Here is a 53,934-nt window from a genome sequence, read left to right as displayed (position 1 = left end):
AGTTCTATTAATATATCTTTAGAACCATCAGAGCTTGGCGTAACTGATAACTTGCGAGTACGCGCTGAATCACCATCAATAATATTGAAAGTAGCCCAAGAACCAGCAGGCGTAGCAACAGTGTTGCCATAGGTTGTTTCAGTGCCAGTAAAAAATGGAGTAGATCCACCAGATTTATGAGCATGAATAATCGGATAAGCGGCATCAGCTGCAACAGCACGAACAACAAAACCATTAGACGCTGAAACTGACTCACCTAGCTGGCGTAAACAATCTGCTTTTGTACCTGCACTTGGATGGTATGGCTTACCTAAAGTTGCTTTCCAGTTATCTTGATTCACTGGTAAAACTTTAAAAGGCGCGCCTTTTGGTGATACAACAACAGCACCAAAAGCATTAGTAGCACCTAAACTTGTGGCAGATAATGTTGCATCAGAATTAATTGCTGAAATAACAGTTTGCGCTACGAGAGACAATGAAGAATTAATTTTCATTATTTAACGTCCTTATTTTTTTGAGTGTTTTTTTTAGCCGCTGATTTAGATGCTTTTTCAGCTTCTTCTTTAGCTAGACGCTCTTTTTCAGCTTCTTCTTTAGCTAGACGCTCTTTTTCAGCTTCTTCTTTAGCTAGACGCTCTTTTTCAGCTTCTTCTTTAGCTAGACGCTCTTTTTCAGCTTCTTCTTTAGCTAGACGCTCTTTTTCAGCTTCTTCTTTAGCTAAACGCTCGGCTTCTTCTTTAGCTAGACGCTCGGCTTCTTTTTCGGCTTCAGCTTCAAGATCAACTAAATTAAAAACAGTGTTTATTTGTGCAGCGTCAAAATGCGCTTTTATAAAGTCAGCTTTCTTTTGAGTTGCATTAAGTGGCTGACCTTCTTTTGGCTGTTCGCCAAACTTTAACAGTTGAAAATCACCAACTTTCATTGCTGAACCTGAGCGATTCACAACAAGAAAGTTAAGCTTTTCACTTTGTTTATTTTCTTCTTTCATCAAATTCTCCAATAAAAGCCTTTTTCAAGGCTTTTAGATTAGGTTTATCGTGTAACTAGATTTAAATGCCAATGGTTAAACTGGCGCTGTATCTACGATTGTTGATTTGATGAAGTAAGCTTCACCATTATCAGGATGAAGCTCACCATATTCTGAACCCCAAAGCGTATTACGCTTAATAAGGTCTGTTTGTGTTTCATGGTTATGCATGATCACAGGGATAGCAGTACCAGCAATATAACCAGCATCGCCATGATTTTGACCTTTACCACACCAAAGAATTTGATCTGTAGTTAAATCAGGCAGTGCAAACGGCACTTCATAAATGCGAATGCCACCACGTAACGTACCTAAGAAATTAAGTTGCGGAGATTGCACGTAGCTTGGATTTGGAGTGAATAAGTTACTAGGTAGTGCTTGAATGAAAGTTGAAGCGTTCGATCCAGCGTAACCAACTTTAATACCAGACTTTTTATTAGCAGCAAGCATTGCTTTTGAAACGCCTGAAACATATTCACCGAATTGTTCATACACTTCTTTAAAGTAAGCGTTAGGTGCTGTGTATTTATTAAATGCTTCATTTGCTGCGCTTGCGTAGAATGTCATATCTAACAATCTGCGCGTATCAGTTTCATACGATACTAAGTTAGTCATAGTGCTAACTAACATTGCTAAAGAGTCAACACCATGTTCACGTTGCATTTTATGCATTGCTTGAATACTTAACTCTGATCCCATAGCAACTTCAAACGGGCGAACTTCAACAGATGACATTTTATGTTGAATTTTAGGAATTAATTCAGCTGCGTTTTCAATGTCAATTTCAAAAATAACATGTAATTTAACACCATCAGCAAGCGTTTCTGCACCTGTATTAACAGTGAATACACCTGTATCGTGATCAACCGAACACGTAAATGTAACATTCGTTCCACCAACATCTGCTATACCAATAAATTGTCCACCAATTTCTTTTGCTACAGGCTTTCTGTTTACAAGAATTTTAGATGTATCAAGTTTTATTTTATGCGCTTTTTTAGATGGTAAATCTGTTACAGAAGTAAAGGTAAAGTCTTTTTTCGTGCCATCTGGTTGTTGTGCTGCAACAAACTCATAACGCTGACGCTGTTGTGAGAATTGCTTTACTGTGCCTTCCGCAATAACTTCACCTTTAGTTAGCTCACCTGAAGTTGTACCAGCAATGGTATGGACACGAAAGATTTCAGCTACATCTTTACCCGCAGGGATAAGTGTTACGGCATCATTTGTTGCACAACGTAAAAATACAGGCAATACCATAGCGATAACACGCGCGCGTTCTAATATACCATCTGTTTTAGATGTACTAACCGCAGATGCTAACATCATGCCTGCTTGAGTTGCAGTTGGAGCAGATGTATCAGCCTTTAAAATGTTTTCTACTACTTGATGAGCAGAGGCGAACATTTCTTCACTTGGAGACTGACCAAATACGGCTTCATAATCTTGAACTGATTGCGCCCAAATAGGTGCGATTAATACAGCTTCTTCAGGTGTAATGTGATTACTTGCTGAAACACCTGAACTCGCCAGCATTAATGCACCGCCAGTTAATGCCGCAGCAACACCCTTTACACGTTGAGCTGGATCTTGAATGAATTGAGAATCTTTATCGAATTGCGGAGTAACAACCGCTTTAGCCATCGCGCCAGCGCGAACGGCTATATCTACCACTCGCTTTTGAAATTTTTCAGGGTTTTTAGTCATTTTATACCATTCCGTTAATTTGTTAGTAGTAATCGAAAGGCAATAAAAAGCCTCTTCTCAGTTAGTTTAATCTTGAGAGTAATTTAACCAAAATAAAAAACGCATATAAAACAGGTGTTTATATAATACAATTATAATTAAAAAGCACTTTAAACCCATACCAATCAAGCCTTGTAGCTTATTTTTGTTTTTATTTTCTTATTTTTGTTAGTATTTGTATTTACTGGTAGAATCAAAGCAATATGATACAAACCATTGTTTAATACATAACAAAACGAGCATTTATAAATGGAAAAGAAATATATAGGCACAGGTGAATTTAAACGATTAGTTGCAACGGGTGGTATAGATGAAGTTGTGGCAAGAAAAATAGATAACAAACATTTTGTTTTGTTTGGTGTAAGCCAAAATAAAGATCATGTTTTTATGATCAGAAAAGCAAGAACTGGTGAACCTAAAACATGGGTAAGACTAGATTACTTAGAAAATTTTGTTGTGAAAACAAAAGCAAAATCATTTAACGTAATTGGACTTAACTAAAAGTACGTGTAACGAATGTTACACGTATTATTTGCAAGTTTATTATTTAGCAAAACTAGGCGTTAACGCTCTTTCACAGAACCACCAGCTTGCGGCTGTAGTCGTAGTGAAAAACACTGAGATAACCATATAACGTATTAACTCTTTTAACTCACTATTCGTAAATACAGTCGATAGCGCATTACCCTCTGTTAAACCGCTCATAATAGATGAAAACATATAAGCAGATAAAAAGATTAATAAGGTTGTTAGGAATGGCCTATAAATCACCTTGATGCTATTAGCCCAAGGCGAGGCATTTTTAGATAGATTGGCATCTTCTTTTAAAGAGTTAAATAATGACAAGGCTTTTTCTTTTTGTGAATCAGCCTCTATGTTGATCATCAACAACTCTTTTTCATTAGCCCATCGCTTAACTTCAAACTCTTGGCGTTGTTTCTCTTGATAATACTTAGTAACCACACCAACAGCGCCACCAATTGCACCAGTAACAACACCGCCAATACCAGTAGCACCAAGACCAACATCAAATAAACTTGTTAACCATTCCATTAATCACCTTTGCTAAATTGTCATTATATCAACTTGGTTTTGGTAAGAGCTGAACTCTGCTAATAGCTGTTCAGCTTTATCACTCTCACCATTATCTAATGCAGCTTGCCACTGCTGACGCTTTTCTTCTGCTTTACGCTGATAAAACGCCAGCGTTTCTGATTCTAAACTCACTATTAAGCAGCCTCTTTGTTGTAAATTAATCTATTAGCATTATTGATATATTCTTCAGGCTCACCCGCGCCAGCTTCAGAATTATGATGATCTTTCCAATACTGTGCGCGTCCTTCTAAAGTTTTTGGAATAGACGCAGTAATTTTTAAATACTTTAAACGCCAAAAAATAGCAGATGTTAACGGATTAAAATCTAAGTCTCTTAACTTTACTTTTTTAATATCAATGCGGTATTTGTTTAAAACTTTTAAATAGTCTTTTTCTCGCACTCTTGCGACTACATCATCAAAGCCAATTTCATCAAACTGGAATAATCCAGCACCTTGACCGTAAACACTGCTATCTGGATAAGTGCCTAACAAAGTTTCTTGTGCAACAACCTCTTTACCAGCAATCGAGGCATTGTTATTGCCGCCATTGCCAAGTGTGTTACATACATCATCAAGGATCATATCCAAGTGCGCTTCACTGACTAGGCCGTAGCCTAAGCTTTCATCTGTATTCATCTTTACCTCTATAATAGATAAACGGTTTATTTGTTAGTATTAAACTATGCGAAAAGAACCACCAGCCACGCCATTTACGGCAACTTTAGCACCGTTAGTTATCGCATCTGCAAGCGCTGTAGATAAAGCATCTATAACCTTGCTGCTTTGGCAATATTCATTGCCTAATTTAAATCCTTCTGCAATATACACTGACTCTATACCTGATTTAATATCACCAGCTGTCACATATAAAATAGGAAAAGTACCGCTACTGTCAGTAGGCACGTTCACCTTTGCTTTGCTGGTAACAACATCTGCAACGGCTTTTGCAACGGCTTTAGGTTGTGTTCCTGCTTTAGAATGCGCGCCTGTGAATGTAAAACTAGACATGTAGCCCTTGATTTTACTCTCTATAGAAGATTGTGTAACGCCTGTTACACCATAAGAGCCACCAGCATGAGAGTTAACAATTACTAAACCATCACTTTGCAAAACCTCAACAGCGCCCTTTGCTGCTGCTTCTATAAATTCTTTTGATTTATTGTGTGGATTATTAAAATCAAACCCACTAATATTTGACATTGCTTGTGCCGCTACTGCACTTGATGATAAAGCCATTACATACCAGCCGTAACAGTGCTTGAACAATGAGAGTGAGGCGCGCCAGTATAAGCGCAAGTAGAATCCTTAGTCACAACACCTGAACCACCATTCAATTCTATTTTTTCAGCTGTAATAGAAGCATTACCCGTGACATTTATATTAACTTTGCCGCTTACGTTTAATGACCAATCTTTATCAGCATTAATCGTTTTATGTTTTCTGTATACTTCAGTTGATAGGTCTTTTAACTCTTTATTATGCACACCTGTTATCGTTGTATTTGAAGTACCGCCAACTTCTATTAATTGATTACCTAAAAACTTTTCGTTTACATTGCCAGTGCCACTTTTAAAAGTATTCCCTTCAGTGTGGTGTACTGCATCACCATCAGCTGTAAATTCAAAGTTAGTGCCTGATTCTTTATGTGTTAGTCGATAACTACCATCTTCAGAAATTTCGATTAATACACCAAAGCGACTATACACAACGGTTTTATGATACTGCGCTGGTGGCACTTGTGGCTCATCATCAAGCCTTATGTGTTCATGCTTGCTTTCACCTTCAAAAGCTTCATGTGGCATGTTAGGAATGTTATCAGGCGCATAATGGCATGAACCCGTAATTCGAGGGCAACGACTATCACCACCAATAAAATCAACCCATACCAGATCTTCTACTGAACAAGGTTCAAATCCACCTTGATTGATACTTGCACCAATTGGTAATTTATATTCAGCCCAAGGCAGGTCGCTATCTGATAAAGCATCCCAAAAATTAAGTAATCTTATTTGAACACGCATTAACTGATCAGGATCATCAACTGAGACAACAACAGCGCGATATTCACCGAGCAACAAACCTTTTGGCTGTACTACATCATTAATATTGTTCATAAAGTGACACCTCCACTTCACACAAATAATTTAAACCTATTTGAAAATGCGTTGTTCTAGTGACAGTGGCAATATCAGGTAAGCTTTCATCAATTACATTTTCTGTTTGCGCTCTATGGAATATCAATTCAAGTTTTTTAGATGGCAAAATATTTAAATCACCAAAAGTTGAAAAGTTCATCACAGGCAAAAAGCTAAAAGGTAAGTTTTTTAATTGTGCTTGTGTGCGGCTAGGTGTAAATACAGGCGCACCTTGCGCGCTTTCATCAGATATTAAGCCTTGTGTCATAGACCAAGAGAAATGCGCTTTACCGAGTTTTCTAGCGTAGAGTTTAGATACATCAAAAGGTGATATGTCTGTCATTTGCTTTTCAGCTGAAGGATTTTTGTATTCTAAAGTAATAGTCGGACTGGTTTCATCAATTGCTTTCATCTTTTTCATGTAAACAATGCCGCGATTCATATAAATACATGCGCCTAAATCTTTAGCTATTTTACGTAATAACTTAGAAGGGGAATTGCCTGTATTTAAATGATAAGTAAATACACCCGCAAAACTATCTATCTCATAGCCACCAGCTTCAGGTAATAAAACTTGCACTATGTCACTGATAGATTTATCAACAAAGAATATCGGTTGCTGCGCTGGCTTTTTGGCTATTGCTACATGCTTTTGAATACAGTTTATTTCTATGGCGTTATCTTTGGTCGCTGGTGTCATCATAACTTCAAATGACTCTGTGAAAGATTCATTAACTAAATCATCAAACTCAACTTCTAAAATAGATCCCGCTTTCACACCGCCATCATCCCGAATATAAGCAGCTTCATCATTGAAGTGCAAAATAAGCATTGCACCATCTAGGTTTATTGTTTCTATATAAGCGCAATCTATCATTAAAGCCATTTCTAACGGCTCACCATCACATGTAATACGCTTAACTAAGGTTTGACTCATAATATCAACTCATGCGGTAATAGTTCAGCTTTCATATCAACACTTTGAATGCAATATGCTGTTTTAACATCTGTTATCACTCTAATTTCAATTTCCTTTGCGAGTAGTCGCTGCTCTTTTAAAGGTAAAGAGGCATCACTTAGCATTTCAGATCCGATTGAATCTATTTCAACTTTTAATTCAACATCAATATTCATGATCTGCGTTTTAGCTGTAAAAGAGCTTGAAATAGGAAAGCATTCTAATAAGTTACTTTTTATTTTTTCGTTGGCATCTTTAAACATCAATACTTGTCTAAAGTAAGTGCGAACTAAGAGCATTAAGTTATCTAACGTGTACTTATCCCATGCACAAATCATCACACGATAAGAAAAGGCCGCTTTATCATCAAATATTGTTACTTCAAATTGCTTATCTTCAGACTCATAGTATTCACTTTCAAAAGGTGTAAAGCTGCTTAAATCAGCTACATCAACAGTATCAGCGCGAGAGTAATAAACCGCTGGCAATGTAGCATCAAAACCTTTTTCTTTAGATAACTTAGCTAGGCGCTGTTTAAACTTTAATGGCGTACCTTCATCATCAAATCTAAAGATTTTACCTTGTGGATTATCACTTAAAAACTTAACCGTATCTTTGTTTTGCTTTCTATCGCCATCACTAACAATTGAACCGACAAAAGCATTAGCAAGCCACTTACCAAAAGCACTATCAACATCAAGCAAACAGGTTGTTTCTCTTGTTCCGTTTTTTATTTCCACTATAACGCCTTTGTAGTTACGGTTAATTTGTTAGTAAGATTGAATCGGATAATAAATCAAAATCACCACTAAACGGTAATAAATAATAAATATTTGTCATTGCTTGGCTACCAATACCTCTTACGGCCTGTACTGCATAATACTGAGGTTTACTTTCATTCGCGCCAGTTTCAACCTTAAACATAACAACACTCCCTTCGGGTATGGCTATCTTATTTATCTTTACGGCTATTGGTTCTTCAAACTCGCCTGTAAATTCATCACCGCTGGCATCAACATCGAGGCCACTTACTTTATTAGGAAAATCCACCAGCACAATTAACTCTGGCTCACCTAATTCAGTTTCGTTTTCTACTTCATCAATAGAGATAGCAACATCTTCCTCATAAGGAGAGTCAACAACAGGCGCAGCCGTTGCAGTAATGACAGGCCACAAGATACCATCGTAACCATTAGGATCTTTTTCAATGGATTTATTCCAAACCATTGCCATTAATTCATTGTGTTTAGTATGATTTTTTAACTTATTTCTAATTGTCATTTTTTGGCCTGCATAGATTTAAGTTTCTCTATTGTTGTTTTGTGCTTTTTGGCAAATGCAGCTAATGCATTATCTTTACTCACGCCTAAATCTTTAGCGTTACTCATAAAGCCTTTTAGCTTCTCTTCCATGTTTGGTTTTTTAGGTTTTTGCTGCTTGGCTTTTGGTTTTTTTGGTGAAGTAGCTGCGGTTTGCGCCATGTATAACTTGGCGTTTTCTTTTCTGGCACGTAAAAGTAATGATTCAAGTTCAGCTATGCGCTGTTTGTCGGTACTGGCACGTTTAGCCATTTTCTTTTGGGTTTTTAAGTGCTTGTCGTATGCTTCTTTATATTTGGCCTGATCTATTTTTCCTCTACGATTTGATTTAAGAGACTTTTCTATTTCAGCATCATCGAAAATAACATTTGATGTTTTAGGATCATCACCAAAACCATCTTTACGCGCAGACTTTGACATTTCACTAGCAACTAAGCGCAACCATGAAACTGACTGCATTTTATTGATTGTGAGTAATACATGCTTACAAGCGACACCGTGACCGCGAGGATTTTTAATTTTAGGAAAGGCAAACTCTTTAGGTGATAAAGCAAAGCCGCCTATAGTCGCTAGATAGCGATACCAATATTGATGCCTACCACAATCACAATCAAAAGAGATATTGCCATTCATGGCCTTTTTAGCAGCGTTGATATAGCCTTTTTGTGTCGGTTCGGCTTCAGTCATGTGTTCAACATAACTTTCAAGCCTAATTTGCACTCTATGATCTGTATATTTAGATGCAGCTGACGCTTTAACACGACCTATCAATACATCTGACTTCATACCAACAATAGAAGCAGTTGTAACGCCTGTATTATCGTCAACGGTATTGTTAGCACGTTTTATATCAATAGAACGTGAAGCGCTGATCACTTGCGCAACAGGAATACCTTTTTCACCTGAGTTAAACTTTTCACCTAGCGCTTTTTTTTGCTTATCGAATACAAGTAAATCTTCTCTGGTAAATGGCGTACCATCAGACTTGTGACCTAACTTAATTAAATCAGCTTTAGATTTACCTTTTAAACGTGCTGGTGTGAGCGATCTTTTAGATTGCTTTGTTCTAGTTTTACTCAGTGCATTATTAATTTTATTAAATGCAGCGTTAAACTGCCGAGCGTTCAACTCTTCAGTTTCAATCCGATTAGGCGATAACCTAGAAACTTGTTCAGGCATTACTTACCAGCCTGAATAATGGTTTGTCTAATGATGTTAGCTGGTGGAAATAACAACTTAGTAGCAACAGGTAATGGATCTAGTTCATCTGAGTTACCAGCCACCAGCATGACTAACCAACGGCAACTAGGCGTACCATAAATGCGGTGCGATACTAAATCAGGTCTAAATTCTTCATCAACCTTAATAACGTAATCCATCCAGTCATCTTTTTTAAGTGCTAGTAACTTGCGATACATCACACCACGTAAAATAGGATCGGCTATGTTTTCATCTGATAATCGAGATAGTTTATTCGACAAGTGTAAACCCCTCTGGAACGCCTTTGGTGCTATTGATAGGTAAGCATGGAGATTTATCTATAAGAGCCTGTGCGCGTTTAGCATCATTTGACTTGAGGTTGTTTATTCGTGTAGTTACGGGTGATAGTTTTTCTTTTGTTTTATTTAAGGCGCTGAAGATGCCTTTCAATACAACTGACTGAGTAGGATCGTTACTGACAACAGCATAGATAACTAATAACAATGCCCTATGATCTGCTTTGATTGCTGACCAATCGAGTGAATAGGTTATTTTGCCGCTATCATCTATCTTTTCGTCAATGTTTGATTGTGCAATGGCGAACTTAGGCACAGCTTCAGAAAAAGCAATCATATTAGATTGCGTCATGGCTATGTAATTTGTCATAGCCACGTTTACCACTTGGGTTTTTGCTAACTTGTCTGCATCAGTGAGATTTACATGATATGCACCACGACATTTTATTGTTTTAAAGCGCTCTTCAATGAATATCGTGAAACCTTTTTTTGCACGATCAGTTATTAACTCAGTTAATTTAGTTTGATTATCTTCAGCTGAAGTTGAAAAGAAGTCTTTTTTAAAGATGGTAAGTTTTTGGTCGCGCCATGCAGCAGTAATAGCGCAAGGCATATTACCAACGGTAGAAATACATAATATTTTCTTATCTTGCATACCAAAATATCAACTGGTTAATTTATTAGTATGTAGATGTTAGATCGAAAGCAAAAAAAAACCTAACCGACTCGTCCAATCGGTTAGGTTTCTGCGCTATATTTGCAATTTAGGAGCTTCGTTGGGAACTTAGCCTTGTAACATGAAACAATTATCAATATACGCCTTATTTGTTAGTATGCAACTGTTTTGTTTTTAATCTATTGCTTCTTTTTGTCAGAACTCTTTAAATGCTTATCGTATTGTTGAATACCCCAAACAATTGCAAAGCAACACCATAAGTATTGAATTGTGTATTTCTCACTATTAAACCACTCCCATGCATCTGTAAAATCTAGATCAGCAATAATAAATGATTCAAAATCTTCTATCTCTGAAGTGTGCCTGTGCTGGTCTAAATCTTTATATTCAAAGTGACTTGATACTTCTTGTCTAAATGCCTCTTCAAACTCTTTACATGTTTTATATTCATCGCCTTTATAGTCAAAGAAATACTCTTCTATATTTGCGCAAATATCGTTTACTCGATTTTTAATGGACTCTTCTACCAGTTCTTGATCAAACTCTTTTAATCCGGCCCATCTGGAAATGGCTTGTAACTTTTCATCCCAATAGCCGGTATTAATGCCTAATTCATCACTTCTAAAGAATTTAAACATATCTTCTGTACGTTTAAATATAAAAGTCCCCATATCACCGCTAATAACAAGATGATCAGGGTAAGTAATTAAATTAAAGTGCTGGTTAATAGAACCTTTAGAAAAGTTTAAGTGTCGGTATAAACCATTATCTTGCATCACAGTCATTTTATGATTTTCAATATCTTTTAAAAATCGTTCTTTAACTACATTAGGCGTTAGTATCGACATTATTTAGCCTCCAATGATTTATTACTGGCACTTTCTTTTAATTCTGCACGTAATGACTCTATAAACGGAGTCCAAATATCTTTCCAAAAATCCACGGCATGACAACACTCAGTTGTTGAACTTGGTAAGCACTCATAATCTCCAAATACTTTTTCAAATAAATCATGATCAACAAGCCCTTTATAAAATAAGTCACCTTCGGGATATTCTTCTTGATGCTCCAACATTTCACGCCAAGCTGTTCTGGCCTCTTTTCTGGATAAGGTTTCACAGCGCCTAGAATTTATAATGTTCTCTTTGATTTCTTTTATATAACCATCAGGATTAGCAACGTACAATTTACCATTGGTTAATTTTTTCATTGTGTATTGAAAATCTAAACCACATAAAAAGTCTTTAGGCTCTCCACCACAATGCGACCAATAATAATCAAAGCTACCATAGTCACTTGTTGCCATCACTGAAACTGATTGTTTGCCGCATACCAAAGTAATATCACCCCAAGCGCAACTCCCTTTTCCCGATCTAACTTGATACAACTCCGCTTGAGACTTAGTTACTGACATTCCCATGTTATTCTCCAAATTTAATTTTAAAGCGGCCTGTAATATCTCCAAAGCCTCTTTTTTCTTTTAATAGCCTTGTACTGCTATGAAGTGAGATATAGCCATCCTTTTGATGCTGGGCGGCAAATTTATACTCTTGCTTAACTGATTTCTTTAATACTTTTGATGTGTGGTCATTGAAATGTGCGGTATAGCAATAACGATTAAAATCAACGCTGGTGGCTATGATGTTTATTAATGCCTCATTAGGCTTGTTTTTATCTACTAGATTAGGCTTTTGCTTGATAACGGGTAATTCAGCCAATACACACAATTTACTATGCATTAAGCGGATATTTTTACGGTATGAAACCACGGAACAAAAAACACGATCATTCAACCATTTTGAATCTAGCTCTAAACCGACTTTAACTAATCGGTCTAGTTCATCGTCTTTTTTATCAGTAACAGCAAACATAATGCGAGATAAGAAATTGCTATCTTGCCAGTAGCGATTGCTTTTAGTGTATTCCACCAGCTCCAACCAATCTAACTTTTCAGCATCTACAGCTTTAACTTTTAGCGCATCAACAACGCCAGCTGCTATTTCACCATGCATTTGATAGCGACTTGCTAACGTCCAAATATCTTTTGAGTTATCAAACATATTAACCCCTGTAATCCATACATAAGAATCGTGTAACGAGCGTTACACATTGTTAAATGAATAATATACGCTTATTTAAATAAAAGAAACCGATTTCATTTAAATTAATTGGTTTTGTTAGTATGTTATTGGTTAGATAAATTGATTTGAGTGTTAATCTGTTCTGGATAAAGCCAAGCGCTCATCGTCTGGTGAAACGCCATTGGCTACAGCCATTTCTTTGTAGTTTTCAAAAAGTTCATGACCACTGCTTGATACTTTAGATAAGTCATAATCACCTTTCATTAATCGCAATCTAACACCTAAATTATGATACGAGCCTTTAAGCAAGAAACCAGCACAGTTTTTAGGTTGTTTAGTTCCTGAAGAATGACAGCCGAAACTATGTTGATTCATATCATAAGACGTATGCGCAGATATTCTAAAAGCTTCAGCAGGGAAAATACCAACAGCATCTTTACGCCAAGGACAATCAGGACAAGGTGATTTCATGAACTTTCGGCACTTACTACCCTCAACCGTTACGACTTGATGATTTTCATCAGCTGGCGTTCTTTTGGTTATTGTTGTCATGTTTCACATTTTACCTTTATTAAGATTCTTTGGCGTTCAAAAGCCTATGAGCTTCTCGGTCAAGCTTTTTAGCGACAAACTCGAATTCTTTCGCTTTTTCTTCATTGCCACAATCACCAGCTATAAGAAACAAAGCATCAGCCGCAGAACTATAAGCATCAGCTCTTAAATCTAACTTTCGCCTTTTCAAGTCATTTCCCCTTGTTAAATTTGTTTAGGTTAACTAATATTTTTACCTTGTTTAAATTCTTGCTTTATCTAAAATTTCAAGAGCTTCTTTTTTGTCGGTTAATCTCATTAATTCATCTATATCAATCACGTTAAGCCAAGCATTATCGAAACCTCCACGATAAGCAATAACAAGTCCATCGGTAGCAAATGAAATATGTGCGCTATCGTCATCTAAAAGCGCCACCAATTGCTCCCTTAATGAACCAATCAATGCCATTGCTTTATTGTAATGCACATTTGCCTTTTTGAGCTTGGTTGATGGCTTCATTGATCACCTTTCCTTAACTGTTTAATTTTCGTGTTAGTTTTCCGCTAGCTTTTTTACAGCGCTTGCATATATCTGTACTTTGCTCTGAAGCAATGTCCATCACGTCATTTTTGTTCGGGATAAGCAGGCCGCATAGCGTATGAGTTGAATGTAAACTCTCCATTAAATGCTCCTTTGTGTAAGGTAATGGCAAGCCGCTATTTTCATCCATGCGACTCCAACAAACCTGCTCAAAGGTGTCTGCTTCATCCTTTAAATCAGCAAGGCTACTTGCATCAAGCTCTTCAACCGCATCAGCACCAACACCAACAAGGTTGAATTGACCACAGTTTAACTCAAAGTCCTTAGCTTTAATTTCATCATGAGAAATAAGGATTAAATCAACACGCTCAGTATTACCAAGACCAATAGCATTGATTTCGTTTGCTTTCCATACTGCGAAATCAGAATCACAAGCCTGAAACTTAATAACGCCTTGGGTAGTAGTAACTTGGTAATTGTTCATATTTAACACCTTAAATAATTAGCTTGAGTTAAATATAGCACCGTGAGCGCTCACGGTAAAGGGTTATTTAAAATCAATGTTTCTTTTTTTATACAGCTCAACTGCATACGCTCTAATAGCTTCAAAGTCGTCAGGATGACCAACAACCTTACGTTGCACTAAACCTGCATCAATGATTCGCTGATTTCTACTTGCTTGGCGTGATGCTGCTGATTTAGCTTGTGGTCGCTTAATACCCAACACTGAAGAGCTAAAACGATAAATTTCTTCATCAATTATTTTCCAGTCCTCATTGTTCGGGTGAAAACCAACAATTGAAGAATCCAACTGAACGCGCTCTCCTTCAGGGTAAAATAATACTTCTTCTTTCTCGCTGCCATCAGAGAACTTAATTACCATAATATCTTCGTCATGCTCTGGTATTTCGGCTGAGACTATTCTCTTATTCGACATTCAACTTCCCCTTCAGGCAATATTTACATCTTCCCTTGATTAAGGTCGATAGTTCGGCTTTGTGAGTTAGTAATTTTACGTACTAACAAATTAATGGTTTTGTTATTTAGAAGTGTAGCATGGCTTATTTGAGGTTAAAAGGGCGTTTTGTGGGTAACAAACCAAGCAAATAAACATAAATTACTTACTTGGTAAGATAGTGATCTGATTAAAAGCTATTACAGAATACGGGCGTTAACATAATACTCGCCTTTATCTTGGTCTTGCCAAGCAACTGAGTATTGCACTGTGTCTTTACCAGCTGTAGTGATTAAAGTCGCTTCACACGATCTTAATTGTGACTCTTCATTAAAACCATTTTCAGAGATGGATTTTAATTCAATAAACTTTTCACCCGCACGTTTAACGACTGGTAAGTCATTAACAATCTGAGCAACGATAGATGTACTTTCATCTGAATCACAAGATGGCAGGCCACCAGCAAAGAAGAATGAAGCAAAGTAATATACTAGGCCAAGGCCAAGCACTGAACGACTTGCTAAAATAGCGTTATTTTCTTTATCGCCTGCTGGTGGTGTACCTTCAGGGCGAGGTTTAACCAATAAAGGTAAAATCTCTTTCCAGCTCCATGAATCCGTTGTTACTTCTTTGTTATTTTGATTTTCCATTTTCATTCCATATTTAAATAATTACTGAATAACTTACCGTGAAAAGTATCAATCCGCAAATAGCATTTTCCGCTTTATATCATCAACTTGGTCTTGTGCATATACTGCATATCTTTGTGGTATCGAATTAATAATACCATCAATTAAATTGATTGTTTTTTTAATAACAAGTGAATCGTGACAAGCCTCAGCATCATTGGAGTATGAATTGCCATGCATAAAGTAATAATCTACAAATTGCTGAAGCGTTAAATATACTTTTTTGTTTTTCTTTAAAGTGTGTTTTGTAATATGAATCTGAGATATATTTGCAACACTAAGGAATATAAGTTCATTAGTTTTGGCGTTAAATATATTTTCTTTTGCTAGTTGGCATGTAACGAGTAATAGGCCAAGTTCACCACTTCTTTTTGGAAATAAAGAATCTAATATTTTTAACACTATTTCCCCCTATTATTTTATGAATTATTTCTACTAAAGATTAACTGCTTTGTTTCTGCTATATCGCCATAATTGCCATCAATACCTATATCGTGAACCCTAATCATCTTCATGCCTTTTCGTATGTTAATTACAGCTCTATCATACGCTCTTTTACCTTCAAGGCTTGCTTCTGCATTGAATTCACCGAATTTCTTACTTGAAAAAAGTATATCAAGGTCGTTTGGCTGGTCACTCCCTTTTGCATAAGAACCAAATACCCACGCATCAAAAACAACAACCATAGGTCTATCGCAATCAGGTGTATAGAACATACCATTATTTTCTTTCAATCTTTCAATGATGGTGTTCAAATGCTTTGTTGCTGTGCTTCGCTTCATTTCCCTGTAAGCTCCTTTTCTTGTGCTTCATAAAGCGCAATTTGAGCATTCACTTCACTGATTTGTTTATCTAAATCATCTGCATTTATAGAACCTAAAAAAGAATAAGCTTCTAGTAAATCTGCTCGGTGTTTTAATGAGTTTTTGTAATCAATTTCTGATTTAATTTCCATGTATCATCCTTAATTTACTGAGAAGATCTTAGTTGTTTTAGAAGTTAGGATATAATCACCAGATTCAAGCTTTAATACTTCACGGTCTTGGTTAATCCAGTTCTTGAGAAATTGACGCGATACACCCACGGATTTTGCAGCTGCGACTCTATCACCATTAAATTCATTATTGATTAGGTCTGTTAGCTTTATAGCGCCTTTATTCATCTGGCACACTCCAATCTTTTGAATATGACAAGACAATAACTTCAGGTTCGTCAGTATTATCAATATCCCAATTGATTTTTTCTATTTCTGTATTCATATCACGCTCACCTTCATCACGGTACTCTTGCCACTCTTCCAGCTTGCTTTCAAAATCTGCTACCCAGCGATCCAACGTCCAATCACTTAGGTATTTAATGTAAGTACAACTACCATCTAGCATACATGCAGCAAATCCAGTCCAATAATAAAAGCCATCATCTTTATCTATGTTTAGATATTCAGGTTTGATATTGAACTTAGTGCAAACAGCCTGAACTATCGCTTTTTTAGTGGGAGCTTTAGCCATTAGTCATCAACTTCACAGAATGAACACTCACTACCTAAAGCTTCACAATCACACTCTTCGTTTTGCTTTACGCTTTCATAACCATCAATAAACTGATCGTATCGATCTGAATCAGGGTGAAGATTAACTAATCCGCTACTCCCTAGCGGCACACCAAGCTCAGCTGCTTTTACACCAGCTCTAAATGCTATTGATTTATTTTCCATGTTAACTCCTAGTTTAAAAACACTTACCAATGCACTTAAAGCGATTTAAGCGCATTAGGTAAATACTCTTACTTAAATCACAACACAGGAATATAAGACTCAACTTCAAAAAGATTCTCAGGTGAATGATTGCTATGTGAAAGGTTTAAATCAAACATCACGATACCATCGGGAGTTAGCATACCAACTTCTTGGCATACAACCCGCTTGTTAGTGATATTTTTAATTCTGAATACTTGCCCCACAGTACATGCCAAACTCCAAACTAAACCACCAACCTTTAAGTAATGCTCTATACCGTTTGTTTGCATATTAAACTCCATTTAAATTAAAATTAGGCTGAGTGTAACGACTGTTACACCGAATATAACCTTTCGATTTTAATGACTTTATATTTCACTTCACTATCTCTACCTGACTCTTTTGAATAAGCGATACTTTCAGCTGTAGCTGCCTTGGCACTCAAAGATGCACTGAATTCATCCCTGTGTTTCCTTTCTACAAACGACCTTCTTCCAACAAGTTTACAATCTGGGTATGTGTAATGATTAGCTTCGCAAACTGTTATGTAATTCCAAAGACCTATATTGCAAGACTTTATAAAAACCTCACCATCGACCAAAATAGATTCCTTTTTACTTTTCCCAATACGTTGAGCAACAGCCTTAACCTCAATGCTATTAATTTCCACAATAAACCCCTAAATTAAAAAATGATAAAATAAACTAACTAAAACAAGTATAACGAATTCGTTACGGTTAGCAAGTAGGTTATTGTTGTTTTTTAAATTAGCAAAACCAAAACAACCCTAAAGCACTGTTTTAACTAAGCTTTTAATTTGTGTAACTTTGGTGTAACTCTGGTGTAGCGACTGTTACACTAGTATGTAGAGAGTGTATGAAACTTATAAATATAAAGGTAGATGCTGGCATGAGTGGCTTCGAGAGTCCCGCAGCAGAATATAAAGAGCTTGGATTATCATTAGATTCATTGCTAATAGATAACCCTGATGCAACTTTTTTAGCCGTTGCAAATGGTCATTCAATGACAGGTTGCGGGATCATGGATGGTGATTTATTAATTATAGATAGGTCAAAAAAACCTTTTCAAAACTGCATTGTGATAGCTGTAATGGATGGCTGCTTTATCTGTAAAATACTAGATGAAAAAAACATGCAATTGGTGTCAGCTTCAGCAGATCATAAACCGATAAAAATAACACCTGAATCAAATTTAACTTTTGAAGGTGTTGTCACTCGTTCTATTCGGATGCACCAACCAGCACCAGAATTATTCCGTTAAAAACTCTAATTGTTACTTTCCCATATATGGCAATTTAAACAACTAGGTTAATATCTAAATACAACAACACCCGCTTTTACTGGTTTCCCTACTTGTTAATCAAGCCTGATTAACAAGTAGGAATTTATAAAACCAACCAAGTTAAAACCAAAAAACATGAAACCCTCTAATTTTTAATCTGGTGACTAATTACAGGTGATATTTTATTTTAGGCTCACATCTACTTGCTAAAACATGGATTGTAACAACTAACTATTATATACTTATTTCTTACCTCGGATGGTGGGAGCATGTAAAATGAATGAAAATATACATAGTCGTATGAAAAACTGGTTATCCTCAGAAAAGCCAGACATAGAAGAAATTGAAAATAAAATAGATAGATTGTACGAAAGTACAGAATACGAACAAGATAGTGATGTACGGTCACAGATATACAGCGCAATTAATAGGCTAAAAGATGAAGTTAATAACTTAAATTTAACCAATGCTGAACTTGAATTAACTGATAAATCTAATACAAAAGAACCAGTAAAGAAACGTGCAAGGCGAACAGGCGAAAAGACAGCTTCACCTATAAAAGATGTTAAAGACATTAAATATATTGCGCAAAAACTAAAAGCTTGGGGTTACTTCAGAGAAGCCCACATGATGATCATTGGTTGTAATGTGGCATTAAGATATTCAGATTTAAGCCAATTGAAATTCAGTGATATTACTGTAAAAAGTGATGGTACTGGCTACATTGAGCAAATAACAGAAAAGAAAACCCAAAAGACCAAAAGTATTACATTTAATAAAACTGCTATGAAATCTATTCAAGCATTACTCGAATGGTTTAATAGCAAGGATATTCAGCCAATATACATTTTCCAAGGCACAGGTAATAGATGCAAGAACACACCTAAACCTGTATCAAGATCACATGTTAATGACGTACTTAAATATGCAAGAGAAGATCTGCATTTAGACTTTAAACTATCAACTCACAGCTTCAGAAAGACGTTCGGGCATAACGCCTACAATGATGGTAAAGGCATTAATATAAAGACACTGCAAAAGCTGTTTAACCATGCTTCAGAGAGTGAAACCTTTGCTTACATTGGCATTACCCATCAGCGCGTTCAAGAGGCTTATATTGAAGCTGAAATAGAGATTGAAATATAAATAAAAAAGGGGCGTTATGCCCCTAATGCTTTTCTCTTTTCTAACTGTCTAATAACCCAGCCATCAATCGTCATTGTAAACAAACCAAGTGTAATAGCAGACATAATTACAAGCTTAACCTGTGAGTAGTGATCGTAAATAAATCTAACATTTAACGCCATTGATTCAGGTAAACCAATAAAATATGGGTGGCGTAATAGATGCTCACCTATCATTAATACATTAACCACTATTGAAGCTGTAAATAGAAATCGGATCACCAATTCTTGCTTGGTTACTTTATTTGATTTTAATACGCCTTTAGCAAACCGACCTACTATCGTTTTTAGTAATAAAGGCTTAGATAAGAGTAAGCACAGTTCACGCCTATGAACCAAGGCTAATATGACAAATAAATCGTAAAGAGAATAGAATACTTGTGGAGTGATTACATTTCTAGGTATGTAATTGTATAGAATTACATTGAGTGCTTTAGCAGTGAGTAAAGCTATTACTAACCATGCTCTGTGTGCATCTTTCCTGTTACAAATAAAAACAAGTGATAGCGCTATTGAATTAGCCCAGCCCACCACTTGATATATATTTAATTCATCCATGAGTTACCTTTTATTATTTAATCGTCACCATCGACTTTTTTAGGATCGCCACCTTTATCACCATCGCCCCCAACTGGAAAACGAAAAGAAGAGTGTTGTTTTGCGATAGAACTACGTTTTTTTGACTTCATTTTAATACCTACGTTTTATGATTTTAGAAAGATAACGTCAGGGCGGTTAAGCCCTCACGCCTAAGCTGTGACCTTGCGGTCATCGAATCATTCTCAGCTATCTATTTTATCTTTGATGGCCTGTCGGCTTTTCTTAGGCAAAATATTAATCATATCCATAAAGAAATCCACCGTCTTACTTGAAAATAACAAGTCAGATGGCTTGGAATTACAATAACTGTGCAACTTCCTGTACTGGCTAAGTTTCGGCTCAGTATCTCCGTTCTCCCAATTACGATAAGTCTGGTGTGAAACATTTGCTATTTTAGCCATTTGTTCCGGTGATTTATCAACAGCCTTTCTCATCATTAGAAGCTCGTCAGGAAGCTTTTGAGTTGATTGACCCATAACACCTCCATTCCTGTGCTGCATACTAACAAATTATTGTTTCTTATGAAAAAAAAATCATAAAACTATTTTGCTATTTTATTTGAAAATCAAATACAACAACAAAACAGAAACGAGAAAATAACACTTTAGTTATTTTTTAGCAATAAAATGAACAAAAAACCATACATGAAACAAGGATAAATAATGCTTTTATGATTTTTATTATAATAATTACGCAAAAACCGCACAAAAGTAGATATAAATATTATTTTAAGTATCATGTAACAACATTTTTGACACTTTGATCCGTAATGACAAAAGATAATATTGAAGATAAGGCTACGCGATACTTCCCCTCTGACGCTCCATTAGATAGAAAAGAGTTTGTTAAAGCGGTTGTTATTCGTATGCGTGAAGCTTACAACGTAAAAACGTATGCTGAACTGAGCGAGATTGCACATATAGATAAAGGCTCAATCGCCAACTCTATTTCAGGTGGTCGAATTCCATTTAAACACGTTGCTAACTGTCATGCGGATACAGGCTATTCTTATGACTATCTATTGCTAGGTGAAAAACCTAATGTAATGATTGATACTGATGTATCACAAAAAATAAAACAGATGATCTCGGGAAAGTTGATTGATTCGTTAGAGTGGGATTTAATGAGCAGTGGTGAAGGTATTGATATACTGTCTGATAGGATTGCTAAAGCGGCATTTGAGATAATGGAATGCAAGGTATTTGAAAACCCTGCATCTTCTAAGAAAACAGGTTAAACAACGGCTCGCCTATCATTAAGCATAATCACATTTGAGATCTCTTTAGACCTTACGTTTTCTTCACTCTCACCTTCAATGCAATATATTAAATGATTCCTTGCTTCTATTAGTTGATCTTTAATAGCCCATTTTTCAGCGCCAGATACAGCCAGTTCCATTTTAGACTCAAGTAACTTTACTTTTGCAGCTGCTTCAGTGATTTTATTCAACTTAATTAAAGACTCGTTATACCTTTTGTCATTCTGAATTTCATAATCTTTAAAAATCAAATCTCCATGTTCTAAATGCAATGTACTCTCCTTGTACTCAATATGTGGGTGTACGATTTTTACTTTTTCAGGCTCAGGTTTACACAAGCGATCCATGCTTTCAGTATTGCGCTTCATCATATACTGAAGTCCCCACTCACCTTCTTCAGTCGCTTCAGTCGCTTCATCATAAGTATTGCTTGGCTTAGTGAAGCTTGCAAACAACTCGCCATTAAGCGCTTTTGCCATATATGTTACACACACAATCAATACCGCAATTAATATTAAAACTAAGACTATCAATTCCATTTCTACAACCTAACTTTTTGATGGTGACTTTTTCAGTAAGCCTTTTAACCAAGCAAACAATCTCGGGTATTCAGGAGAAAACATTACAATGCATTGCAATAATACCACACAAAATATAACTATTTCATACATCAGGTTATAGTAAGCTGGTTCATAGTACGACTCAAAGTAACGATACTTAACCCAAGTCACTGTCCTAAATACAATAAGTATTCCTGTCAGTATCAATTCGTAAAAAAACAACCGACCAAATGTGTAAGCGTATTTTAAATGCAACTTATACAAAATAACTAAAGCAGCAATATTAATAGCAGCCATAACACCATAGATATGTTGCGCAGTGTAAATGTCATCAGGTGTTTTAATGGAATTTATGGCTACCACATAAGATATACTGGTGATCACATCTTTTATACTGATCACACCAATAGTCAAAGCATTGGTAAGCAATTCTTTATTTTCTTGTGCGCGTTTATAACTAAGAAAAAATGCCAAGGCATGTAAGGCGGAAAATATCATCAACCATGTTGTGGGATTTTTGTTTTGGGAGGTACTGGCTAAAGTATATAAATAGAAAAGAGAATCAAGCATACATGCATCCATACAAAGTGATGAATGCATTTTACTGTTAGCTTACATTTAAACTCAAGCTTTATTCTTATATCGTATCAGCTTAGTTTTCTTTTTTAGGGATGATAACACCACCGCCTGCATCGCTCATAGGCGCAACTGAAGATTCACCTCCACTTGGCGCTGGACTAAAAAGAGAACTGAAAAACATAGCAACTGCTGCGGCATAACTCATATTGTATAACTCCAATGTAATAAAAAATATTTTCAAAGTTATAGAGCAGCAATCATGCCAACCTATACGCCCCCTATTTTGTACCAAATGATTACTTAACATACTAATTTATGGCAACTTATCGCCACCAGCGCGGCAATTTAAGACCTTAACCATTAAATAACGGCAAGCACTGTAAAAAGGCAAATATAACATTTTTGTTATTTTTTTTGTAAATTCAAATTTATTTGAATTTTTTAGTGATAGCATTCAAATAATCAACAAAGAATATACAATTAAACTGGATTAACGGAAATGAACCTAAATTTAAAAACGCTATTAACACAACTTGTCTCAGAACAAGATAACTTATCACCTGAAGCGCAAGCTTTACTTAAAAAAGTTAATAGTAATCAGCTCATTCATTTAGATGCAGCTGAAATGGCATCTGATGATGCATGGTCTGAATACCAGTTAAACAATGACACTAAGATTGAAAATATAAATGAAGTTAAACGCGCTGTAGAGTTTGGCTTTCATTGCGCTTTGGATGCAATGTAATGAAAAGTACCGCGATAACAAAGCTCACCTCTATTGGTTCAGGTGCTATCTCAGGCATTGCATTAGAAGCATTGCTCATGCCTCTATTACTTTCAAATACACTACCAATAATATTGCTGGTGGCTGCTATTTTAACTTTCCACTTGATCACTACTGTCAAACCATGTGAGAGCGTGATGTTTATCACAACTTGCTCAGGTGTATTTGCAGCGCTAGCCATTCTTAATAGGTTTACTTACGATAGCGGCTTAATGGCTTCTCTCACTATGGCGGTTACTTTAACCGTTGTTATGGTAATTTTAGACCTAACAGAAAAAAAACTCGGTTAAATTTGTAACAGCTTATTAGTGCGCAAATTCCTTTGTATTTCGCACACTTAATCACAATCAACCTTTCTAGATTACGCAAAAAATCCAAATAAGTCAGATCCTTACATGTTTAAGGGTTTGATTTTATCATGCCTTTAACTCTATAATTCAATCATAAAGACACTTTAATTTTTCATAACTACTTATTTTTTGTTAGTAGGGGCAAATATGACAGAACACAATAACTCAGCTGAAATAGCACAAGCATTTGAAGAGTTCACACTCTTTAGAGCTGAATTTATCGCTAAATGGTGTGCTTGCTCGGTATGGAAAGAAACGCGAGAAGAAGGTGAGGCAGACGTTAGACCTTTAGTATTACTTCGCACTCAACAGCAAGTCCAAGAATTTGAATCTGATATTGCAACAGATCAAAGGTTACTTGCAATACTCGCTCAAGATCCTGATACATTTAGTCCAAAGGCAACTAAGTTTAAACCTATCACGCCTTATTATTCTGGTGTGACTAAAGTGAACTTAACACAACCACCAGCGATCAACAGTCGAAAACAAACAAGCGAACAAATCATAAAAAGAATGAAACGCTTTTATGACAAAGTATCTAATACACATCGCGCACTTGGCACTGATGAATCTAGAGCTAATTTAGAACGTGTTACTCAAGAGTTAAACAACCTTAAAAACGATACTGAAGAGACTTACCGCATAAGAACGTATGGCTACACTGATACAAACGTATGGTTAACTGGCGAACTCATTGCAGCAACAACCATTAGAATTCCATTAACAGGAATGTTTGTTTTAGATTTAAAAGAAAGTGTTCAGGTTAATATTGCTGATAAAATTGATGCAACGGTTTTACAGAAAAACTATCCGATTAAACCTGTACCATGCTCAGCACTACCAAAAGGCTTGTTATATCGTGAATCTGAAGTGCAAAAGAACAAATACAGCCAAGCAACCACCAATAAAGACGTAATAGCATAGAAACTTACACGCTCCGCTTACAATCCGTTAGCGGAGACTTGTTATTCCATTTCAGACTCTAACCATTTCTCATCTTCTTTTTGTTTTGCTTTCGCTGAATCAGGCACTATGACATTTGCAGGCATATAGTCCACCAGCTGCGTAAAGTTGTAAGTATCAAATCTATCTGGTGAATCTATACCTTGTTTTTTCATATCCTGTTTACCCATCATTGCAATCACACCTTTATCATTCATTGAGAAAGGCAATTTAGATCCTTGCTCACTGGTCTTAGTGTTTTTATCTAAGCGCATTCTACCTTGCTGTATTGCGTAAAGTGTCATCCAGTGAGCGTATGTACGCCTATTGTTAAAGCGCTTTTTGTCTTTACTTGAGTGACAAGGTAGCCCCCAATGAATAGCTTGCACACTTAAACCAAGCTCTTCTAATTTTTCAATAGTCGCTGCACCAATACCATCACCATCACCCGCGATTGAAATATTTGGATATTTATCTTCGTTACATTCAGCGAAAATATGACTTGCAAACTCCAATGGCCTAATATCAGTCGGATACTCTTTAATGAATACTGGTACAACTCTTCTTTCTACGCCATAGCCTGATACTTTTACAATAAGCAGCACACTGCTATCTCTTCCGTTACCGACATCGAACAATGCAGCATAACCCCAGTCACTCGCTAAAGTCGGCCTAACTCTTGTTGCACGTTCACATTCTGCCAATGTCAGTAAGTAACCAGACATTTTATCTGGAAATAAACCTAATACACGCACTCTAAACTCTAATGAGTCTACACCGCCATACTCTCTTAATTTTTGACGTAAAAACTTTTCAGTTACAAAATCACTGTAAACAGAGTTAAATACTAATGCAGTCCAGCCCGTATCGTCATTTTCAGACTTTTTAGCAAGTGAATGGTGTGTATCATAGAATTTACCTGTTAAGCGTGTAGGCTGCGACAAGAGCAACATACGATTATCTGATTGCGTACACGCACCAGACATAGACTCATGCGCCTTATCGGACACACCAGAGGCTTCATCAATGATATATAAGAAGTGTTCGTTATGCTCCCCCGCTAAATTCTCTTCTTGTCCGATACGACACGACTTAATACGACAATTCCAACGCCCTTTAAAGCCTCTTACATAAAACTCACTTTCCGTGAGCATGAGATGCTTCGCTAACCAAGGGTGACGTTTTACAACAGTAGAGTGAATACTTTTTAAGTTTTTCCATACAGCGGCTTTCACCTGTGCAACAGAGTTTGCCACTAAAAACACTTGCGATTCAGGAAACATCAACATAAAGATAATGATAATTTCAGCTGACCCGTAACTTTTACCTGTTCCATGACCAGAGGCAACGCTGACTTTACTATCAAGCTGACAGACAGAATTAAGTAAAATCACTTGCTGCATTGATGGTGGGCTTTCTGGTGTCAGATATAACCACAAGGCCACCCAATCAAAACGATATTGCTTAACTAATTTTTTATATCTTTTATCCGTTGTCAGTGACTTATGTTTCTTGCTCATTATTCGAAATCGCTTTCATTTAATTCATCAGCTTCAATATCATCATTAAGATCATCTTGCATACTATTGAATAAGTCTTTACGTGATTCCATAAAGCCTTGCATTTTCTTACTCATAGAATCTTCAAACTGCACCACTTCTGCCGCTATCTCTTCATCTGTCACACCTTCAAGCTCTTCTTCTACTGGTTCAATAAAGCTGATCTCACGCTTCATTTCTTCAACCAACGACATAGGCGGCTCGATACCATGCGCTTCAATTAACTGAACGGTTTCTAATGCTGACAATTCATCGCTTTGTCGGGTAGAAAGTGCCTCTTTGATTAGTTCCAATTCTTCATGGCGTGTTAAGTGACCAAGTTCACGCTTTAATTTCTCTATCTTAAACTTACGTTCTTCTATACGTGATACCGCATCAATCACATCTGCGGTAGCTGAAGCCACGTTGGATTGAATGATCAATGCTTTCTTAGCAAAAGTATTCCCTTCTTTAATGGCCTCTATATCAGTTGAGCCATTTTCTAACTCATCTTCATAAGCCACTTCTAATTCTGCCATCACTGATTGCGCATGATTATCAACATGAATTTGTTGTGCATATAATTTAGTGAGCATTAAATTAAGACAACCAGAGGTATCATTATCAATTTGTTGTAACACTGCATCTTTGATTGTTTCAGCTGACATGTTTTGAAGTGACGTATGCCGACCTGTTTTCAAGCCGCGCTGATTGCCTGCTGGTGGTGGAGGTGGTTTTGTGGCTTTTTTAGTTGAGCCTGCATTTTTATTCTTAGTCTCGGACTTTTTAGGTTTTGTGCGTGTTGCTTTGTTTTTTTCGCTTTTTGATTGATTGCTTGGTTGATTATCTAATAGAAAGGCTTTGGCTTTTTTGACACTTAACCAGCGTTTTGCAGTACCAAAAGGTAAATCATTTTGCGTACAAAAGTCCTGTAAAGTACAAGGCTGCTCACTAATGGCCTGTGCAAATAAAACTAATTGTTGTTGCCAATCGATCCGTTGAGCCATTCTTACCTCTAATGTATCGCATACATCAAGGTTATGCGGTTACGTGAGTTTAATCACCTTACGCACATACTAACAAAAAGACCGTTCAAGTAAAATAAATTCGCGAATTCGCATGATATTAATCGCTATTTATGCGCGATTTAAACCCGTAAAATTCGCGAATTCGCAAACCTAAAAATAATTTATGTAATTTGCTTTATGGCCTCTAAAAGCGCTTCATTATCTATATTTTCTTTCATTTCGATTAATCCACGAATTAATAACGCTAGATTTATCTCCTTACCTTTCCCGCCTTTTTCTTCGTTCAGCTCCGCTATCCAATCCATGATTTTAACGCCCTCACTTGGGTAGGCTCTAAACGTATGATGCTCCGCCACCTCTCGCTTTACGGCTTTTTTCATAGGCTGGGAAATTTGCTTGATAGCCTCTTTTTTTCTGTTAAAACGGTTTGGTTTCTCGCCTGCTTTATCTGTCATTTTAAACTCTCTTACTCTCGCTAATTTACTTAATTTGCTTTATATTACTAATTGGTTTTAAAGGTGTTTTTGCAATATACCGTGATATTTTCTGTTACTTAAAATATCAAATATTCGCGCTAGACCTTATTTTCATTACTTTGACGCTCAAATTTGGCAATATGCGATCTTGCATTGATCACGCACATTAATTGCGATTCATCTTCCGAGCATAACCACGCATGATATTTTACTAATGCATCACGTTTGCTCACTGCCTGCACTTCTTTATCATGGTAAGTTTCATGCAACACACCAATTTTATGATTGGTTAATAAATCAATCACAGTCGTATCATGACCAATACTAAAATTGACTGAAGAGAATAATTTTCTTAAATCGTGTGCTTGCCATTGTTTACCTGATACCAATTGAATTAAGTTATTGGCCTCAGTCTCAGTTAAACACCGATTATGTTTTTTATTAGGGAATAAATAGGTGCTAACTTGTCCATATTTTTTAATCTGATAATCACGATATGCAGTGACTAAATTAAATAATACTTGGGTCATCGGTAGATGTAATGACACTCTTGTTTTAGTGCTTAGTATAGGGATTTGCCAAGAGCGCTTTTGAAAGTTGAACTCACGCCATTTTGCTTTTCTGGTTTCGCCTATGCGAGTGCCTTGCAATAACATGATCATGGCAAGCATTGCCCCTTCCACATCAACAGCTTGATCTAATTGGATCAATAACTGTTTTAAATCACCTTTTTTTAATGCACTTTCTTTAGGTGATATTTTACCTGAACAAAACATACTAAATTTCAGGCCAGTCATCACATTATGCTCTATCACATTAAGCGTAAATGCCGTTTTAAACGCGCTGTTAAGCAAGCTATGAACTTGTTTTAATGTACTGACAGCATTAAGTGACTGTAGTGGTACAAATAACTGTTTCATAATAGTAATGCGTGATAACGCTTTTACTTCACACTCACCAATATACGGCTTTAACTGATTTTTAATTAAAGAGCGTACTTGTGCCTGCCTGTTCTTTGAGGTTTTAAGCAACTTGTCTTGATGCAGATCTAATACTTGCGATACCGTTTTAAAACCATCACCATTAATTTGCGCCTGCTTATCAAGCAACAACAGTGCAATTTTTTTATCTACTTGGTCTTTTGCATCATTAGCAGACATAACAGGCCATAGACCAATCACATACCACTTTCGTTTATAAACCAATAACCAAGAGGCTTGCGTTCTATCTTTACGATAGCGCAAGCGCAGCTGCGGCTTTTTGGCATCTTTGAGTTCACGAATATACAAATCATCAATAAAAGGCGTTGCTTCATACTTTTTAATTTCTGATTTGGTTATGTTGGTGGTGATCACTCTTTCTTTTTTCACAGTCATTACTCAAGTAACGCGACTGCTTCACTGGTTAGGCGCTGAAACTGACCAGCAACAACACTGCCTTTAGCAAACTTAACAACTGCGCGATTCTCTAAAATCCCTTGACTCACTTGAGTAGAATCACTAATTTTTGTTGTCAGCGTTGGCATTTCTCCCTCAGTTAACTCTTTGGTGATTTTATTATTAACTTTTGATTTTCTCACATCATAAATACTTCTAAATACACGCATCACAGGTGCATCATCACCTTCACCGCGCAACTCTTCAATGCTTTGTAGCATCGAGCCGATACCATCAAGTGAGAAATCACCTCCACCATCAATCGGTACTAAAATAATATCAGCAGCAGTGACCGCATTTTGAAAACCAAGATCTTTATTTGGCGGGCAATCGACAACAATATAATCTAGTTCATCATCAATTTGTTTAAATGCATTGGCTAAAATACTTTCTCTACGCACTCTTGTTGCTGCAATCTTAATCGCATTGCTCAATGCGTCATTTGCTGGCAATAAATACAAATTATCTATTTCTTTATCTGGCGAACCATCACATGCAGGCTCGATCAACTCGGATACATCGAGTTTTTTTTCTGAAAAAATTTCAGCTGAAGATCGCTCGAATGCAAATCGACCACCTGAAAGAACGCGAGAAGCATTGCCTTGTGGATCTATATCCGTTAGCAGTGTTCTTTTGCCTTTTAAAGACAAACAGACCGCGACATTAATCGCGGTATTAGTCTTACCAACACCGCCCTTTTGATTAGCCACTATGATAACTATCGCCATTGTTCCCACCTATTTAAGTAAAATAATTTAGTGTAACGCGCGTTAAACGAATGTTACACAGTCCATTAAGTGAGTATAATTCAATCATAAAAAAAAGTCGCTTTTTAATTAGGTGTTTTTTTAAAATTAGATAAACTTGTTAGTATGTAAACAAAGAGAGAATATTCATGCCTGATAAGAAATCACCTGCACACAAGCGTAAACGCCTAAGCCAGCAAACAAACAAAGCAACAAAAAACTTGAGAATAAACAAGCTAAAAAATGGTAGGAAAGATTTTCGCGCTATGGTCACAGTTGAGACTAAAGAGGCGATAGTGGATTTAACAAAGGAACATGGCTTTAAAAATCAAGCTGATTTAGTTGATGCAGTATTTCGCGGTGAAGTGACAATAGATAGCTGCGCACAAGGCGCAGCTTAATAGCATGGTAAAAGCGCTTAAAGGGATTTAAAGCGACTTAATATAGTTACTTAATATATCTTCCCACTCATTCAAATTTTTATCTGCCAAGGTTTTTACAGATACCGTAGATTTAGGTTGTGCAATACCTCCTTTGGTAAATACTGCATGACCTACCAATCGTCTAAACTCAAAACCATAACCGTATTTATTCGCCATTTCTGTAATGCGATCCATTGTCACGCGCGTCACAGGTGCTTTTTGTGTCATTGAGGCTAATACGTTTGCATCTAACGCTTTGGACTGTGGCGTTAAAATGAAGCTTTCACCAAAATCACCTAAAAACGATTCTAAACCATGCACTTCTACCAGCTCTGTAATAACGCGACCATGCCAGATAGACGCTTCATTATCGCTATCACGCAATACAACACCTGTTTTGATGTTATAGACTACATTAAGGCTTAAACCTTTTACTTTGCCGACACCGTGATCCGCATGGGTTTTTAATAGATGCAATAGTGTTGCTTGTTTAGTGGTCACTTTCATTAACATACCTTTGTTTTGTCTTTACTGACATAATCATTAATTATTTTTATTGCTTGTTCTGCACCATAAGCAACAACGGCAAAGTAACCATCGGCTGATAATCGCGCAATAGAGGCTTCTTGTAGCTTTGATATTGTTGCTTTTTTCTTGTCTTGGCGCTTGAGTTCTAATTTTAGCCCAAAATGACCACCATGCGCCAGATCTAACACAATATCTAAATATCCTGCTTTTTGACCTTCTGCTTTAAGTTTACCCGCTGTCGATTTTGCCCTGTGGCCTCCGTTAGGGATAGCCGCCAATCGTTCATATAACGCTTTATTATGGCGATTGAAATAAGCAAATATTCTCACTTGATCATAATGCTCTTGATTGCCTTTTAATAATTCAGGTTTTTTAGCTAATGCATCTAACGATTTTTGATGAGGACACGTTATATCTTCAGACAATGAAGATAACACTTTCTTTTTACTTGATGGTTTTAATTTGTATCTGCCACTACTATTTTTACCGCCAGTTAACGACTTCAAACCTTCTTCAGAGAGTCTAAACATGATTGACTCGCTTATTGTATTGACGTAAACGCTGAATGATTTTATCAGGTGTGCCAGTGAACGCCACATTGCGTACAATGCCAACGGCTAGTTTTTCACAAATAACAAAAGTATCTGTTTTAGGCTGATTTTTCATTGGCTTGCTCTTGTTTGTGAAGTGCTATTTTCTTGAGTGATTGCCACTGCCAGTTACGTTTTAATACATTCTTTTTCATTTATTTACCTAATACCTTAATCACTTTTACACGCCTTGGATCTTTTTGTACGACCACTTCAAAGCTTGCGCCATTGATAAGACTTGAGATCAGCACACTACATACCAAAGCCAACCTTTTATCTTTAGTCACTAAGCCTTGTGCTTCAGGATAGTTTTTAGCAACATCAGCACTTGACCAGAATTCACCACTGGCTTTTATCTTGTTGGCTAAATCAATAGAAATGGCTGAAGCGCGCGAGTTTGAAACGATAGAATCATCATGTGCAATGACTTTTACTTTTTTTGGTGGCGTATTATTTCTAATTTTCACTGTGAAGTTTGGCGATTTTTCTATGGTGTATAAAAAACCTGATGCTTGCTGTGTGGTGCAATTAAACTCTTCTTGTACTTTTTTAGCAGTCCAATAGCTTTTAGATTTAAACATAGCGATTGCCACATCATTAGAACTCAAGCTGCGCTCATACGGCTGTTGATATAATTTTGGCGGTGAATACATGGCTTTGATCAGCTTTGGCGTTAACATGCTTTAACCTCCAAATTATCAAAGTATTCTTTTTGCTCGGACTGTGAAAAGGCATTTATTGACGTATTATCTTCAATGAACATTTTAAAACGCTGCTTTAACGCTTCAAACTCGCAACCGCACCAGTCGCACCATGCCTTTATCAATTGCATTATTTCATCTAAGTAATCAGTGAATGATGTATTACTGAAGTAGGTTTGTAATTGTGATAACTGCTCATGCGCTTCTTTAACCGTGAACTTACCTTCCCCATCACACGTAACGCAATGAATATAACCTTGGCAATGAGGGCAATCACAGTTGCATTGCGCTTCACCTTGCCCTTGGCATTGCTGACAAGATAACTTATCTCCAACCAAAGTTAACCTTGCCTTTTGCTCTATCCATGCTTTACGTGTAATAAATTTCATTTAATCACCTGACAATTAATGAGTATTTAATAATTATTTTCTTTTTCTTTTATTCTTTTTATTTTTATTGCCGACTCTTACTTTCTGTCTTTTACTACTACTTAAATGCTGGCTTGTTTTTTCAAATTCAGTTTTAAAAATATGCCATTGTTCACCTTCATCAAATGGTTCTAAATCATGTGTTTTATCTGCTAACCATGCTGCTTTAGCGTAGGCATTCATCATGGCTTTTTTTATACCTTCTGCACTAATAGCGCGCATGTGTTTGATAATTTCAGGCCATAAATCTTTATCAGGACATAAGGTGTTATCTATAATCTCTACCGCTTCAGTATGCTTACCTTTGAGCGCTGGCATATTCACAGAGGGAAATAGCAAAGTATATTCACCTTCCACTTGTGTTAATGCCACCAGCACAGCCACGCCATTTTGATTAAACCAATGGAACACAGGCACATCTTTTTCTAAGATTTGCTTTTGACCACCTTCACCTGTTATTTTTTCTTGATCTAACAAAGTGACACGCAATTCATGGCCTTGCGGTGATACATACAAAGGTGCTGATGAAACAGAATTAACATAAGTCGATAACAGTCTGTTTTCGCGGTGAAGTTTTTTGTGGTTTTCTTCAATAATATTCATATTTTCTAAAGTGGTATCAGATGCTTTTTTAGAAGTGGCTAATACTTTTTTATCTAACTCACGAATTTGGCGCAGCTCTATTAATTCATTGTCTTTTTCTGCTTTAGCAACATAAGCCGCTTTTAGCCTCGTATCTAATTCATTGACTTTAGCAAGTGTGGTTTTTAAATCATGCTGCAATGATGCTTGTGAATTTAGGTTGTCTTGATGTTGTCCTACTGCACTTTTTGCTTTATTTTCTGCGATTGAAACTTGTGAATGATGCCAAAATGCTTTTTTTTCTAAAGTCGCTATTTTATCTTTAGCAGACTGTAATTGTTCGTTTAAAAAATCATTGGCTTGTATTTTTTGTGTTAATTGGCTTTTAGCATTATCCAGCTCAGCTACTTGCGTAAGTAATTTGGTATTGGCTAACTTTAATGATTTATTTTGAGTGACTTCAGCTTGTTGTTCTTTTAACAAACCTGCATTAATGAGTAATGTTTGTTTGGCATCACCAAGCGATTGACGTAAAGATTCATTTGCCAGTTCCATATCTGCCAACTGTTCAAACGCCTGATTATTTTCAGCACTGTAATAGTTAGCACTTTGAATTAACAGCTGATCATAATCAATTTCATCATTGTTAAATGCTATCGCTAAATGCTCTGGCGCTGAAAATGTTACTTGCTCTTCTTGTTTCACTACTGCTAAACCCATTACTCTACACTCCCTTTGAGATCATCACCGCGCATTGATTTTTCAAGTTTCAATGCTTTTATTGTTTCTTTACCAACTAAATTGATTAAGCTTTGCTGCTCCGCTTGCAATTTTCTAACAACTTCACTAGCTCTGCGAATTAAGTTTGCTTGATACTCCATCACGGCTTCAGGATTATCAGTATTAAATCCTGTGCCATAACATGACTGACATGCTGTGTTTTCTGTTAAACCACGAAAAACACCTTTATCACAACTTATCGCTAAACACTTTTGAGGCTTTACCGCCTCTTGCGTATTAATTCCTTTTTGATTTAAAAGTTGCTGCTTTTTAAATTCTCTATGCTGCGCTTTTTCATCTACGTTGCTCACGATTTATAAACCATCAAATAAAACATAATTGTATCATATACCCGATTTAGTGTAATTTGAAGTTTTTTGTTAGTATGCAAAGTGTAATAGCGCCAATTGAATAATGCCTTATCACTTGCTTTGCATCTTAGAAATAAACCGCCTTAAACTGCCTATGATGAATTTTATCTTATCTTTTGATTAATGGCCTAACCTCTAAGTCAAAGCACCTTAAATCGCTTTACATCTAATTGTCTTTGATTGGCTGTTTTTATTATTTTAAAAATCACTTTCCTTTATTATTTATTATTATCTTTTTAGATATATAAGAGATACATAGGGATACATAGAGATAAAAAGAGATAGGAAAATGTGAGTAACTTCTAATAACACATTTAAATTAATAACTTACCTTTCCCTGTTGTTTTAAAGTGACGCTTATAATCCCCTTTCTTGACGCTTATAATCCCCATTTCTGACGCTTATAATCCCCTTTCTTGACGCTTATAATCCCCTTTCTTGACGCTTATAATCCCCTTTTTGAAATATGAAAAACAGCCAGAAACACCACTAACACACAAGATATACAGTAAATAACAAGCTTACAAACAACATACTAACAAGTTGTTAAATTTAACAAATATTGAGTTTCAAGCAAAAAAAACCCGCAAGGTGGGTTAGACCTTGCGGGTTTTGCTTTCCTTTAACTTGAATTATTTTTTGGTAATTAACTTAGATGATTCTTTTGATAACTTGCCAGTTGATTCATTCATACACACTTGATAGCCAATATCAGCACTGTTGATCACCGCTAATGCATCTTTTAAAGAACGCGCTTTAAATCTTCTTACATCTTGATATGCAGAATTCGTTAACTGCATAATTTCTTCAGCTGTTGGCATAAAGCGCGCGTCATATTTATTACTGCATAAATACGCATGAAGAAATTTAGCTAATACGTTATTACCTAATGCTTGTCTGTGCTTAATATCAATACGTGCATAACCATTTTTATCAAATAACAATTTCATACTGTGTGGGATCACAACCGACCATTGCTTTTTGCTTTTGATTGCACCTTGCTCTGTTGTTGTTTTAATTATTTTTTCAGAGATTAATCTGCAATCAAAATTGTATTGTGTTGATACACCTGTTTCTTTATCAAACCTGACTATTTGACCTGAGACTTGAGTACCACATAAACGCTCTACGCATTCAGCTAATTTTGTTCTGTACTTTGACTCATTGCGCCAGCCTAAACTTTTAATTAAATCTTGGCGTTTAAATGTGAATAGCTCACCTACTGGAATTTTACGATAAACATGTAAGATCTCTAAATACACATCTAAATCATCTTGGCGCAACTCTTCACCAGATACATTGATAATGGTTTCATTACCATCACCTGAATTTTGTCTAAATAACTCTTGCGACTTAAAAGAACCTGTACGCTCCTTTCTATTACCAACGGTAAATAACGCAAACTTTAAAAATTCGCGTGGTATCGCGCGCATATTATCAGACCAATCACCAATACATTTATCACTGTTATTCTTATCAATCATTTATTACTACTTATGTTTTATGGGCTTTAACGCATTACAACCTAATAATGCAGTGAGTATATGATCAATATCAACAATTGTAAATTTAAAACTAATTTACTTAATTTGCTTTTATTTGTTAGTATATGTATAGTTTAAAAACACTCACTCTTCAAAATGGATTTATTATGAAAGTTAGCGATCAACAACTTGATATAGAAGTAATTGAATTCGGTTTAGCAGTTAAACCAGTTAAAGCCGATGAAATGTACGCAATAAAAGACAGTGTAAGCCGCGAGGTTTTTAACGATGCCTTTGCATCACGTAAACGCTTATTAGCTGAGCATTACAGGCAGTTAAACGCATCAACTAAAAAATACAACTAATTAAATCATTTAAGGAATAAATCATGTTAGTGATCTCAAGACTACCCAACGCAGGCGATAAAAGCGCATTTAGCATTAAAACACCTGAAGGCCGTGAAATAGAAGTGAACATTTTAAGCCTTAATCAAGGCCAAGTCAGAATTGGCATTCAGGCAGACAAAGAAGTTAAAATTCAACGCGCTGATATAGTGAACACGCATTCATGATATTAGAAAAATTCAAAACATCACTTGCTGATTTGCCAAAAGGGATCAGCCGTGGTGTCGGCACAAATACCGCAGGCAAACAATATCTAAACTTGTATGTCAGTTTAAAAAATCAAAAAAGATTTGGCCTGTGTGTCGGTGTTGGAAATACGCTCACTGACGCAAAGATACATCATGCAATCAGCACAGCTAAAGAGGCCAGAAAACTATCAAAAACCAATGATTTTAAAAAGGAAAATTTCAAAAACTGGCGTACAAAATTCTTATATCCATCCAGTGAAAAACTAACCGCTTATGATGTTAATTATCTAAAAAAATCATTAGAAGTGACTATTAAATTTATTTCAAATGAAAAATCTCAAGCGCAATTTGGAAAGCAGCTGGCTGATCTCATGCACAATAAAATATTTAATTGCCGTACCTATGATGAATTGAGAATGGGTACGGTATTTACAAGTATTTGTGAGCAACCTTTAACATTCATATTAAGTGAAAACTGCACTTTAGTAGAGGTTATTACCTGTGAAGCATCATAAAAAACCTTTGAAATATGCAGGCAGCAAACTAAAGCTCATGCCTGAAGTATTGCCTTATTATCATGCCAGTGGTTTCAAAGATATTGTAGAGCCGTTCGCGGGTAGTGCTGCTTTGTTTTTTAATTTAGCAGAAACAGGCATCAAGGCGCATTTAAATGATGATAGTCAACCGTTAATAAACTTTTATCAGCAATTAAATAAAGATAATGGCGCACTTATAGCGCAATCAAAAAAGTTTCAACCGCTTCATAGTAAACCATTCTTTGAGCATGTTAAGCATTATGACAGATTTAACTTATATGATGACGCTGTGTTAGCTGCGCGTTATTTGTATATCAATAAGTGCGGCTACAATGGTATGTATCGCGTTGATACCAAGCTTGGTTATTGCAATATCAGTTTTGGCACACAAAAAAAATATCATGTAAATGAAGATAATTTAAGATGGTCAGCTGAAAAACTTAATCAAGCGACTTTAACGCATGGTGAATTTGATAAAACACCAATGCTCAAAAGGTTTCATTTAATAGATCCGCCTTACGTTGATACATTTACAGGCTACACCAAAGGCAAGGTTGATGATAACTTTCACACAAGATTACGTGATTATGTTGATAAATTAGATGCAGCTGGCATTCCTTTTTTGCTAACTAATCGCCATTGTGATTTTATGATTGAACTGTTTAATGGTTATCATCAGCGTAAAATTGAAACTAACTATGATGTATCTTGCAAAACATCAGGGCGCGGTAAAAAGTACGAGATATTCATTAGTAATATTGATGCTACAGCTTAAAAGAACAAGGAAGTAACTATGTACGACAATCACATTTTTGGTATTACCACACTTATTTTTGCTTTGTATGGCTTTATGAATTTAACTTATAAATTTATAAAGTTGGTTTATAAGGCCACTGCTAATACTCACTTATTCGTCAGCCTTTGGCAGTACAATAAAATTAAAAAACAGCACCAACAAAAAAAGGTGTAACGCTTGTTACACCTTTTTATTATTTACATATTGCCATTATGGTTATAACAAAACACCACAATCAACAAGTAAGCAACTTATTGATTTCTAGGCCAGTTTCTATTATTCCAAGCTGGCGTGTACGTTTCTTCAGTATTATCCGCCACTTTCACAGATGATTGATCAACCTTTGCAGCTGCTAACATCATTTTATCACCTTCAGTCATACCGCCAACACTTTTAAATATTTGCTGAAGCGCTTCGTTAGGCTCACCATCACTTAAAGCCGCCTCTTGAGCTACATGCGCGCTAACCTTAATTGGCAACATATTAATGCAGGCCAGCATTAAACTTTTCTTATTGTCTTTTTCTGATTTTAGATCAGACTCTTTTGCCAGTAAGTTTTTATTGGCTTGCGCTAAATCTTCTTGAACACTTTTACAATCATCAACAATTAAACGTGTTAACTCTAGCTCTTCTACTACGTCATTATGCTCATGCACTGGCACAGAATCAGGAGAGGCATTAAAAATCATTTGCTGTAGTGCCGCAGTTTCTTCATCAAGACCATTTTCAATCATTGCTGAAGTGATATTTTCAGGTGTATTGTCATTTTGCGCACTGGCTAACATCATGGCTTTTTGAGTGCTAATGTAATTCGGATGCTTTACATAATCAAAACCAGCTAAATCAGTCATTATTGTGTGACCGTTCGCACTGTTTGAAGCCCAAGACCAACCACCCGCATTACGGTCAATCATCCCCATTGCAGCACGACCACCATCTGTAGGAAATATCTCTTGCGTGTGCGTCACAATACCTTCATCAGAACATGAGATAGCGACAGTGCGAAAATCAGGTATAACCAGATGCTTAACGCCATCTATAAATTCAACATCGCTCGGCTTTAACTTGCCTGTTTTACTTCTAATATCGTGACCGAAGTAACCGAACAATTCACCAAGTTTTAAACCTTGTTGAACTATCGGACTATTAATCACTTTTTGCACTGAGCTTACCGCCACTTTAAAGTTTTGGTGATCAATGCGACCTTCTTTGAATAAATTAAATGTATCAGTAATTTTACCGATAATTTTAGTTTTGCTATTTTCCACTTTGATCACCTTTACTTGTTGTCACTTTCGATTTCATCATAAATCTCTATCATTGCATCTTTAACACGCTCTTTAAGATCCGCTTTACCTGTTAATTTTGCTGACGCTAACATTTGCTCATTTTCAACCGCTTTAGAGGCCATTGAATCTAATACGGTATTTACCTTTTGCTCATCTAAGCCAGCCATATCAGTTAACACCCAATTTTGTGTGGGTTTATCCATATTAGCTTCAGCCATCATTGCCATAAGATTAACCATCTGAAGAGCAAAATCTGCATTACTTGTACGACTAGCTGCTTCTTTTAGCTCAATAGCTGTATTCATAGAATTAAAAGATAAACGATAAGGCCGTGAACCAGCTTGAATGATTTGTTTATGTTTATATGCTGTATGCGTTTTAACAATATCGTGATAACCAGTCTCTAAACCTTTGCGCAACCAATTAGCGCGCGTAAGCGCCTGTATAGACGTTTGCAAGAAACCGCCCTCACCTAAACCGCCACTCATTAAATCGCCCCACCCAAGCATAGAAACATCAATAGACAGCGTTGAAGCTAAACGCCTCAATGAAAACATAATATCTTCTATATCTTTAATATTGGGTTGCGGTTGATTCATATTCATATCCAACGAACCTTTTGTTGGAATAATTGAATTGACGCGCGTTTGAAAGAAACTACCGCTTTGAGCGTGACTTTCTCTTAGTGATTCATCATTACGCAATTGTTGCTGTAGTAAGTTAATGAAGTCAGCTGCACCAAAAGAATCCATACCTTCAACATTTGCCGCTATTACGCGTTCTAATCGTGCTGTATTGCGCCTAGCTGACTGTAACGCAAGCATACCTTCAGCTAAGTCAGCATAGGGCTGATATGAGTTAGCTAAAAAGCTTGTACCATAGTTTTGCGTCTCTATTGGAGTGCGACCTTTAGGATCGCTCATCAGAGTAAATTTACCGTGACGATCTGCATGAAGTGGTTTATTGCAAATATCTGGTTGCCAGTATGGAATTTTAAATGCGGTTAATTCCCAAGGTTGAATTAACTTAATCATACTACCGCTTTTAGGTAACTCCATGTGTTCAGATGTATAACCAGCGACTTCACCACCGCGAACGTATTCTTTAAAAGAATGCGGCAAGGTAAAAAAATCATGCTCTAATGAGGTAAGGCCGACATTAGGTGTAAAGTGTGGTTTAGCAAAGTTACAGCCATAAATCGCCATGATATTTGCTATTTCAACTGCTTTATTATTAAAGGTTTCTTGCAAGTCATTTCTAAGCTCATCAACAAAGCTTTTATCTTTTGAATTTGCCGCTTCGATCATCAATATCTCACCAGTAACAGGGCGAGTGCTTAGTGCATTAGCGGTGTGTATATCTAATGCGGCTGCAATAGAGGCATCTTTTGCTAATACATCATATAAAGCATACCGACTGGCACGATCTTCAGGGTTTTTAGGTGTTTTTAATATATCACCATCACCAACTGAATCAGTTGGATTGACTAAATGTGATGGTATGTGACCATGACCGCCACTTGCTTGATTTTCAAATGCACCAGAATTGTTATTATTGTCAGCGGGATTAAAGCCTGTGAAAGCTTGGCGCAATAACGACATTAAGCCTTTTTTTTCTTCCATTATTGATCACCATAAAGCTGTTGATAAATATGTTAATTCATTTATTTGTTAGTATATCACTGTAATTTTTTTTCCGTTAAAAATAACAGTGACATACTAGAAGTGGTAATTTAAAGGCTGGATTTACTGATGTGGATAACTTGATTTGTTCGTTGTGATAGCTACTTGCAAATGCTCTTTATTAGTTGAGTTTAAGGTTAATATAACCTCTCCGCTTTTCTCTACCAGTTCACAACCACCAGCAGCTTCAAACTTTCGTTTAATGTAATGTTTAATATCATCTATATCTTTTTTTAACATGCGATTTCTCCCTTATATTTTGCTCGCTTTGATTTCTATTTCAGTAGTTTGTTTCATTCTTAAATAGCAACTTTTAATGTTAGCCAATGACTCTAAAATGGATGTGTAGTCATCAGCATAATTAGCGTTATTATGGATTTTTGGTATTAACGCTGACAACTCGCCCACTTTACCAACTGATTCTAAATTCGCGCTGTGCAAATCTTCTAAAACACTTAAAACTCTTTCATCCATTGCCGTACTTACCCTTATATTTTGCTCGGTTTTAGTTGATTGTTTTTTCATTTGGGTTAATTAATGTGACATTTTCACAACGAACCCATAACCATTCATCTTTAGGAATAGCCTCTTTTTCTTCTACTAATCCGAATAGCTGCTCTCTAAAATCAACAGAAATAACGTAATGCTGTTTACCTTGATACATAACAAAAGTATTTGCATGATGTTGCATAGTGTTAAATTCATCTTGTGTCATTGAAATATCCTTATATTAATTTTCTGCGTTTAAGTAAGCAGATGGGTCAAAGTCATCATATTGGTGATATTCAAAATAAGCTTGTTTCTTCAAACATCGAGTACAGCACTCGTCATTAACTTCGCTACTATCACCGCCAGCCATTAATGAATAAAACGCATTGCCTTTGGTGATCATTGAGCCGCAACAGTTAGCTTTAAAAGAGCCGTTAAACTCGTGCTTTTCTGCGTTTAAAATTCTGATAGCATCAACTATCGGCATTGTATTTTTGCTCATACCGTACTCACCCTTATATTTTGCTCGGTTTTTTGTCTTGTCCTGCTTCAATACCCACATCAACAGCACAACTTATCGCGGATAAAACGCCTCTCGCTTGCAAAATAGCATCAGCAATAATCCTATCGGCTTTAGTAAATTCCATAACCGCTATAGATGCGTTTTTACCTATTAATTTTTGTTCGCATATATGGCGCTGCACTAAATACTCTGCAACATCGTTTGCTAATTCTTTTTCCATTTGATCTAATTCCTATTTTTATAATATTTGGGTACGCCATGTTTATTACTTTTTAGTCCTATGAATATATAAAGAGGCCAAACCGCACTTAACAATATTGAGTACAACACTTTGCATGTGTGATTATGCGTGTACTCGGTAAACATTCCCGCTACATAAATGTATAAACAAAGTAGAACTAGCCATAAACTCATTACAGCTCCTTATGCTTTAAAAATTATTAATAATGACAGCAATTAGAGCGCAAACAGCAAACCCCAAACAGAAAAAACCTACTTCCCTTTCAACTGAAATTTGCGTTATTTTGTTATCAATAATTTCCTTACCATTTAAAAATAATTTTCCGTTTCTTTCTTCAAATCTATTGCCATTTACATTAACAATGCTGCTCATACCGTACTTACCCCTATATTTTGATAACCTAATTAGGCTGCTTTTTTGGTTTCACGTTCTTTTAAGCATGATTTAACAGCATCTAAAATGCGGTCAAGATAGATACCAACGCTCGAATCTTTTGAAGGTATATAGTGATACCACTCGCAACCACCAAGTTTATATAAAAGGTCATGATTTGATTCACTATGAAAATACTCTTTTTCGGGTTCAATTTCTTTTGTTAGCTCCCAAAGCTCCCTAGCTTCACTTTTTTCATAATCGCCATTTCTACGCCACTCGACAATATTGCTACGGATGTTATCTACAAACCCCTCGTAATCTTCTTCACTTAAAGCAGATAAAGTAGCTAAGTTTTTTGATAAATAATGATTATCACAATCTAAAACAAACTGTTCTAAGTTACGTGAACCCATAGCACCCCAAGATGCTGACCAAGACTCACCAAACACTTCAATAGTCAGCTTTCCTTGCCCTAGATTGTAATTTTCAAGATAAACAGTCACAGGGTCTAATTTTGGTGCATCTGTGATTAATAACTTTGTTACTGTTGATTCTGTCCATTTCATACCGTTGTTACTCCCATATTTTGGGCGGTTAGCCCGTAGTTTTAGATTTAAAGATTCACCCAAATAACTGCACCTCTTGGGTGCTTATATGGGATAGGCTTTTTGTATTTTTTGATGTCGCATAACCTCCATGCATAACACCATTTTTTTAATAAAGTAATATCTTCTACTTGATGACATTCAAAGCTTTTCTTGGCTAAATCTTCTGATACTTTATGGCATCCAGTAATCACACATTCACCAACAACTAAGCCACTTCCAGATTCAATTAACTTAATAAGTCCTCTAGCTTTGGTCTGAGTTGATCGCATTTCCCAGTGCTTACCGTGGTTAAATATCTTACCTAACCACTCTTTACGTATAATCAGACCCTTAGCCATGTTTCCTTATCCCATATTCTGATAACCTAAACGCTCGGGTTATTGCCTTTAGCCCAAAGTTCTAATGTTCTATTTTTATATTGAATGTAAGCCCAAGGATAAGAATCTACCTCGCCATAAGCCTCTATTGCTTCATCTAAAGTTTCAAATTCATCGCTATACTTACAATTCATTTGTTGATCGTCATACTTGCCCGCTATAACACTAAACATACCGATTTCACTATCTTGTTTTGTATCGTCTGCGATTGGTTGATATTCAAAACCATCAAGTTTTTCTTTGACTAAATTAGCAGCTTCAATGCAAGCATTCATAAGCTTTGGTTCTGCGGGTACATTACCGCCTTGTTGATTGCATATTTCTTCGCAGACAACAGCCATTAAAGGAATTTGTTCTATTTTGATTTGTGCCATTTCCGTTGTTACTCCCATATTCTGACCACTTTAAGCGGTATGTTTTGGTTCTGATTTATAGTTAGCTTCTAATAAAACCCAATCCCACAATGGTTTTTTAGTTGCTTTACTTGTTTTTATATTGCCTTTTGCATCAGTTCTATGTGTTTTTCGCATTGGCGTTAGCATTTTGAAGCCACCTGATTTTTTAGCTAATTCAATATAATCAGTTGCTAAACTTGGTGTTGATAATTCACCGCTTACAGAGCTAGGTTTTGCTTTTTTGTAAACTTCCTTTGTAAATTCAACAAGCTTTTCTTGATATTCATCAGCTGTTTTCGGCTGCTCATCACCTCTCAGCGCATCAACCATTTTTCTAGCTTTCTTTTCGCAATTTTTATAACTAACGCCATAAACACAAAACATAAAAACCTCAAACACTTAAATCAAAGTTGATTTATTTCTTAGGTTAAATTTAAATCAAAGTTGATTTAATGTAAAGCTTTATTTTAAATCAAAGTTGATTTACTATGTATCTACTAAAATCAAAGTTGATTTAAATATTTTACGCTGAATAAATCAAAATTGATTTAACGGTCTATTTTTTTTATAGTGTGCGAGTCAAATAATGGAAGTAAATAAATTGCCTAAAAAGCCTACAGAACATAAGCACTATGCAGATAACGCTAGGGCATACATTCAGAAAATAAGGGATGATGCCGGAGGCGCTAAACCATTTTTTAAACTGATTCACGATCGTGAACCGGTAGGGAATGAGTCGATCACGTTAAATAATCAGGTTAATAGAGGTAATTTTTCTGCTGAATTTGTGGGCTTACTTGTTGATAAGCTTGGGCTTGATGATGTTTCTCTAGCCGAGTTTTACAAAGGGCGTTAGTCGTTATCCTCCCACGCGCTTTCTACTAATTGACGATGTTCTTCACCTGTAACTTGCAGATAAATTTCTGTAATTTTACTTGTTGCATGACCCATTAACCTACTAAGAATGTGAACAGGTAAAGGCTTTTTAGCTGTTACCATTGCAACACCAAAACCATGTCTTAAACCTTTCCCTGTAGCTTGTTTACCCTCAATGTTTGCATTTTTCATAACACGTTTAACTATACGATATGCCGCAGGTCTGCTAACAGTCCAAAGTTTATTATTTATATCTTTGCCTTTTTCTTGAATTCCCCGCACACCAAAGACTAAATCTAAGTGTTCTATTAGCTCTTTTGGTACTGGTACAGCGCGATATTGCTGCTGTTTGATTCTACCTTGTTGATCATACTTTCGTTTTTTCAGTGTTCTAAAAGTGATTTCACGATCATTAACAGCGATACGGCTAAAATCTAGCTCTAGCGCTTCACTTGGTCGGCATCCTGTGTAATGTAATACATGACAAAACATTCGGTAGTTTGGTTTTTCTTGATGTGCAGCTTCTAAAAAACGGGCTCGTTCGTTAGCTGTTAAATATAGCCGATCACCTTTAGGACTAAAAAGACGCATTTCGGGTGCAATAAAGTCATTATCCATAAGCGAGCATTATGTATACATTTTGATTCATCAATAGATAATATTTTAGTAATAAATACTAAAAAACCCAGTTTTTAAGCTGGGTTTTTAAATTTAATGCATCACTTTGGGGTATTTTGTACGGCTTATGATTTAAGATATTTAGTAATTGGCTTGCTTATGATCCTACCTAAACCACCATGTCTGACCATCACGCGAACATAGCTATGACTTGCAGCTAACGCCCTTATTTTATCTGTAATAGGAAATAATCCATCCCATGCTTTTCCTAGATCAACTTGTTGCGGAAACATCTTTTCCCACCCATCAATGGTCAGTACGTCAACAGGGGCACTTTTAAAAAGATAATGCCATCTACTTTTATATGCTGCTATATAAATAGCTTGAACAGGAATTGGACTTTGCAAAGCGTGAATATCAATCAAGATACTTATAACTCTTGGATTACCATCATTTCGTCTTGGTTCAACATAAAGTTTTGCACCAGTTTTTTGAGCCCTCCATTGCATAAACTGTATTGAAGCAACAAATAAAGACACAACAAGTGCTGCAAATGAGATATAAACAGGTAATAGTTTTTCCATAAAAATCTTATAAGTTAGAAGTTTGACTATATTTTACCCTCAACTTAAAACGTGATCTATTCTCTTATGGTTTGTCCGAGCATAATTAGTTATTTTGCTTCTTAAAATACAGCATTTACTTTTTTTGACAAACCCTCAATTTATGAATTGCCGAGCAAAACTGCCTATTTTGTGCGCTTTCCAATTTAGCTTAGTGCGTAAAAAAACTTTACATGTAAAGAAACTAGACACACGAACAAACATTCCAATGGGCGCACAGAGCGCCCGCTGTTTTTTTGATTCTTTCTAATTTAATTTGTGTTTTTAGTATTTTTGTTAGTATGTAATTTTACTAACAGAGATAATTATGAGTACACATATAATTAGTGAGATTGAAGGTGCTAAAACTGCAATAGCAGTATTTAATATTTTCGATCTCGCATTCGGCCTAGTTACACCTAAAAACCACACCACCAGCAAGAATTTAAACGCTAATTTTGGTGTCGATAAAATAAAAAACGTCAGCATTAAACGCACTCGCGAAAATGCCAATGAAACAGCAAAAGAAATACTGCAACGTCATGAAAATGGCGAGTCATTAACACAGGATGATTTAATTGCTTTACGTGCTTATACAGGACTTGGCGGCATAGGTTCATCTATTAATGAATACTACACACCGCAATACATTGCTGAAGGTACGTGGAATGCACTTAAAGCCAATGGTTTTGAAAATGGCAATGTATGTGAGCCTAGTTGCGGAGCTGGCGTATTTAATGGCACTAAACCATCAGGCACAGTGATAACAGGATCAGAAATAGATAAAACATCAAGTACCATTAATTCTATTTTGCATCCTGAAGATTCTATTTTAAATCAGCCTTTTGAAACGCTGGCTACTAACGTATCAGATGGTCATTTTGATAGTTTTGTCGGCAATGTGCCTTTTGGTGATACGCGCGGTAAATTTGCAGCTTTAGATCCTGAATATGCAAAAGTAAAAAACATTGAACAATACTTTTTAAGTCGTGCAATTGATAAAACAAAAGCTGGTGGCCTTATGGCTTTTGTTGTACCAACTCAAATAGTATCAAGACCTGCTTGGTCAAAATGGCGTGAAAGCATTAGTTTAAAAGCTGAATTTTTAGGCGCGCATAGATTGCCATCAGGTACGTTTGCTAATAATGGCACTGATACTGTTACTGATATTATTTTACTTAAAAAACACAGTGATGACGTATTTGAAAAAATAGCCAATGCAGATAAAGACACATTAATAAAATCTAACGTCCTTTGGAATACATGGCTAAAAGGCAAGTGGTTCGACAAAGAGGGTAAGCGCTTTGTTTTTGGTGATCAATCAACTGAAGGTGAAGGACAATTTAAACGCTTAGTTGTTAAAAACAATCAATTATCAAATGAAGCCATTAAAAACAAACTCTCTCATAAGTTTGATAGCCGTATTGATTACACGTTATTAAATACAGTAGAAACGCAAACAGTCAATTATGCTGAAGGTGATACGCGCCTAATGAATGATCGCTGGTACACGTTAGAAGATGGCAAATGGCAGTTAAAAGAGTTTCGTATTATAGATGGTAAGCTTGACTCTAATCGCTTTGGTACAGATACAGTTGAAGAGTTAAAGCAAGTATTATCAAGTGAAGAACAAGCTTTATCATTAAGCTTTACTCATGCAAACAATGTAAAAAATACGCTTAGTCGCGATATGATGACTTCTCACGTATCAGCAGCAATAGAGCTTGCAAATACCTACCCTGTAAATATGCAAGAGCAAGTTTATCGCGGTATGTTAATCGGTAGTATGGTTGAAGATTTACTCGAAAATAAAGATCAATATAACTACAACCAAAAACGCGAACAAATAGCCGCATTAGTTGAAGCAGAAAAAGACCGCTACGGTATCGCAACTAATGACAATAGCCTAACCTCAGTTAATCACAAACACGCTAAAACACTTAATAACTTTGTTCGTTCTACTGATAAAAACGGCAAGTTATCAGATTTGTTATCAGGAAAATCAAAAGGTGAAGCCAAACATTTTGATATGAGTACAGCAAAAGGCGTTGTTGAATTTTTATTTGGTGAAGAAGGTGTGCAACCAGTCTCAATTGAGCAATTCAATGAACACTTTGATGGTGTGCCACCAGCGTTACACGAAATATTAAAAGACAGCAATATCGCATTAGCTACAGATGGCACTTTATGGCCTATGGATCGATTTACGTCAGGCGATGTAAGGCGCAGAATTGGCGAATTAACAATGTCAATTTCACTTGAAGAAGATGAAGCCATTAAAGCAAAGTACATTGAGCAAGTGGCTATCATTCAATCTAAGCGTAAAGTGACCTCTGTTGATGATATGACTATTAGCATGAGTTCAAAATGGACTAACCGCAAATATGTGATCGAGTTCCTAAAAAGTAAAGGCCATGACTTAAAACATGATGATGAAATTGCGGGTAAAAGTGGCGAGTTTAATTCTGGTTCATGGTATCAAGAGCCAAGCCGATTTGAAAAACAGATCACCAATTACTTAAACGGTCAGCCTGTACGTGGTGGTGCAAACGGTGGCGCTATTGAATATAAAAAACAAATAGCCAACTTAGATAAAGAGTTTGCGATCTGGATACGTCAACATGATGATATTGATTTAATTTCTGAAGATTACAACATTGCATTTAATGGCTTTATTCCTTTTGCGCACAGTGAAGCAGATTTAAAACTTACAAAAGTATCTGGCCTTGTTAAAAATATGGGCTTTCAAAACTCTGGTATCCGCCAAATGTCTGAAGATGGTCGCGGTATATTAGGTTTTGGAACGGGTATGGGTAAGTCTCATACTGCAAATGGCCTCGCTGCTTACGATCTGCAAATGGGGCGCTGTACTAAAGTCTGTTACTCAGTACCTAAATCAACACTGACAAACTGGTATCATGAAGTTAAACAATTCTTTGGTGATCAACGTAGAGTGTATTTTATCGGCCTTGAAGTTGTTAAAGATAAAAAGTCAGGTGAAGTAATACGCGACCCTTGGTTAGATAAAGATGGCAACCATAAAAAGAATGAACACACTGGCGAGTTAGAGTATCGCGATCAAGTAAAAGAACTAAACGGCAAAGCGGTTGCTGCACGTATGGCTACATTGCCGCATGAGAACTATGAAATTGTTGTTATGACAAAAGAGCAACTAGCAAAAATACCTATGCGCCCTCAAAGCAAAGAAAAGTTTGTTGATGATATGGTATCAAGAGAAATGCTATCAGATGCACAAGGCGTTAATGCCGTTGTTGGTGCTGGCGTTTCATTAGAACGTGGTAGCTATAAGCAAGCTAAAAAACAAGCTCGATTCCAAGAAAAATACAGCGCCAATCAAACTACAAAATCTAATCAATATCCGTTTTGGGAGGATATGGGTTTTGATAAGCTTATTGTTGATGAAGGTCATAACTTTAGAAATTCATTTAAAGCAGGCCGTGAAGCGTCACGTTTAGCATTTTTACCGACTTCAGGCGTTGCTAAATCTGCAACCGACCTTGCCATTAAATCTAATTATTTACGTGCTAAAAATGGCGGTAAAGGTGTTCATTTATTAACAGCCACCCCAACGGTAAACAGTCCTACTGATGTGTTTAATATGTTGTCACTTGTATTGTCTCCTGAAGAGTGGGAGCAGTACGGTATTCATAATGTTGATGACTTTATTCGTATTTTTGGCAAAACAGAAATTGTGCAACGTCAAAAATTATCAGGTGCAATTGAAGATGTTGAAGGACTTGTAGGCTTTAAAAACCTTGATGCGTTACGTGGTTTATTTCACAGATGGGTTATAGCCAAAGAAGCCAAAGATGTAAAAGCAGATGTTGTTATTCCAGATAAAGTAAACGAACACCATAAAATACCACTTAATGAAGAACAAGAAGCACTTTATGAAGAATTAAGAGAACGCGCTGATAACTTGCTAGATGCTGAAGATGAAGAAGGTAATCCGACTGATTTTATTTTTAGTATTATTAGAGATATGGATCGTGTTGTATCAGATGTTGATTTATTTTATAAACGCATTACATACATATTGCCTAAGTCGGATCATGAAAAACTATCTCAATTAGCAAGTGACTTACCGCCAACTAAAACTATCACTGTTATGAAAGATGGTGAAAAAGAAAAAGTAGATGTTGAAAATGAAGCTAATGTATCTATTGAAGATGGTAAAGCGGTTTTAGTTGTTAATGAAGAATTTGAAGATGAAGTAACAAAACGTCTTAAAGAATTTGATATTGATAAAACTAAAGTGATGCACCCTGTCACACCTAAATATGCAAAATTATTAGCTGAACTTAAAAAAGATTATGAAGCGGGTGGTAAGCAAGTAATTTTCAGCGAAGAGAAACGCCAACATCAAAAGATTAAACGCTTAATTGCTAACACGTTAAACATTCCTGATACAGAAATAGGCATCATAAATGGTGATACAGTCAGCAAGGGCAAATCTAATAGTGATTTAGACAAAGAAATGGCGGCACTTGAAGATATTGCAGATAAATATAATACAGGCAGTTACCGCATATTAATCTGTAATAAAAAAGCTGAAGTCGGAATTAACTTACAGCATGGTTCTACTCGATTGCATCATTTAACGCTACCTTGGACACCAGCCAGTATTAAACAGCGTGATGGTCGTGTTATTAGAATCGGTGGAAAACAAAAGCAAGTAAACATTAATCATTATTTGGCTGAAGGTTCATTTGATGAATTTAGATTACGCGCGTTAAATTCCAAAGCTGCATGGCAAGAAGAAATTTTTAACGGCACATCTTCAGAGCAAGCGAACGATCAAAGTGATGATATTGCACAAGCCAGATTGTTATTATCTAAAAATCCTGAAGAGCTAAAAGCACGTATGGCAGATGCTAAAAAAGCAGCTGAACAAAAGGCATTAGAAAATAATAAAATAAGATCGGGCATAGCATTACATACTTATATCAAACTCTCTAAACGTCCAAATAAAACACCTAAGCAAAAAGCGAAAATAAAAGAGCTTAGACCAACGATTGAACACGCAATAAAAGAAGGTTATTTAAGCGTTAAACCTAGTGTGTTAGATAACGTAAGTAGTGTTGGTTTTGATAGTGCAACTGGCAAAGCGTATCAAGTTGGCGGCATGTATGAGCATTCAAAAGAAAGTTATGGTTATAAAACTTTTACAATCTATGAAATCAACTCATTTAACGCTGAAGAAAGCACGTTATCTGCAACTGTGATACACATTACAGGCTCAAGAAACGGACTGAAAAAAGGCAGTGTAACGACAGTTACACTAAAAGATGCGGTAGACTGGATTGAAACTAAATACACCGCTTCAGAGATTGAATTAAAAGAGTTTTGGTCAGAGAAGCAAAAACCTAGAACTGTAGCTGCATCAAGCTTGATTAATGAAGATGTATTTAAAAAATACGTAAATAAAGATAATTACTATCCTAATTATTTCGGCATTGCTTCAGTATGGAATGGTCGAGAAATTGAATTTGTTCAAAATTCTTCTTTAGATAATTATGATAATTTAGTTTTTCCAGATCCAAACAATGCAAATACTAAAAAAGCATTTGCGCAAACTATGCTTGTTAAGTTGCGAGACAACGCAAGTCGCAATGAATCAGATCAAGATATGGCAGAAGTATTGTTCGGTAAAGATTGGCGTGAAGCCGTTGAAGCGACTGGTAATGTTGCAACTGACAATCAGATCATTGAATGGTTAGCCAATGCATCTAAAGTATTTTTAGAAAGTGATAAATATCAAGAGTTGGCAGCTGAACCAATTCGTAAGAATTGGCGCGGTATAGTCGATAACAGTCATGTTTCAGCTGATGTGATGGTATTGTTTGTGAAAGCATTTCCGACTGAATTTGATAATACAATGCAGTTTAGAAAAGCATCCATCACGGAATCAAAACGCATTGCTGATTTAATTATTGAACAAAAAGCAGTGCTACAGCGTCAAGCTGAAGAAAAACTAGCAGCTGAAAAGCTTAAAAATGAGCGTGAAGCGCAATTGAAAGCTGAACAAGATGCAAAAGAGCAGCAAGAAGCCGCCTCTAAGCCCTTCTCAGATGACACTGAGCTTACTCCTGATGTTATTGAATCTAGATTGGAGTTATTAACGTCAGCAGTCACTAGCGCTGATTTGTGGGATAAGAAGCCTTATCTTTATATTAATTTAGTCGATCCTAAAGCGGTTAAAGGATTTAAAACTGCGAGAGGTCGCAACAAAGGCTTTAAACTCTATATTGATATGTCTACTTTAACGCTTAAAGGCAATACTGATTTTAAATCTGACTTACCGATTATGCATAGTCGTTTACAATCAATTGTGAATGCATGTGAAGCAATGAATATCAATACGGACTCTATCAGCAAGCAAATCAATCAAGATAAATTAGCGGCATAATGGATATGAATATGAAACCTGAAATAAAAGATTTACAAATTGCGATTAATGAAGCGCTGGCAGATGATGAAAGCCTAACGCCTGAATTATTGGTTAAGCAGTATTTAGATAATTTGGTAACACTTCTTAAAAAAGAACCTATCCGTTATCGTTTGTTTGGTGCTTGGTGGTGGCCTATTAAAAAGTTATTAATAGATTTAGATTATCAATTAACAGATGAGAATATAGATTTACCCTTATTCTCAAAGTTAAATTATGATCTAGATATTCACACAATCACAGCAGCTTGGGCTTATTCTACAGAAATGCTAACTGAGCATGGTTTGTTGATTGGTAATGACCACCAGCCAATAACAGATAGTAATGATCAAGGGGCTTACGTTATTGATGAATTTATGGAAAGTTTAATCACTCAATAATCACATCAAAATTACTGGTCTATACTTCATTTATAGGCCAGTTATCCACAAAAAATATATTGTTCAATTATAAAGATCCTTATAAACAAGAATTGTTAGAACCCTTGTAGAACCTCTTAATCCCTTTAAACTACTACCCCACAGAGCCGAAAGGGTAAAAAATTCCTCCCTCAAGGGTAAAAAAAATCTCCCTTAGAGCGTTAAAGGGTAAAAAATTTCTCCCTCAAGGGTAAAAAAAATCTCCCTCACAAAAAGATTGAACACCCCTAAAAAATACAGTACGATTCACCTTGTTTTTTTTACCCCTTTACATGTGAGTTGATATTAAATGGACAGTAAAGCTACTAAGTATCAGGATGTTATAGCGCAAGCTAATATATTAACGAGCGCTAAGAAAAACCTTAACAGAAGTCAAAGGCGAATTTTTTATATTTGTTTAAGAGATACTTATCAACAAAGCTGGCCTGATGGTGGACGCTTTAAAATATGTCCAAGACAGTATTCAGATCTTTTTGATTTGTCATTGCATGAGGCGCGTGAAGATATACGGAATGGAATTAAGGAATTCAACAAAGGTAGTAGCGTAACATTTACTGATGATAAAGAAGTTCCTAACGATATAGTTGATGTTAGCATTCCTTGGCTCTCTATAATTAAGCACTATAGAAAAAGAGGTGACTATACTGTCGGTATCAATTCTGAATTGCGAAAATATATAGAGCCTATGGCTCATGATCTTAGCTATTCATTACTCCAAGAAGATGAGCTGTTTAAATTGAAAAATGAATATGCGATGTGCTTATATGAAAACTTATGTAGATTTAGAAACACAGGTATATATACAATCAAGCATGAAGATATTGTTAACAATTGGGGAGTACCTAAAAGCTACCAAAAGAACAACTCATTATTAAGGCTGAACGTAGTCGATAAGGCTGTAAATGAAATATCTAAAGTTTCGACACAAATAAAAGGTCTAAAGGCATTTGAAAAAAAAGGAGTTAGAGGAAAGATAGAGCGTTACGATTTTACATTCTCAACATTTTAAGGAGAAATTTTTTACCCTTTCACACTACATCATGCGCTAAGTTATTGATTTTAGGTTGCAGGCTACCCGCTTAGGCTACACCTAAACTAAGATTAAGGAGAAATTTTTTACCCTGATAGGCTACATATAGCGCTAAGTTATTGATTGTAGGTTGCAGGATTCCCGCTTAGGCTACACCTAAACTAAGATTAAGGAGAAATTTTTTACCCTGACAGGCTACATATAGCGCTAAGTTATTGATTCTAGGTTGCAGGCTTCCCGTTTGAACTACACCTAAACTAAGATTAAGGAGAAATTTTTTACCCTGACAGGCTACATATAGCGCTAAGTTATTGTTTTTAGGTTGCAGGATTCCCGCTTGAACTACACCTAAACTAAGATTA

Annotated in this window: 80 protein-coding genes (1 of these 80 only partly in view); 16 read left to right on the top strand and 64 right to left on the bottom strand. The window is 36.1% G+C overall.

Annotation, left to right across the window (positions count from 1 at the left end; translation table 11 throughout):
- The 3 genes from KO527_RS05400 to KO527_RS05390 all read right to left on the bottom strand — a co-directional run.
- Positions 1–494, bottom strand: partial view of a hypothetical protein gene (locus tag KO527_RS05400; protein ID WP_216039338.1) — the 5' portion only. 1,063 nt of this gene lie to the left of the window's left edge; the window shows 494 of its 1,557 coding nt (coding positions 1–494); it begins with the start codon at positions 492–494; its stop codon lies off the left edge, out of view.
- Positions 494–988: a hypothetical protein gene (locus KO527_RS05395; protein ID WP_216039337.1), complete on the bottom strand. Its 495-nt coding sequence runs from the start codon at positions 986–988 to the stop codon at positions 494–496. Before KO527_RS05395 ends, KO527_RS05400 begins: the two co-directional genes overlap by 1 nt.
- A gap of 75 nt (positions 989–1,063) precedes the next feature.
- On the bottom strand, positions 1,064–2,734 hold the full coding sequence (locus KO527_RS05390) for a hypothetical protein (RefSeq protein ID WP_216039336.1): 1,671 nt from the start codon (positions 2,732–2,734) through the stop codon (positions 1,064–1,066).
- Positions 2,735–3,022: 288 nt separating this feature from the next.
- On the opposite strand from KO527_RS05390, the gene KO527_RS05385 reads away from it, so the two are divergent.
- Positions 3,023–3,274 (top strand): hypothetical protein, encoded by a 252-nt coding sequence (locus tag KO527_RS05385; RefSeq protein ID WP_216039335.1) that lies wholly within the window; start codon positions 3,023–3,025, stop codon positions 3,272–3,274.
- A gap of 42 nt (positions 3,275–3,316) precedes the next feature.
- On the opposite strand, the gene KO527_RS05380 is transcribed toward KO527_RS05385, so the two are convergent.
- The 28 genes from KO527_RS05380 to KO527_RS05245 all read right to left on the bottom strand — a co-directional run bounded on the left by KO527_RS05380 (position 3,317) and on the right by KO527_RS05245 (position 17,656).
- Positions 3,317–3,826 carry a hypothetical protein gene (locus KO527_RS05380; protein WP_216039334.1) on the bottom strand — a complete coding sequence of 170 codons (510 nt, stop codon included), beginning with the start codon at positions 3,824–3,826 and terminating at the stop codon, positions 3,317–3,319.
- A 12-nt stretch (positions 3,827–3,838) separates the two neighbouring features.
- Entirely contained in the window at positions 3,839–4,000 is a 162-nt protein-coding gene (locus tag KO527_RS05375) for a hypothetical protein (protein ID WP_216039333.1), read from the bottom strand.
- 2 nt (positions 4,001–4,002) lie between these two features.
- Positions 4,003–4,506, bottom strand: a complete 504-nt coding sequence (locus KO527_RS05370) for a hypothetical protein (protein ID WP_216039332.1) — start codon at positions 4,504–4,506, stop codon at positions 4,003–4,005.
- A 39-nt stretch (positions 4,507–4,545) separates the two neighbouring features.
- Positions 4,546–5,106, bottom strand: coding sequence for a hypothetical protein (locus tag KO527_RS05365; protein WP_216039331.1), 561 nt, complete (start codon positions 5,104–5,106; stop codon positions 4,546–4,548).
- Positions 5,106–5,984 carry a phage baseplate assembly protein V gene (locus KO527_RS05360; RefSeq protein ID WP_216039330.1) on the bottom strand — a complete coding sequence of 293 codons (879 nt, stop codon included), beginning with the start codon at positions 5,982–5,984 and terminating at the stop codon, positions 5,106–5,108. The genes KO527_RS05365 and KO527_RS05360 overlap by 1 nt, the downstream gene beginning before the upstream one ends.
- Complete coding sequence (locus tag KO527_RS05355; protein WP_216039329.1) at positions 5,971–6,942, bottom strand: hypothetical protein; 972 nt, start codon at positions 6,940–6,942, stop codon at positions 5,971–5,973. The genes KO527_RS05360 and KO527_RS05355 overlap by 14 nt, the downstream gene beginning before the upstream one ends.
- Positions 6,939–7,703 carry a hypothetical protein gene (locus KO527_RS05350; RefSeq protein WP_216039328.1) on the bottom strand — a complete coding sequence of 255 codons (765 nt, stop codon included), beginning with the start codon at positions 7,701–7,703 and terminating at the stop codon, positions 6,939–6,941. The genes KO527_RS05355 and KO527_RS05350 overlap by 4 nt, the downstream gene beginning before the upstream one ends.
- Before the next feature lie 22 nt (positions 7,704–7,725).
- Positions 7,726–8,244 (bottom strand): hypothetical protein, encoded by a 519-nt coding sequence (locus tag KO527_RS05345; RefSeq protein WP_216039327.1) that lies wholly within the window; start codon positions 8,242–8,244, stop codon positions 7,726–7,728.
- Positions 8,241–9,461, bottom strand: coding sequence for a hypothetical protein (locus KO527_RS05340; RefSeq protein WP_216039326.1), 1,221 nt, complete (start codon positions 9,459–9,461; stop codon positions 8,241–8,243). The genes KO527_RS05345 and KO527_RS05340 overlap by 4 nt, the downstream gene beginning before the upstream one ends.
- Entirely contained in the window at positions 9,461–9,763 is a 303-nt protein-coding gene (locus KO527_RS05335; RefSeq protein WP_216039325.1) for a hypothetical protein, read from the bottom strand. The genes KO527_RS05340 and KO527_RS05335 overlap by 1 nt, the downstream gene beginning before the upstream one ends.
- Positions 9,753–10,433 (bottom strand): hypothetical protein, encoded by a 681-nt coding sequence (locus KO527_RS05330; protein ID WP_216039324.1) that lies wholly within the window; start codon positions 10,431–10,433, stop codon positions 9,753–9,755. Before KO527_RS05330 ends, KO527_RS05335 begins: the two co-directional genes overlap by 11 nt.
- Positions 10,434–10,633: 200 nt before the next feature.
- Positions 10,634–11,302 (bottom strand): hypothetical protein, encoded by a 669-nt coding sequence (locus KO527_RS05325; protein ID WP_216039323.1) that lies wholly within the window; start codon positions 11,300–11,302, stop codon positions 10,634–10,636.
- The gene (locus KO527_RS05320) at positions 11,302–11,874 is read right to left on the bottom strand and encodes a hypothetical protein (protein ID WP_252733454.1); all 573 of its coding nucleotides are present in this window, start codon (positions 11,872–11,874) and stop codon (positions 11,302–11,304) included. The genes KO527_RS05325 and KO527_RS05320 overlap by 1 nt, the downstream gene beginning before the upstream one ends.
- Before the next feature lies 1 nt (position 11,875).
- Positions 11,876–12,514 carry a hypothetical protein gene (locus KO527_RS05315; protein ID WP_216039322.1) on the bottom strand — a complete coding sequence of 213 codons (639 nt, stop codon included), beginning with the start codon at positions 12,512–12,514 and terminating at the stop codon, positions 11,876–11,878.
- A 153-nt stretch (positions 12,515–12,667) separates the two neighbouring features.
- On the bottom strand, positions 12,668–13,087 hold the full coding sequence (locus KO527_RS05310) for a DUF6283 family protein (RefSeq protein WP_216039321.1): 420 nt from the start codon (positions 13,085–13,087) through the stop codon (positions 12,668–12,670).
- Positions 13,088–13,106: 19 nt separating this feature from the next.
- Positions 13,107–13,277, bottom strand: coding sequence for a hypothetical protein (locus tag KO527_RS05305; RefSeq protein ID WP_216039320.1), 171 nt, complete (start codon positions 13,275–13,277; stop codon positions 13,107–13,109).
- A 51-nt stretch (positions 13,278–13,328) separates the two neighbouring features.
- On the bottom strand, positions 13,329–13,586 hold the full coding sequence (locus tag KO527_RS05300) for a hypothetical protein (RefSeq protein WP_216039319.1): 258 nt from the start codon (positions 13,584–13,586) through the stop codon (positions 13,329–13,331).
- 13 nt (positions 13,587–13,599) lie between these two features.
- Positions 13,600–14,091, bottom strand: coding sequence for a hypothetical protein (locus tag KO527_RS05295; protein ID WP_216039318.1), 492 nt, complete (start codon positions 14,089–14,091; stop codon positions 13,600–13,602).
- 63 nt (positions 14,092–14,154) lie between these two features.
- Complete coding sequence (locus KO527_RS05290; RefSeq protein WP_216039317.1) at positions 14,155–14,544, bottom strand: hypothetical protein; 390 nt, start codon at positions 14,542–14,544, stop codon at positions 14,155–14,157.
- A 218-nt stretch (positions 14,545–14,762) separates the two neighbouring features.
- A complete protein-coding gene (locus KO527_RS05285) occupies positions 14,763–15,212 on the bottom strand; it encodes a hypothetical protein (protein WP_216039316.1) in 450 nt (149 codons plus the stop codon).
- Between the two features lie 48 nt (positions 15,213–15,260).
- The gene (locus KO527_RS05280; RefSeq protein WP_216039315.1) at positions 15,261–15,653 is read right to left on the bottom strand and encodes a hypothetical protein; all 393 of its coding nucleotides are present in this window, start codon (positions 15,651–15,653) and stop codon (positions 15,261–15,263) included.
- A 17-nt stretch (positions 15,654–15,670) separates the two neighbouring features.
- The gene (locus KO527_RS05275) at positions 15,671–16,033 is read right to left on the bottom strand and encodes a hypothetical protein (RefSeq protein WP_216039314.1); all 363 of its coding nucleotides are present in this window, start codon (positions 16,031–16,033) and stop codon (positions 15,671–15,673) included.
- Entirely contained in the window at positions 16,030–16,206 is a 177-nt protein-coding gene (locus tag KO527_RS05270; protein WP_216039313.1) for a hypothetical protein, read from the bottom strand. The genes KO527_RS05275 and KO527_RS05270 overlap by 4 nt, the downstream gene beginning before the upstream one ends.
- A gap of 9 nt (positions 16,207–16,215) precedes the next feature.
- On the bottom strand, positions 16,216–16,413 hold the full coding sequence (locus KO527_RS05265) for a hypothetical protein (RefSeq protein WP_216039312.1): 198 nt from the start codon (positions 16,411–16,413) through the stop codon (positions 16,216–16,218).
- Entirely contained in the window at positions 16,406–16,759 is a 354-nt protein-coding gene (locus KO527_RS05260) for a hypothetical protein (protein WP_216039311.1), read from the bottom strand. The genes KO527_RS05265 and KO527_RS05260 overlap by 8 nt, the downstream gene beginning before the upstream one ends.
- Entirely contained in the window at positions 16,759–16,965 is a 207-nt protein-coding gene (locus KO527_RS05255; RefSeq protein WP_216039310.1) for a hypothetical protein, read from the bottom strand. The genes KO527_RS05260 and KO527_RS05255 overlap by 1 nt, the downstream gene beginning before the upstream one ends.
- Before the next feature lie 77 nt (positions 16,966–17,042).
- A complete protein-coding gene (locus tag KO527_RS05250; RefSeq protein WP_216039309.1) occupies positions 17,043–17,276 on the bottom strand; it encodes a hypothetical protein in 234 nt (77 codons plus the stop codon).
- Positions 17,277–17,320: 44 nt separating this feature from the next.
- On the bottom strand, positions 17,321–17,656 hold the full coding sequence (locus KO527_RS05245) for a hypothetical protein (RefSeq protein ID WP_216039308.1): 336 nt from the start codon (positions 17,654–17,656) through the stop codon (positions 17,321–17,323).
- Positions 17,657–17,862: 206 nt separating this feature from the next.
- Between KO527_RS05245 and umuD the strand changes: the two genes are divergently transcribed.
- On the top strand, positions 17,863–18,267 hold the full coding sequence (gene umuD / locus KO527_RS05240) for a translesion error-prone DNA polymerase V autoproteolytic subunit (protein ID WP_216039307.1): 405 nt from the start codon (positions 17,863–17,865) through the stop codon (positions 18,265–18,267).
- A 297-nt stretch (positions 18,268–18,564) separates the two neighbouring features.
- The gene (locus KO527_RS05235) at positions 18,565–19,434 is read left to right on the top strand and encodes a tyrosine-type recombinase/integrase (RefSeq protein ID WP_252733452.1); all 870 of its coding nucleotides are present in this window, start codon (positions 18,565–18,567) and stop codon (positions 19,432–19,434) included.
- Positions 19,435–19,448: 14 nt separating this feature from the next.
- Here the strand turns inward: KO527_RS05235 and KO527_RS05230 are convergent, their stop codons facing one another.
- Both KO527_RS05230 and KO527_RS05225 read right to left on the bottom strand, forming a co-directional pair.
- On the bottom strand, positions 19,449–20,030 hold the full coding sequence (locus KO527_RS05230) for a hypothetical protein (RefSeq protein ID WP_216039306.1): 582 nt from the start codon (positions 20,028–20,030) through the stop codon (positions 19,449–19,451).
- A gap of 224 nt (positions 20,031–20,254) precedes the next feature.
- Positions 20,255–20,548 (bottom strand): helix-turn-helix transcriptional regulator, encoded by a 294-nt coding sequence (locus KO527_RS05225; RefSeq protein ID WP_216039305.1) that lies wholly within the window; start codon positions 20,546–20,548, stop codon positions 20,255–20,257.
- Between the two features lie 293 nt (positions 20,549–20,841).
- Here KO527_RS05225 and KO527_RS05220 point away from each other — a divergent pair, with 293 nt between their 5' ends.
- Positions 20,842–21,309, top strand: a complete 468-nt coding sequence (locus KO527_RS05220; RefSeq protein ID WP_216039304.1) for a helix-turn-helix domain-containing protein — start codon at positions 20,842–20,844, stop codon at positions 21,307–21,309.
- On the opposite strand, the gene KO527_RS05215 is transcribed toward KO527_RS05220, so the two are convergent.
- The 3 genes from KO527_RS05215 to KO527_RS26230 form a co-directional block, all read right to left on the bottom strand.
- Complete coding sequence (locus KO527_RS05215; protein ID WP_216039303.1) at positions 21,306–21,869, bottom strand: hypothetical protein; 564 nt, start codon at positions 21,867–21,869, stop codon at positions 21,306–21,308. The two genes, KO527_RS05220 and KO527_RS05215, sit on opposite strands and share 4 nt — an antisense overlap.
- 9 nt (positions 21,870–21,878) lie before the next feature.
- A complete protein-coding gene (locus KO527_RS05210; protein ID WP_216039302.1) occupies positions 21,879–22,460 on the bottom strand; it encodes a hypothetical protein in 582 nt (193 codons plus the stop codon).
- 82 nt (positions 22,461–22,542) lie between these two features.
- Positions 22,543–22,674, bottom strand: a complete 132-nt coding sequence (locus KO527_RS26230; RefSeq protein WP_289847653.1) for a hypothetical protein — start codon at positions 22,672–22,674, stop codon at positions 22,543–22,545.
- Between the two features lie 294 nt (positions 22,675–22,968).
- Here KO527_RS26230 and KO527_RS05205 point away from each other — a divergent pair, with 294 nt between their 5' ends.
- The 3 genes from KO527_RS05205 (at position 22,969) to KO527_RS05195 (ending at position 24,527) form a co-directional block, all read left to right on the top strand.
- Positions 22,969–23,214, top strand: a complete 246-nt coding sequence (locus KO527_RS05205; RefSeq protein ID WP_216039301.1) for a hypothetical protein — start codon at positions 22,969–22,971, stop codon at positions 23,212–23,214.
- Entirely contained in the window at positions 23,214–23,543 is a 330-nt protein-coding gene (locus KO527_RS05200) for a hypothetical protein (protein WP_216039300.1), read from the top strand. The genes KO527_RS05205 and KO527_RS05200 overlap by 1 nt, the downstream gene beginning before the upstream one ends.
- A gap of 207 nt (positions 23,544–23,750) precedes the next feature.
- Positions 23,751–24,527: a hypothetical protein gene (locus KO527_RS05195; protein ID WP_216039299.1), complete on the top strand. Its 777-nt coding sequence runs from the start codon at positions 23,751–23,753 to the stop codon at positions 24,525–24,527.
- Between the two features lie 41 nt (positions 24,528–24,568).
- Here KO527_RS05195 and KO527_RS05190 read toward each other — a convergent pair whose 3' ends face one another.
- The 5 genes from KO527_RS05190 to KO527_RS05170 all read right to left on the bottom strand — a co-directional run bounded on the left by KO527_RS05190 (position 24,569) and on the right by KO527_RS05170 (position 29,751).
- Positions 24,569–26,065: a terminase gene (locus tag KO527_RS05190; RefSeq protein ID WP_216039298.1), complete on the bottom strand. Its 1,497-nt coding sequence runs from the start codon at positions 26,063–26,065 to the stop codon at positions 24,569–24,571.
- The gene (locus KO527_RS05185) at positions 26,065–27,090 is read right to left on the bottom strand and encodes a hypothetical protein (RefSeq protein WP_216039297.1); all 1,026 of its coding nucleotides are present in this window, start codon (positions 27,088–27,090) and stop codon (positions 26,065–26,067) included. The genes KO527_RS05190 and KO527_RS05185 overlap by 1 nt, the downstream gene beginning before the upstream one ends.
- Before the next feature lie 182 nt (positions 27,091–27,272).
- Positions 27,273–27,566, bottom strand: coding sequence for a hypothetical protein (locus tag KO527_RS05180; protein WP_216039296.1), 294 nt, complete (start codon positions 27,564–27,566; stop codon positions 27,273–27,275).
- Between the two features lie 119 nt (positions 27,567–27,685).
- Positions 27,686–28,957: a tyrosine-type recombinase/integrase gene (locus tag KO527_RS26365; RefSeq protein ID WP_216039295.1), complete on the bottom strand. Its 1,272-nt coding sequence runs from the start codon at positions 28,955–28,957 to the stop codon at positions 27,686–27,688.
- Positions 28,958–28,962: 5 nt separating this feature from the next.
- Positions 28,963–29,751 (bottom strand): ParA family protein, encoded by a 789-nt coding sequence (locus tag KO527_RS05170; protein WP_216039294.1) that lies wholly within the window; start codon positions 29,749–29,751, stop codon positions 28,963–28,965.
- 167 nt (positions 29,752–29,918) lie between these two features.
- Between KO527_RS05170 and KO527_RS05165 the strand changes: the two genes are divergently transcribed.
- Positions 29,919–30,170, top strand: coding sequence for a hypothetical protein (locus KO527_RS05165; protein WP_216039293.1), 252 nt, complete (start codon positions 29,919–29,921; stop codon positions 30,168–30,170).
- 27 nt (positions 30,171–30,197) lie between these two features.
- On the opposite strand, the gene KO527_RS05160 is transcribed toward KO527_RS05165, so the two are convergent.
- The 8 genes from KO527_RS05160 to trfA form a co-directional block, all read right to left on the bottom strand.
- On the bottom strand, positions 30,198–30,698 hold the full coding sequence (locus KO527_RS05160) for a hypothetical protein (RefSeq protein WP_216039292.1): 501 nt from the start codon (positions 30,696–30,698) through the stop codon (positions 30,198–30,200).
- Entirely contained in the window at positions 30,698–31,249 is a 552-nt protein-coding gene (locus tag KO527_RS05155) for a hypothetical protein (protein WP_216039291.1), read from the bottom strand. The genes KO527_RS05160 and KO527_RS05155 overlap by 1 nt, the downstream gene beginning before the upstream one ends.
- Entirely contained in the window at positions 31,242–31,385 is a 144-nt protein-coding gene (locus KO527_RS05150) for a hypothetical protein (protein WP_216039290.1), read from the bottom strand. The genes KO527_RS05155 and KO527_RS05150 overlap by 8 nt, the downstream gene beginning before the upstream one ends.
- Positions 31,386–31,464: 79 nt before the next feature.
- Positions 31,465–31,989 carry a hypothetical protein gene (locus KO527_RS05145; RefSeq protein WP_216039289.1) on the bottom strand — a complete coding sequence of 175 codons (525 nt, stop codon included), beginning with the start codon at positions 31,987–31,989 and terminating at the stop codon, positions 31,465–31,467.
- Entirely contained in the window at positions 31,983–32,399 is a 417-nt protein-coding gene (locus KO527_RS05140) for a hypothetical protein (protein ID WP_216039288.1), read from the bottom strand. Before KO527_RS05140 ends, KO527_RS05145 begins: the two co-directional genes overlap by 7 nt.
- A 33-nt stretch (positions 32,400–32,432) precedes the next feature.
- On the bottom strand, positions 32,433–33,740 hold the full coding sequence (locus KO527_RS05135; RefSeq protein WP_216039287.1) for a hypothetical protein: 1,308 nt from the start codon (positions 33,738–33,740) through the stop codon (positions 32,433–32,435).
- Entirely contained in the window at positions 33,740–34,111 is a 372-nt protein-coding gene (locus KO527_RS05130; protein WP_216039286.1) for a hypothetical protein, read from the bottom strand. The genes KO527_RS05135 and KO527_RS05130 overlap by 1 nt, the downstream gene beginning before the upstream one ends.
- A 692-nt stretch (positions 34,112–34,803) precedes the next feature.
- Positions 34,804–35,655: a plasmid replication initiator TrfA gene (trfA, locus tag KO527_RS05125; protein ID WP_216039285.1), complete on the bottom strand. Its 852-nt coding sequence runs from the start codon at positions 35,653–35,655 to the stop codon at positions 34,804–34,806.
- A gap of 167 nt (positions 35,656–35,822) precedes the next feature.
- Here trfA and KO527_RS05120 point away from each other — a divergent pair, with 167 nt between their 5' ends.
- From KO527_RS05120 to KO527_RS05105, 4 genes are read left to right on the top strand one after another with little or no spacing between them, the layout of a single operon-like run.
- Positions 35,823–36,020 (top strand): hypothetical protein, encoded by a 198-nt coding sequence (locus KO527_RS05120; protein WP_216039284.1) that lies wholly within the window; start codon positions 35,823–35,825, stop codon positions 36,018–36,020.
- A 23-nt stretch (positions 36,021–36,043) separates the two neighbouring features.
- Positions 36,044–36,226, top strand: coding sequence for a carbon storage regulator (locus KO527_RS05115; RefSeq protein WP_216039283.1), 183 nt, complete (start codon positions 36,044–36,046; stop codon positions 36,224–36,226).
- Entirely contained in the window at positions 36,223–36,762 is a 540-nt protein-coding gene (locus KO527_RS05110; RefSeq protein WP_216039282.1) for a hypothetical protein, read from the top strand. Before KO527_RS05115 ends, KO527_RS05110 begins: the two co-directional genes overlap by 4 nt.
- Positions 36,749–37,558, top strand: a complete 810-nt coding sequence (locus KO527_RS05105) for a Dam family site-specific DNA-(adenine-N6)-methyltransferase (protein ID WP_216039281.1) — start codon at positions 36,749–36,751, stop codon at positions 37,556–37,558. Before KO527_RS05110 ends, KO527_RS05105 begins: the two co-directional genes overlap by 14 nt.
- A 272-nt stretch (positions 37,559–37,830) precedes the next feature.
- Here the strand turns inward: KO527_RS05105 and KO527_RS05100 are convergent, their stop codons facing one another.
- The 12 genes from KO527_RS05100 to KO527_RS05045 all read right to left on the bottom strand — a co-directional run bounded on the left by KO527_RS05100 (position 37,831) and on the right by KO527_RS05045 (position 43,942).
- Positions 37,831–38,847 (bottom strand): hypothetical protein, encoded by a 1,017-nt coding sequence (locus tag KO527_RS05100; protein WP_216039280.1) that lies wholly within the window; start codon positions 38,845–38,847, stop codon positions 37,831–37,833.
- A gap of 11 nt (positions 38,848–38,858) precedes the next feature.
- On the bottom strand, positions 38,859–40,490 hold the full coding sequence (locus KO527_RS05095) for a hypothetical protein (protein WP_216039279.1): 1,632 nt from the start codon (positions 40,488–40,490) through the stop codon (positions 38,859–38,861).
- Positions 40,491–40,613: 123 nt separating this feature from the next.
- A complete protein-coding gene (locus KO527_RS05090) occupies positions 40,614–40,790 on the bottom strand; it encodes a hypothetical protein (protein ID WP_216039278.1) in 177 nt (58 codons plus the stop codon).
- Between the two features lie 12 nt (positions 40,791–40,802).
- On the bottom strand, positions 40,803–41,024 hold the full coding sequence (locus KO527_RS05085) for a hypothetical protein (protein WP_216039277.1): 222 nt from the start codon (positions 41,022–41,024) through the stop codon (positions 40,803–40,805).
- A gap of 31 nt (positions 41,025–41,055) precedes the next feature.
- A complete protein-coding gene (locus KO527_RS05080; RefSeq protein WP_216039276.1) occupies positions 41,056–41,265 on the bottom strand; it encodes a hypothetical protein in 210 nt (69 codons plus the stop codon).
- A gap of 15 nt (positions 41,266–41,280) precedes the next feature.
- On the bottom strand, positions 41,281–41,541 hold the full coding sequence (locus KO527_RS05075) for a hypothetical protein (protein ID WP_216039275.1): 261 nt from the start codon (positions 41,539–41,541) through the stop codon (positions 41,281–41,283).
- A 13-nt stretch (positions 41,542–41,554) separates the two neighbouring features.
- Positions 41,555–41,782 carry a hypothetical protein gene (locus tag KO527_RS05070; protein WP_216039274.1) on the bottom strand — a complete coding sequence of 76 codons (228 nt, stop codon included), beginning with the start codon at positions 41,780–41,782 and terminating at the stop codon, positions 41,555–41,557.
- Between the two features lie 210 nt (positions 41,783–41,992).
- A complete protein-coding gene (locus KO527_RS05065; RefSeq protein WP_216039273.1) occupies positions 41,993–42,175 on the bottom strand; it encodes a hypothetical protein in 183 nt (60 codons plus the stop codon).
- A gap of 32 nt (positions 42,176–42,207) precedes the next feature.
- Entirely contained in the window at positions 42,208–42,744 is a 537-nt protein-coding gene (locus KO527_RS05060) for a hypothetical protein (RefSeq protein ID WP_216039272.1), read from the bottom strand.
- 47 nt (positions 42,745–42,791) lie between these two features.
- Positions 42,792–43,124 carry a hypothetical protein gene (locus tag KO527_RS05055; protein WP_216039271.1) on the bottom strand — a complete coding sequence of 111 codons (333 nt, stop codon included), beginning with the start codon at positions 43,122–43,124 and terminating at the stop codon, positions 42,792–42,794.
- Positions 43,125–43,150: 26 nt separating this feature from the next.
- Positions 43,151–43,555 (bottom strand): hypothetical protein, encoded by a 405-nt coding sequence (locus tag KO527_RS05050; protein WP_216039270.1) that lies wholly within the window; start codon positions 43,553–43,555, stop codon positions 43,151–43,153.
- Positions 43,556–43,567: 12 nt separating this feature from the next.
- Positions 43,568–43,942, bottom strand: coding sequence for a hypothetical protein (locus tag KO527_RS05045; RefSeq protein ID WP_216039269.1), 375 nt, complete (start codon positions 43,940–43,942; stop codon positions 43,568–43,570).
- A gap of 217 nt (positions 43,943–44,159) precedes the next feature.
- On the opposite strand from KO527_RS05045, the gene KO527_RS05040 reads away from it, so the two are divergent.
- Positions 44,160–44,414 carry a hypothetical protein gene (locus KO527_RS05040; protein WP_216039268.1) on the top strand — a complete coding sequence of 85 codons (255 nt, stop codon included), beginning with the start codon at positions 44,160–44,162 and terminating at the stop codon, positions 44,412–44,414.
- On the opposite strand, the gene KO527_RS05035 is transcribed toward KO527_RS05040, so the two are convergent.
- Entirely contained in the window at positions 44,411–45,052 is a 642-nt protein-coding gene (locus tag KO527_RS05035; RefSeq protein WP_216039267.1) for a site-specific integrase, read from the bottom strand. The two genes, KO527_RS05040 and KO527_RS05035, sit on opposite strands and share 4 nt — an antisense overlap.
- A gap of 125 nt (positions 45,053–45,177) precedes the next feature.
- Positions 45,178–45,636, bottom strand: a complete 459-nt coding sequence (locus tag KO527_RS05030) for a hypothetical protein (RefSeq protein WP_216039266.1) — start codon at positions 45,634–45,636, stop codon at positions 45,178–45,180.
- Between the two features lie 346 nt (positions 45,637–45,982).
- Here KO527_RS05030 and KO527_RS05025 point away from each other — a divergent pair, with 346 nt between their 5' ends.
- From KO527_RS05025 to KO527_RS05015, 3 genes are all read left to right on the top strand, one after another.
- Positions 45,983–52,084, top strand: a complete 6,102-nt coding sequence (locus KO527_RS05025; RefSeq protein ID WP_216039265.1) for an SNF2-related protein — start codon at positions 45,983–45,985, stop codon at positions 52,082–52,084.
- An 11-nt stretch (positions 52,085–52,095) separates the two neighbouring features.
- Positions 52,096–52,503, top strand: a complete 408-nt coding sequence (locus KO527_RS05020) for a hypothetical protein (protein WP_216039264.1) — start codon at positions 52,096–52,098, stop codon at positions 52,501–52,503.
- A gap of 328 nt (positions 52,504–52,831) precedes the next feature.
- Positions 52,832–53,551, top strand: a complete 720-nt coding sequence (locus tag KO527_RS05015) for a RepB family plasmid replication initiator protein (RefSeq protein ID WP_216039263.1) — start codon at positions 52,832–52,834, stop codon at positions 53,549–53,551.
- Positions 53,552–53,717: 166 nt separating this feature from the next.
- Here KO527_RS05015 and KO527_RS05010 read toward each other — a convergent pair.
- On the bottom strand, positions 53,718–53,934 hold a 217-nt coding region (locus KO527_RS05010; RefSeq protein WP_216039262.1), incomplete at its 5' end, for a hypothetical protein.

This window comes from Pseudoalteromonas sp. C2R02, from assembly GCF_018860845.1.
GTDB lineage: Bacteria > Pseudomonadota > Gammaproteobacteria > Enterobacterales > Alteromonadaceae > Pseudoalteromonas.
The sequence above is the reverse complement of the archived record's forward strand: the minus strand, read 5'-3'. Positions and strand labels throughout refer to the sequence as shown.

Bases quoted from the DNA above. Each gene is read 5' to 3' on its own strand.
- KO527_RS05295 (WP_216039318.1), bottom strand. From the start codon at position 14,091: ATGAACAATTACCAAGTTACTACTACCCAAGGCGTTATTAAGTTTCAG.
- KO527_RS05190 (WP_216039298.1), bottom strand. From the start codon at position 26,065: ATGAGCAAGAAACATAAGTCACTGACAACGGATAAAAGATATAAAAAA.
- KO527_RS05120 (WP_216039284.1), top strand. From the start codon at position 35,823: ATGAAAGTTAGCGATCAACAACTTGATATAGAAGTAATTGAATTCGGT.
- KO527_RS05210 (WP_216039302.1), bottom strand. From the start codon at position 22,460: ATGCTTGATTCTCTTTTCTATTTATATACTTTAGCCAGTACCTCCCAA.
- KO527_RS05200 (WP_216039300.1), top strand. From the start codon at position 23,214: ATGAAAAGTACCGCGATAACAAAGCTCACCTCTATTGGTTCAGGTGCT.
- KO527_RS05055 (WP_216039271.1), bottom strand. From the start codon at position 43,124: ATGGCTAAGGGTCTGATTATACGTAAAGAGTGGTTAGGTAAGATATTT.
- KO527_RS05225 (WP_216039305.1), bottom strand. From the start codon at position 20,548: ATGGGTCAATCAACTCAAAAGCTTCCTGACGAGCTTCTAATGATGAGA.
- KO527_RS05265 (WP_216039312.1), bottom strand. From the start codon at position 16,413: ATGAATAAAGGCGCTATAAAGCTAACAGACCTAATCAATAATGAATTT.
- KO527_RS05135 (WP_216039287.1), bottom strand. From the start codon at position 33,740: ATGGGTTTAGCAGTAGTGAAACAAGAAGAGCAAGTAACATTTTCAGCG.
- KO527_RS05325 (WP_216039323.1), bottom strand. From the start codon at position 11,302: ATGTCGATACTAACGCCTAATGTAGTTAAAGAACGATTTTTAAAAGAT.
- trfA (WP_216039285.1), bottom strand. From the start codon at position 35,655: ATGATTGATAAGAATAACAGTGATAAATGTATTGGTGATTGGTCTGAT.
- KO527_RS05370 (WP_216039332.1), bottom strand. From the start codon at position 4,506: ATGAATACAGATGAAAGCTTAGGCTACGGCCTAGTCAGTGAAGCGCAC.
- KO527_RS05330 (WP_216039324.1), bottom strand. From the start codon at position 10,433: ATGCAAGATAAGAAAATATTATGTATTTCTACCGTTGGTAATATGCCT.
- KO527_RS05355 (WP_216039329.1), bottom strand. From the start codon at position 6,942: ATGAGTCAAACCTTAGTTAAGCGTATTACATGTGATGGTGAGCCGTTA.
- KO527_RS05150 (WP_216039290.1), bottom strand. From the start codon at position 31,385: ATGAAAAATCAGCCTAAAACAGATACTTTTGTTATTTGTGAAAAACTA.
- KO527_RS05020 (WP_216039264.1), top strand. From the start codon at position 52,096: ATGAAACCTGAAATAAAAGATTTACAAATTGCGATTAATGAAGCGCTG.
- KO527_RS05390 (WP_216039336.1), bottom strand. From the start codon at position 2,734: ATGACTAAAAACCCTGAAAAATTTCAAAAGCGAGTGGTAGATATAGCC.
- KO527_RS05340 (WP_216039326.1), bottom strand. From the start codon at position 9,461: ATGCCTGAACAAGTTTCTAGGTTATCGCCTAATCGGATTGAAACTGAA.
- KO527_RS05030 (WP_216039266.1), bottom strand. From the start codon at position 45,636: ATGGAAAAACTATTACCTGTTTATATCTCATTTGCAGCACTTGTTGTG.
- KO527_RS05395 (WP_216039337.1), bottom strand. From the start codon at position 988: ATGAAAGAAGAAAATAAACAAAGTGAAAAGCTTAACTTTCTTGTTGTG.
- KO527_RS05060 (WP_216039272.1), bottom strand. From the start codon at position 42,744: ATGAAATGGACAGAATCAACAGTAACAAAGTTATTAATCACAGATGCA.
- KO527_RS05380 (WP_216039334.1), bottom strand. From the start codon at position 3,826: ATGGAATGGTTAACAAGTTTATTTGATGTTGGTCTTGGTGCTACTGGT.
- KO527_RS05015 (WP_216039263.1), top strand. From the start codon at position 52,832: ATGGACAGTAAAGCTACTAAGTATCAGGATGTTATAGCGCAAGCTAAT.
- KO527_RS05115 (WP_216039283.1), top strand. From the start codon at position 36,044: ATGTTAGTGATCTCAAGACTACCCAACGCAGGCGATAAAAGCGCATTT.
- KO527_RS05155 (WP_216039291.1), bottom strand. From the start codon at position 31,249: ATGTTTAGACTCTCTGAAGAAGGTTTGAAGTCGTTAACTGGCGGTAAA.
- KO527_RS05195 (WP_216039299.1), top strand. From the start codon at position 23,751: ATGACAGAACACAATAACTCAGCTGAAATAGCACAAGCATTTGAAGAG.
- KO527_RS05185 (WP_216039297.1), bottom strand. From the start codon at position 27,090: ATGGCTCAACGGATCGATTGGCAACAACAATTAGTTTTATTTGCACAG.
- KO527_RS05230 (WP_216039306.1), bottom strand. From the start codon at position 20,030: ATGGATGAATTAAATATATATCAAGTGGTGGGCTGGGCTAATTCAATA.
- KO527_RS05160 (WP_216039292.1), bottom strand. From the start codon at position 30,698: ATGAAAGTGACCACTAAACAAGCAACACTATTGCATCTATTAAAAACC.
- KO527_RS05275 (WP_216039314.1), bottom strand. From the start codon at position 16,033: ATGAAGCGAAGCACAGCAACAAAGCATTTGAACACCATCATTGAAAGA.
- KO527_RS05075 (WP_216039275.1), bottom strand. From the start codon at position 41,541: ATGAGCAAAAATACAATGCCGATAGTTGATGCTATCAGAATTTTAAAC.
- KO527_RS05345 (WP_216039327.1), bottom strand. From the start codon at position 8,244: ATGACAATTAGAAATAAGTTAAAAAATCATACTAAACACAATGAATTA.
- KO527_RS05165 (WP_216039293.1), top strand. From the start codon at position 29,919: ATGCCTGATAAGAAATCACCTGCACACAAGCGTAAACGCCTAAGCCAG.
- KO527_RS26230 (WP_289847653.1), bottom strand. From the start codon at position 22,674: ATGAGTTATGCCGCAGCAGTTGCTATGTTTTTCAGTTCTCTTTTTAGT.
- KO527_RS05365 (WP_216039331.1), bottom strand. From the start codon at position 5,106: ATGGCTTTATCATCAAGTGCAGTAGCGGCACAAGCAATGTCAAATATT.
- KO527_RS05250 (WP_216039309.1), bottom strand. From the start codon at position 17,276: ATGCAAACAAACGGTATAGAGCATTACTTAAAGGTTGGTGGTTTAGTT.
- KO527_RS05050 (WP_216039270.1), bottom strand. From the start codon at position 43,555: ATGGGAGTAACAACGGAAATGGCACAAATCAAAATAGAACAAATTCCT.
- KO527_RS05205 (WP_216039301.1), top strand. From the start codon at position 22,969: ATGAACCTAAATTTAAAAACGCTATTAACACAACTTGTCTCAGAACAA.
- KO527_RS05045 (WP_216039269.1), bottom strand. From the start codon at position 43,942: ATGTTTTGTGTTTATGGCGTTAGTTATAAAAATTGCGAAAAGAAAGCT.
- KO527_RS05360 (WP_216039330.1), bottom strand. From the start codon at position 5,984: ATGAACAATATTAATGATGTAGTACAGCCAAAAGGTTTGTTGCTCGGT.
- KO527_RS05260 (WP_216039311.1), bottom strand. From the start codon at position 16,759: ATGGCTAAAGCTCCCACTAAAAAAGCGATAGTTCAGGCTGTTTGCACT.
- KO527_RS05255 (WP_216039310.1), bottom strand. From the start codon at position 16,965: ATGGAAAATAAATCAATAGCATTTAGAGCTGGTGTAAAAGCAGCTGAG.
- KO527_RS05270 (WP_216039313.1), bottom strand. From the start codon at position 16,206: ATGGAAATTAAATCAGAAATTGATTACAAAAACTCATTAAAACACCGA.
- KO527_RS05235 (WP_252733452.1), top strand. From the start codon at position 18,565: ATGAATGAAAATATACATAGTCGTATGAAAAACTGGTTATCCTCAGAA.
- KO527_RS05310 (WP_216039321.1), bottom strand. From the start codon at position 13,087: ATGACAACAATAACCAAAAGAACGCCAGCTGATGAAAATCATCAAGTC.
- KO527_RS05065 (WP_216039273.1), bottom strand. From the start codon at position 42,175: ATGAGCAGCATTGTTAATGTAAATGGCAATAGATTTGAAGAAAGAAAC.
- KO527_RS05170 (WP_216039294.1), bottom strand. From the start codon at position 29,751: ATGGCGATAGTTATCATAGTGGCTAATCAAAAGGGCGGTGTTGGTAAG.
- KO527_RS05095 (WP_216039279.1), bottom strand. From the start codon at position 40,490: ATGGAAGAAAAAAAAGGCTTAATGTCGTTATTGCGCCAAGCTTTCACA.
- KO527_RS05110 (WP_216039282.1), top strand. From the start codon at position 36,223: ATGATATTAGAAAAATTCAAAACATCACTTGCTGATTTGCCAAAAGGG.
- umuD (WP_216039307.1), top strand. From the start codon at position 17,863: ATGAAACTTATAAATATAAAGGTAGATGCTGGCATGAGTGGCTTCGAG.
- KO527_RS05290 (WP_216039317.1), bottom strand. From the start codon at position 14,544: ATGTCGAATAAGAGAATAGTCTCAGCCGAAATACCAGAGCATGACGAA.
- KO527_RS05320 (WP_252733454.1), bottom strand. From the start codon at position 11,874: ATGGGAATGTCAGTAACTAAGTCTCAAGCGGAGTTGTATCAAGTTAGA.
- KO527_RS05085 (WP_216039277.1), bottom strand. From the start codon at position 41,024: ATGGATGAAAGAGTTTTAAGTGTTTTAGAAGATTTGCACAGCGCGAAT.
- KO527_RS05090 (WP_216039278.1), bottom strand. From the start codon at position 40,790: ATGTTAAAAAAAGATATAGATGATATTAAACATTACATTAAACGAAAG.
- KO527_RS05315 (WP_216039322.1), bottom strand. From the start codon at position 12,514: ATGTTTGATAACTCAAAAGATATTTGGACGTTAGCAAGTCGCTATCAA.
- KO527_RS05385 (WP_216039335.1), top strand. From the start codon at position 3,023: ATGGAAAAGAAATATATAGGCACAGGTGAATTTAAACGATTAGTTGCA.
- KO527_RS05220 (WP_216039304.1), top strand. From the start codon at position 20,842: ATGACAAAAGATAATATTGAAGATAAGGCTACGCGATACTTCCCCTCT.
- KO527_RS05035 (WP_216039267.1), bottom strand. From the start codon at position 45,052: ATGGATAATGACTTTATTGCACCCGAAATGCGTCTTTTTAGTCCTAAA.
- KO527_RS05070 (WP_216039274.1), bottom strand. From the start codon at position 41,782: ATGGAAAAAGAATTAGCAAACGATGTTGCAGAGTATTTAGTGCAGCGC.
- KO527_RS05215 (WP_216039303.1), bottom strand. From the start codon at position 21,869: ATGGAATTGATAGTCTTAGTTTTAATATTAATTGCGGTATTGATTGTG.
- KO527_RS05145 (WP_216039289.1), bottom strand. From the start codon at position 31,989: ATGTTAACGCCAAAGCTGATCAAAGCCATGTATTCACCGCCAAAATTA.
- KO527_RS05180 (WP_216039296.1), bottom strand. From the start codon at position 27,566: ATGACAGATAAAGCAGGCGAGAAACCAAACCGTTTTAACAGAAAAAAA.
- KO527_RS05025 (WP_216039265.1), top strand. From the start codon at position 45,983: ATGAGTACACATATAATTAGTGAGATTGAAGGTGCTAAAACTGCAATA.
- KO527_RS05140 (WP_216039288.1), bottom strand. From the start codon at position 32,399: ATGAAATTTATTACACGTAAAGCATGGATAGAGCAAAAGGCAAGGTTA.
- KO527_RS05300 (WP_216039319.1), bottom strand. From the start codon at position 13,586: ATGAAGCCATCAACCAAGCTCAAAAAGGCAAATGTGCATTACAATAAA.
- KO527_RS05080 (WP_216039276.1), bottom strand. From the start codon at position 41,265: ATGACACAAGATGAATTTAACACTATGCAACATCATGCAAATACTTTT.
- KO527_RS05285 (WP_216039316.1), bottom strand. From the start codon at position 15,212: ATGGAAAATCAAAATAACAAAGAAGTAACAACGGATTCATGGAGCTGG.